Origin of the sequence: Brevibacterium sp. 91QC2O2 (genome assembly GCF_024580695.1) — a bacterium.
Classification (GTDB): Bacteria; Actinomycetota; Actinomycetes; order Actinomycetales; family Brevibacteriaceae; genus Brevibacterium; species Brevibacterium moorei.
The window spans coordinates 1-46,590 of the sequence record NZ_JANIJY010000023.1 but is presented as its reverse complement, the minus strand read 5'-3'; the positions used below and the strand labels follow the sequence as shown (position 1 = coordinate 46,590).

Below are 46,590 nucleotides of genomic sequence, written 5' to 3'. Positions count from 1 at the left end.
GCCGCCGGCTCAGGCCAGCCTCAACCTCGGCCACACCACAAGCAAGAACCACACCAGTCCCAGCGTCGTCGAACTCGTCGGCGCCTAGCCCACCCATTACCGGTTCACACCAGATTGACAACCAGCGATTGGGCGGTTTGAACGGCCCAATCTGAAACAGACCGCCCAAACTTCGCCGCGCGCCCAGCGTCTCCGGGCCCCGCACTCAGCGCCCACACGCTCCGGACGCGCAGAAGGGGCCGGCCCACCTTGCGGTGGACCGGCCCCTTCTCTGCGAAGCTGGGGTGAAGCTACGTCAAGACTGAGCCCGACGCAGGCCTCAGATCAGCGTCACTTGGCCTCTTCGGCTGCCTCGGTGGCTTCGGCCTGGGCCTCGTCCTCCTGGGCACCGGACTCGACGTCGGCTTCCACGGCGGGGGCTTCGGCAGCTGCATCGGCGACTGCTTCGGCTTCCTTCACGGTGGCCTGCTTGGGCGAGTAGGGCTCCAGCACCAGTTCGATCACGGCCATGGGCGCGTTGTCACCCTTGCGGGGACCGATCTTCGTGATGCGGGTGTAGCCACCCGGACGTTCGGCAACGGCCGGAGCGATCGAGGTGAAGAGCTCGTGCACGATGCTCTTGTCCGTGATCGACTTCAGCACGCGGCGGCGCGCGGCCAGGTCGCCCTGCTTGGCGAAGGTCACCAGGCGTTCGGCCACCGGACGCAGGCGCTTGGCCTTGGTCACCGTGGTCTTGATGGACTTGTTTTCAAAGAGCTGGGCTGCCAGGTTGTTGAGCATCGCCCGCTCGTGCGCCGGGGATCCGCCGAGGCGGGGACCCTTGGTAGGCGTAGGCATGGGTAAATCTCCTTGGAATTCTTAGAACTGCTCGTCTTCGACGAACGCGTCGTCGTCTGCGGGGGCGTCTTCACCGAAGCCGGCGGGGCTGTCCTTGAGGCTGAGGTTGAGCTCGGCGAGCTTCTCCTTGACCTCGTCGATGGACTTCGAACCGAAGTTGCGGATGTCCATGAGGTCCGCCTCTGACCGGGCGACGAGTTCGCCGACCGTGTGGATGCCCTCGCGCTTCAGGCAGTTGTAGGACCGGACCGTCAGGTCCAGATCCTCGATGGCCAGCGCCAGGTCCGCAGCCATGGCTGCGTCCACCGGCGACGGGCCGATCTCAATGCCCTCCGCTTCGACGTTCAGTTCCCGGGCGAGCCCGAAGAGTTCGACCAGCGTCTTGCCCGCGGACGCCAGGGCGTCGCGCGGAACGATGGACGGCTTGGTCTCAACGTCGACGATGAGACGATCGAAGTCGGTCCGCTGTTCGACGCGGGTCGCCTCGACCTTGTAAGTCACCTTCATAACCGGCGAGTAGATGGAGTCGACCGGGATCCGGCCGATCTCCGCATCGGGGTTCTTGTTCTGCGCCGAGGACACATAACCGCGACCGCGTTCGATCGTCAGTTCCATGTCCAGCGAAGCGGACTCGTTCAGCGTTGCGATGAACAGATCCGGGTTGTGGATCTCAACGCCACCGGGAGCCGAGATATCGGCAGCCGTGACGATGCCGGGGCCCTGCTTGCGCAGGTAAGCCACGACGGGCTCATCGAATTCCGAAGACACGACAAGGGACTTGAGGTTAAGAAGGAATTCGGTGACGTCTTCCTTCACACCGGGCACGGTGGTGAACTCGTGCAGAACACCGTCGACGCGGACACTGGTGACAGCTGCACCAGGAATCGACGACAGCAGAGTGCGACGCAGCGAGTTGCCGAGGGTGTAGCCGAAGCCCGGTTCCAGCGGTTCGATGACGAAACGGGAACGGTATTCGGAGACGACCTCTTCCGTGAGCGTGGGGCGCTGTGCAATGAGCACGTGGGCTTCCTTTCAGCGAGCATCCGCTATATGACGCTCGCAATGCCAGAGAGTGAGAACTCTAAACGCTTGCGGTGATTAGTGCTGGGGCGTTCTCAGCCGCGGCGACGCTTCGGGGGACGGCAACCGTTGTGCGGCACCGGGGTGACGTCCTGGATCGTGCCCAGTTCCAGGCCGGTAGCCTGCAGCGAGCGGATCGCGGTCTCACGGCCCGAACCCGGGCCCTTGACGAAGACGTCGACCTTCTTCAGGCCGTGTTCCTGCGCGCGGCGGGCAGCGGATTCCGCGGCCATCTGAGCGGCATAGGGGGTCGACTTGCGCGAACCCTTGAAGCCGACCTCGCCGGACGAGGCCCAGGAGATGACGGCACCGGTCGAGTCGGTGATCGACACGATGGTGTTGTTGAAGGTGGACTTGATGTGAGCCTGGCCGTTGACTACGTTCTTCCGGTCCTTGCGGCGAGGCTTACGCGCAGCAGCGGCAGCGCGAGACTTGGGAGGCATGTGTGATTCTCCTGATCGAACCTGAGGGTTTACTTCTTCTTACCGGCGACGGTGCGCTTCGGACCCTTGCGGGTACGGGCGTTCGTCTTGGTACGCTGGCCGCGGACGGGCAGGCCACGACGGTGGCGCAGGCCCTGGTAGCTGCCGATTTCGATCTTGCGGCGAATGTCGGCTGCGACCTCGCGGCGGAGGTCACCTTCAACCTTGAACGTGCCCTCGATGTAGTCGCGCAGACGCACGAGCTCATCGTCGGTCAGGTCCTTCACACGGGTGTCGGGGCTGACACCGGTCTCCGTCAGGGTCTGGCTCGCACGAGTGCGGCCCACACCGAAAATGTATGTCAGGGCGATTTCCACGCGCTTCTCACGCGGGAGATCGACTCCGGCAAGACGTGCCATTATTTCTCCAGTTGTTTGTATCGAAGGTGCTTACTCAGGCCTGTCCGGTCCGGAGCGCAGCCCGTGTGGGCCCGTCTTCCGGCCTGGTCCCCGGCCTTCGAACCGGGGGTGTCGTCCCGTGCAATTCGTCCATGCATCCCGGGGCGAAGGCCCTGGGGTGCTCTGGAAGGTTGTGCGCGGGGGTCGAGACCTGCTTGGGTGTGGTCTCACCGTCTCCCTGCCGCTCGCCCCACCACCGGTTATCGGCGGCCGAGGTCACTGTGGGTCGGGTGCGAACCGTCTGATCTGCGAAAGCTTGGGTCCGGAGGTCCGGACTCAGCCCTGACGCTGCTTGTGGCGCGGGTTCGTGCAGATCACCATGACGCGCGAGTTGCGGCGGATGACCTTGCAGTTGTCGCAGATCCTCTTGACGCTAGGCTTTACCTTCATAGCTGTTCCTTTGTTCCACGCTCAAATCCCCACTGGCTGCAAGCCCGCGGGGATCGGACGCGAAATTGTCGAAAAGATCTTTTACTTGTACCGGTAGACGATACGTCCGCGCGACAGGTCGTAGGGAGACAGCTCCACCACGACACGGTCTTCGGGAAGGATGCGGATGTAATGCTGGCGCATCTTTCCGGAGATGTGCGCGAGCACCAGGTGGCCGTTGCTCAGCTCGACCCGGAACGATGCGTTCGGGAGAGCTTCGACGACGGTGCCCTCGATCTCAATGACCCCTTCTTTTTTGGCCATATCGACTGGTTACCCCATTTTCTCGCAGACCTACTGCGTTTGGATCGCGTCGCGGGCGATCACCCGCCCGCTTCTACCGTGGTCTGCGCACCCATCGCCCCGGCGAACCAAAGGCATGACGAAGTCCACAGACCAAAACACCACTGTACACGCCCCTTCCCCCCGATGACAAGAGCGCCCGGCCCCTATCGCCTATGGTGTGCACCACGTATAGACCGGAGGGGCCGGGCCGAAGAGCCACGGGCGATTAGAGCGGGACCGGGGTGATGCCGTAGGGCGCCAGCCCCGCGAGACCCCCGTCCTCCTCCGTGAGCACCCAGATGCCACCGGCATGACGGGCCACGGTGTTCTCCCAGTGGCTGGCGCGCTTGCCGTCGACGGTCTTGACCGTCCAGTCGTCTTCGAGCGTCACCGTTTCGATGCCGCCGGCGGTGAGCATGGGCTCCACGCACAACACCATGCCGGTCTTCACCCGTGGGCCCTGGTTCGAGGCCGCGAAGTTCAGCACCTCGGGTTCCATGTGCATGGCGGTGCCGATCCCATGACCGGTGAACTCCTCCACCAGGCCCAGATCGGGGACGTTCTCCGTGGCATAGGCATCGATCGCATTGCCGATGTCGCCGACCCGCTGGGCCGTGGCGAAAGCGGCGATACCCGCCCACATCGCGGCCTCGGTCGCATCGGAGAGTCGCTGATCAGCCGGGTCGGCGTGCTGCGGCCCGCCCACGATCATCGTGAAGGCGGAGTCCCCGTGCCAACCGTCGACGATCGCCCCACCGTCGATCGACACCAGGTCGCCGTCGGCCAGCACGTAATCGTCTGGGATGCCGTGGACCACGGTGTCGTTGACGGAGATGCACACGGTCGCGGGATAGCCGTAGTAACCCAGGAAGTTCGGCGTCGCACCCGCGTCCGCGATCGCCTTGGCCGCGGCCGCGTCCACATCCCTCGTCGTATTGCCGGCCACACAAACGGCGCGGGCCGCCTCGAGGGCGGCCCGCGTCACCAGACCCGCGCGACGCATCGCGCGGATCTGATCGTCCGTTTTCAGCTGGACGTGTGATCCGAACATCAGGCCTGCAGAGCCTTCAGCAGACGATCCGTGACCTCGTCGATCTCGCCCAGTCCGTCGACCTGCTTAAGCAGGCCGCGGTCGGCGTAGATCGTCGTCAGCGGCTGCGTTTCGGCCGCGTAGACGTCCAGCCGGTGCCGGATGACGTCCTCGGTATCGTCGGAGCGACCCTGGATCTGCGCGCGGGCCAGCAGCCGCCCGACCACCTCGTCGGTGTCCGCGGTGAGTTCGACGACCGCGTCCAACGCGACGTCAGCCGCAGCCAGCATCTTGTCGAGTTCGTCGACCTGGGCCGCAGTGCGCGGGTACCCGTCGAGCAGGAAGCCGCTCTTCGCGTCGTCCTGGCCCAGCCGGTCGGCGACCATCTTGTTGGTCACCTCGTCCGGGACGTATTCACCTGCGTCCATATAGCGCTTGGCCAGCTTGCCCAGCTCGGTTTCGCCTTTGACATTGGCACGGAAGATGTCACCGGTGGAGATCGCCGGGATGTGCAGGGCCTCCTGCAGCCGAGCGGCCTGGGTGCCCTTGCCGGCCCCGGGCGGGCCGATCAGGATGATGCGCATGGTGTGTCCCTCCTTGAGGATCGGGGATTGTGTGGAAAACCAGAAGGGCGCGGCGACCAGGAGGGCCGCCGCGCCTGCGGGCTACTTCAGCAGGCCCTCGTAGTGGCGCTGTTGCAGCTGCGAATCGATCTGCTTGACCGTCTCCAGGCCGACGCCCACCACGATCAGCAGCGAGGTACCGCCGAACGGGAAGTTCTGATTCGCGTCGATCAGGATGAAGGCGATCAGTGGCAGTGCCGCGACGAAGGCCAGGTAGATGGACCCTGGGAAGGTGATCCGGTTGAGCACGAAGCTCAAGTACCTGGCGGTGGGATTGCCGGCGCGGATGCCTGGAACGAAGCCACCGTACTTCTTCATATTGTCCGCGACTTCCTCCGGGTTGAAGGAGATCGCCACGTAGAAGAACGCGAAGAAGACGATGAGCACCAGGTAGATCGTGATGTACAGCGGGTGATCGCCCTTTGTCAGGTACGTCTGGATCCACTGCACCCAGCCGGACTGGGGGTCGCCGAACTGTGCGATCAGGCTGGGCAGGTACAGGATCGAGCTGGCGAAGATGACCGGGATGACACCGGCCTGGTTGACCTTGATCGGGATGTAGGTCGAGGTGCCGCCGAACATCCGGCGGCCCACCATGCGCTTGGCGTATTGGACGGGGATTCGGCGCTGGGACTGTTCGACGAAGACCACCAGGGCGACCACTGCCAGGCCCACGATCACGACGATCGCGAAGACGTCGATGCCCTTGGACTGCAGGATCGAGCCGAAGGCGGACGGGAAGCCCGCTGCGACCGAGGTGAAGATCATCAGCGACATGCCGTTGCCGATGCCGCGTTCGGTGATCTGCTCGCCCATCCACATGATCAGGGCCGTGCCGGCCGTCAGGGTCAGGATGATGACGACGATGTTCCACCACTGATCGTCGGGGATCAGGTTGTCGCAGCCGGCCTGGTTGCCGAACAGCGCGCCGGTGCGCACCGTGGTCACCAGGGTGGTGGCGTTGAGGATCGCCAGGCCGATCGTCATGTACCGGGTGTACTGGGTCAGTTTGCCCTGCCCGGAAGCGCCCTCTTTGTGCAGGGCCTCGAACCGGGGGATCACCACGCGCAGCAGCTGGGTGATGATGCTGGCGGTGATATAGGGCATGATGCCCAGGGCGAAGATCGACAGCTGCAGTAGCGCGCCGCCACTGAACAGGTTGATCATCGCGAACGCGCCTGTCTCCGCGGAGGCGATGCAGGCCTTGACGGCCTCGTAGTCGACTCCGGGTGCAGGGATGAAGCACCCCACGCGGTACAGAACGATTACACCGAGGGTGAAGAGGAGTTTGTTCCTCAGATCGGGCGTCTTGAATGCCCGCCCAATTGCGCCGAGCAAGCGTCCTCCAAACTTTGGTCGACGTCAGTGCGCCGATGGTGGTGTCCGCGCCACACCCCTGCTTGGGCGCGCGACACGGTGAAACATGAATGCCAGGTTGAACCCTACCAGCTTTAAGGCATGCCTTATGAACCGGGCCGGTTCGCTGAGACAGGGCCGCGGGCCCCAGCGGGGCGCGAGCCCTGAATGCACGCGGGGGAGGATACCGAATCCGGTATCCTCCCCCGCGTCACTTACGCTGAGAGCACGAGCCCGCGGCTCGGTGAGTCGCAGGTGATGCGTCTCACGCGGCCGTGGTCGATCCGCCCGCGGCGTTGATCTTCTCAACGGCGCTGGCCGAGAACTTCGTGGCCGTGACATCCAGCTTGACGGTGATCTCACCGTCGCCCAGGACCTTCACCGGCTGGTTGGGGCGCACAGCGCCCTTGGCAACCAGGTCGGCGATCGTCACGGTGCCGCCCTCGGGGAACAGGGTGGAGAGCTTGTCCAGGTTCACGACCTGGAAGACCACCTTGTTCGGGTTCTTGAAGCCACGCAGCTTCGGCAGACGCATGTGCAGCGGCGTCTGGCCACCTTCGAAGCCGTGGGGCACCTGGTAACGGGCCTTCGTGCCCTTGGTGCCGCGACCGGCCGTCTTACCCTTCGAGCCCTCACCGCGACCCACGCGGGTCTTGGCCTTGTTCGAGCCCGGGGCGGGACGAAGGTTGTGGAGCTTAAGAGCGCGTTCTTCCGCCATGATCAGTCCACCTCTTCCGTCTTGACCAGGTGGCGAACGACGTTCAGCAGTCCGCGGACCGAGGGCGAATCCTCACGCACAACCGAGGCGTGCGGGTGATTCAGGCCCAGGGTCTTCAGGGTTTCGCGCTGGTTGCGCTTGCCACCGATACCCGACTTGATCTGAGTAATCTTGAGCTTTGCCATCAGGCCTTCGCCCCCGTTTCAGCAGCCGCACGCAGCAGAGCGTGCGGAGCGACCTCGTCCACGGGCAGGCCACGGCGAGCCGCGACCTCTTCGGGACGCTCGAGGCCCTTGAGGGCCGCGATGGTCGCGTGCACGATGTTGATCGCGTTCGACGAACCGAGCGACTTCGACAGGATGTCGGAGATGCCGGCGCAGTCGAGGACGGCGCGCACCGGACCACCGGCGATAACACCGGTACCGGGAGCGGCCGGACGCAGCAGCACGACGCCGGCAGCGGCCTCGCCCTGCACGGGGTGCGGGATCGTCTTGCGGACGCGGGGGACGCGGAAGAAGTTCTTCTTCGCCTCCTCGACGCCCTTGGCGATGGCCGCGGGAACTTCCTTGGCCTTGCCGTAACCGACGCCGACCATGCCCTCACCGTCGCCCACGACGACCAGAGCCGTGAAGGAGAACCGACGTCCGCCCTTGACGACCTTGGACACGCGGTTGATGGTCACAACGTGTTCGATGAACTGGTTGCGGTCGTCGCGGTCACCACGGTTGCCGCGACCACGGCCACCGTCGTTGCCGCGGCCACGGCCGCGGCCCTGACCCTTGCGGTCTTCGTTCTTCGCAGCGGAATCGTTGTTCTGCTGCTGGGTTTCTTCAGCGCTCACAGGGACAGCCCTCCTTCACGAGCTCCTTCGGCGACGGCCTGCACACGGCCGTGGTAGGCGTTTCCACCGCGGTCGAAGACCACGGCTTCCACGCCGGCGGCCTTGGCCCGTTCGGCGACGCGGGCGCCGACCTGACGTGCCTTGGCGGTCTTATCGCCGTCGAACGTCCGCATGTCGGCTTCCATCGTCGAGGCCGAGGCAACGGTGTTGCCCACGGTGTCGTCGATGACCTGGACGAAGACGTGACGCGAAGAGCGGGTGACGACCAGACGCGGACGTGCCGGCGTACCGGAGATGTGCTTGCGCAGGCGTGCATGACGGCGCGCACGAGCGGCCGCCTTGCCCTTGCCGTAGCGCTTCTTGATACCAAAGGCCATGGTTACTTACCAGCCTTTCCAACCTTGCGGCGTACAACTTCGCCGGCATAACGCACACCCTTGCCCTTGTAGGGTTCGGGCTTGCGCAGCTTCCGGATGTTTGCTGCGACCTCGCCGACCTGCTGCTTATCAGCGCCGGAGACGGTGACCTTGGTCTGGCCGTCAACGCTCAACGTGATGCCTGCCGGCGGTTCCACGGTGATCGAGTGGCTGTAACCCAGGGCGAATTCGAGGTTCGCACCCTTCGCCTGCACGCGGTAACCGGTGCCGACGATTTCGAGCTTCTTCTCGTAGCCCTCCGTCACGCCGATGATGGCGTTCTGGATGAGCGTACGGGTCAGGCCGTGCAGCGAACGCGATTCGCGCTCGTCGTTCGGGCGCGACACGGTGATGATGTTGTCGTCGATCGACACGGTGATCGGGTCGGCGACCCGAACGTGCAGTTCGGCCTTCGCGCCCTTCACATCGACCTGCGAGCCGTTGAGCTTGACCTCAACGCCGGCCGGGATGGAGATCGGCTGCTTGCCAATACGTGACATTGTGCTTTCCCCTTCCTTTACCAGACGTAGGCGAGGACTTCCCCACCCACGCCCTTCTTGGCCGCTTGCTTGTCGGTCAGCAGACCGGAGGACGTCGACAGGATCGCGATGCCCAGGCCGCCCAGGACCTTCGGGAGGTTCGTGGACTTCGCGTAAACGCGCAGACCGGGCTTCGAGACGCGCTTGAGGCCGGCGATCGAACGTTCGCGGTTGGGGCCGAACTTCAGATCGAGCGACAGGGTCTTGCCGACCTCGGCCTCTGCGACGCTGTAGTCGGAGATGTAACCCTCCGCCTTGAGGATTTCAGCGATGTTCACCTTCAGCTTGGAAGAAGGCATGCTGACATCCTCGTGGTACGCCGAATTGGCGTTGCGCAGACGCGTAAGCATGTCTGCGACGGGATCAGTCATAGTCATTGGGCTGATGCCCTTCCTCGTTGTGGTTTCCTCCGACGGCGTCGGCGGACCTGCAACGTAGTGGTCAGTTGGTCTTGAACGGGAAGCCCAGGTGGCGCAGCAGCGCCCGGCCCTCGTCGTCGGTCTTCGCCGTGGTCACCACGGTGATGTCCATGCCGCGCACGCGATCGATCGAATCCTGATCGATTTCGTGGAACATCGACTGTTCGCTCAGACCGAACGTGTAGTTGCCGTTACCGTCGAACTGCTGGTCCGACAGGCCGCGGAAGTCGCGGATACGGGGCAGCGCCAGGCTGACCACGCGGTCCAGGAACTCCCACATGCGGGCGTTGCGCATCGTGACGTGCGCGCCGATGGCCTGGCCCTCACGCAGCTTGAACTGCGCGATGGACTTCTTGGCCCGGGTGACGACCGGCTTCTGACCCGTGATCAGGGTCAGGTCGCGGATCGCGCCCTCGATCAGCTTCGAATCACGTGCGGCTTCGCCGACGCCCATGTTCACGACGACCTTGACAAGGCCGGGAACCTGCATCGGGTTGGCGTAGTTGAACTCATCCTGCAGCTTCGCGACGATATCGTCGCGGTAGACCTGCTTGAGGCGGGGCTGCGGACGGGAAACGGTCTCAGTCATCAGATCTCCTCCCCGGTGCGGCGCGAGATGCGAACGCGCACGGTCTTCTGCTTACCGTCGCGGTCGACGACCTCTTCGCGGTAGCCCACGCGGGTCGGCTTCTTGTCCTTGGGATCGACGAGCATGACGTTCGACGCGTGGATCGGGGCCTCGACGACCTCGATGCCGCCGGCCGTCGCACCCGAGGCCGTCTGCTGCGGCTTCTTGTGCTTGGTCACGCGGTTGATGCCCTCGACGAGGACGCGGTTGCGCTCCGGGAACACGGCCAGGACCTTGCCCTGCTTGCCGCGATCGCCACCGCGCGACTGGCGCGCGCCGGAGATGACCTGAACCAGGTCACCCTTCTTGATGTGCATTTTCACCTTATTGGCTGCCATTCTCACAACACCTCCGGTGCGAGCGAGACGATACGCATGAACTTCTTGTCACGGAGTTCACGGCCGACCGGCCCGAAGATGCGGGTACCACGGGGTTCGCCGTCGGCCTTGAGGATGACGGCTGCGTTCTCGTCGAATGCGATGTAGGAACCGTCCTTGCGGCGGGTTTCCTTCTTCGTCCGGACGATGACGGCCTTGACCACATCGCCCTTCTTGACGTTACCGCCCGGGATGGCGTCCTTGACGGTGGCGACGATGGTGTCGCCGATGCCGGCCGAGTTACGGCCGGAACCGCCCAGAACCCGAATGGTAAGGATTTCCTTAGCCCCGGTGTTGTCAGCGACTTTGAGTCGCGACTCCTGCTGGATCACTAGTTTTCTCCTGTCGTCGCGCTGGTTCTCATGTGCATGAGCCTTGCGGAACGGTTATTGACACAAAAATGCCCCAACCCCCGGGTCCCGGTAGCCGCCGCGGAAGAGGCGGGACCGGGAGGGACCCCGGGGGATGCAACCTTTTTAGTTTACTTGGCGCGCTCGACGATTTCCAGCAGACGGAACCGCTTGGTTGCCGAAAGCGGGCGGGTTTCCGTCACAGTGACGAGATCGCCGATGCCGGCATCGTTGTTCTCGTCGTGCACCTTGTACTTCGTGGTCGTACGCATGACCTTGCCGTACAGGTGGTGCTTCTTGCGGTCCTCGACCTCGACGACGATGGTCTTGTCCATCTTGTCGGAGACGACGTAACCGCGCATCACCTTGCGGCTGTTGCGCACGGGTGCGGTGGTCTCTTCAGCCATCACTTACCCTCTTCCTTGGCATCGGCCGGGTTGGGACGGATCGACAGTTCGCGTTCGCGCAGAACCGTGTAGATCCGGGCGATGTCGCGGCGCACGGCCTTGAGGCGACCGTTGTTCTCCAGCTGGCCGGTGGCCGACTGGAAACGCAGGTTGAACAGCTCGGCCTTGGCCTTCTTCAGCTCTTCGTTCAGACGAGCGTTGTCGTAGCCGTCGAGCACGTCCATGGACAGGTCCTTCGAACCTACTGCCATTGTCACTCACCACCTTCACGGGACACGATGCGGGCTTTCAGCGGAAGCTTGTGGACCGCCAGGCGCAGGGCCTCGCGGGCGACTTCCTCGGACACACCGGCGAGTTCGAACAGAACCCGGCCCGGCTTGACGTTCGCGACCCACCATTCGGGCGAACCCTTACCGGAACCCATGCGGGTTTCGGCGGGGCGCTTGGTCAGCGGGCGGTCCGGGTAGATGTTGATCCAGACCTTGCCGCCACGCTTGATGTGGCGGGTCATCGCGATACGGGCTGCCTCGATCTGACGGTTCGTCACATAGGCGCCCTCAAGGGCCTGGATACCCCAGTCACCGAAGGTGACCTCGGTACCACCCTTGGCAACGCCACCGCGCTTGGGGTGGTGCTGCTTGCGGTACTTCACACGACGCGGGATGAGCACGTGTCAGCCCTCCGATCCGGCCGCGGCAGGAGCCTCGGCGCTCTGTTCGGTCTTCTTCGCTGCGGGCGCGCCCTGGTGTCCGCGACCGCGGCCACCACGGCCACGCCCACGGCCGGCACCGCGGGGTCCGCGGTTCGGAGCGGCTGCCTCGGCGGCGGCCAGTTCCTTGTCGGTCAGGTCGCCCTTGTAGATCCACACCTTCACGCCGATCCGGCCGAAGGTTGTGTGGGCCTCGTAGAAGCCGTAGTCGATGTTCGCACGCAGGGTGTGCAGCGGCACGCGACCCTCGCGGTAGAACTCGGAACGGCTCATTTCGGCTCCACCCAGACGGCCGGAGCACTGCACGCGGATGCCCTTGGCGCCGGCCCGCTGAGCGGACTGGATGGCCTTGCGCATCGCGCGGCGGAAGGCCACACGGCTGGCGAGCTGTTCGGCAACGCCCTGGGCGACCAGCTGAGCATCGATCTCGGGGTTCTTGACCTCGAGGATGTTCAGCTGGATCTGCTTGCCCGTGAGCTTCTCGAGCTGACCGCGCAGGCGGTCGGCTTCCGTGCCACGACGGCCGATCACAATGCCCGGACGGGCGGTGTGGATGTCGACGCGGACGCGGTCGCGGGTGCGTTCGATGTTGACGCGGGACAGGCCCGCGCGCTCGAGGTTCTGCGTCAGCATCTTGCGGATCTTGGCGTCTTCACCGACGTAGTCGGCGTAGCGCTGACCCGGCTTGTTCGAGTCCGCGAACCACTTCGACTTGTGGTCGGTGGTGATACCGAGGCGGAACCCGTTCGGATTGATCTTCTGACCCATCAGGCCTCACCCTTCTCTTCCGCGCCATCGGACAGAACCACGGTGATGTGGCTCGTGCGCTTGTTGATGCGGAAGGCGCGGCCCTGGGCGCGCGGCTGGAACCGCTTCATGGTGGGTCCCTCGTCGACGAAGATCTCCGAGATGACCAGATTGTTCTCATCGAAGGCGGTACCGAGCTTGTCGGCCTGCTGACGCGCGTTGGCGATGCCGGACGCGACCAGCTTGCGGACGGGCTCGGAGGCCCCCTGCTCTGCAAATTTCAGGACCGCCAGAGCTTCGGTTGCCTGCTGACCACGAACGAGGTCAACGACACGCCGAGCCTTCTGGGGCGTAACACGCACGAAGCGTGCCTTTGCCTTGGCTTCCATCGTTTCCTACTTTCTAATCGATGACCGTTGGAACGTCACCGCGTCAGCGGCGGCGGCCCTTCCGGTCGTCCTTTTCGTGGCCGCGGAACGTCCGCGTCTGAGCGAATTCGCCGAGCTTGTGCCCGACCATCGATTCGGTGATGAACACCGGGACGTGCTTGCGCCCATCGTGCACGGCGATCGTGTGACCCAGGAAATCCGGGACGATCATCGAGCGACGGGACCAAGTCTTGATGACATTCTTGGTGCCCTTTTCGTTCTGAGCAGCAACCTTCTTGTAGAGGTGCTCATCAACGAAGGGGCCCTTCTTCAGGCTACGAGGCATGTTTGAGGCTCCCTATCAACGCTTCTTGCCGGTGCGACGACGACGCACAATGAGCTTGTCGCTTTCCTTGTTGGGCTTGCGGGTACGGCCTTCCGGCTTGCCCCACGGGCTGACCGGGTGGCGACCACCCGAGGTCCGGCCCTCGCCGCCACCGTGCGGGTGGTCGATCGGGTTCATGACCACACCACGGACGGTCGGGCGCTTGCCCTTCCAGCGCATGCGGCCGGCCTTGCCCCAGTTGATGTTCGACTGTTCGGCGTTGCCCACTTCGCCCACGGTCGCGCGGCAGCGCGCGTCGACGTTGCGGATTTCACCGGACGGCATGCGCAGCTGCGCATACTTGCCGAACTTGGCGACCAGCTGCACGGATGCACCGGCCGAACGACCGATCTTGGCGCCGCCGCCGGGACGCAGTTCGACTGCGTGGATGACGGTACCGACCGGGATGTTGCGCAGCGGCAGGTTGTTACCGGGCTTGATGTCCGCTTCCGGACCGGCCTCGACGGTGTCACCCTGCGCCAGCTTGTTCGGCGCGATGATGTAGCGCTTGGCGCCATCGGCGTAGTGCAGCAGCGCGATACGAGCCGTGCGATTCGGGTCGTACTCGATGTGAGCGACCTTTGCCGGCACGCCGTCCTTGTCGTGACGACGGAAGTCGATCACGCGGTACTGGCGCTTGTGTCCACCGCCCTGGTGACGGACGGTGACACGGCCCTGCGAGTTACGTCCACCCTTTTTCGGGAGGGGACGGAGAAGCGACTTTTCCGGCGTGGAACGAGTCACTTCGGCAAAGTCGGCGACCGACGAGCCACGGCGGCCCGGTGTCGTCGGCTTGTGCTTACGGATTCCCATGTTTAATCCTTCTTCAACGAGGAGGTTCGCTTAGAGCGATCCACCGAAGATGTCGATCGAACCGTCCTTGAGGGCGACGATGGCACGCTTGGTGTCCTTGCGCTTGCCCCAACCCGTCCGGGTGCGGCGGCGCTTGCCCTGACGATTCAGGGTGTTCACCGAGCTGACCTTCACACCGAAGATCGATTCGATTGCGTACTTGATTTCCGGCTTGGTCGCGGCCTGGTCGACGACGAAGGTGTACTTGCCCTCGTCCATCCCGGCGTAGGACTTTTCCGAAACGACCGGTGCGACGATGATGTCGCGGGGGTCCTTCACACGTACGGAGCTCACTTGGCGGCCTCCTCGCTCTTGGCGTTGTCAGCCTTGGCGCCCTGGTTGAACGCCAGGAATGCGTTGAACGCACCTTCCGTGAACACGATGTCATCGGCCATCAGCACGTCGTACGTGTTGAGCTGGTCGAAGGACAGGACGTGAACGTCGGAGAGGTTACGGGCGCTCAGCTGCGTCAGTTCATCGGAACGCTCGACCACGACGAGCTTGTTCTTGCGGTCCGACAGACGCTCGAGGGCGACGCGTGCCTGCTTGGTCGAGGGCTTGTCGCCCTCCACCAGGCCGGTCACGACGAACACCTGGTCGAGGCGTGCGCGGTCCGACAGGGCACCGCGCAGTGCGGCGGCCTTCATCTTCTTGGGGGTCCGCTGCGAGTAGTCGCGCGGCACCGGCCCGTGGACGATGCCACCGCCGGCGTACTGCGGCGCACGGATCGAACCCTGACGGGCGTTACCGGTGCCCTTCTGCTTGTACGGCTTCTTGCCACCGCCGCGCACTTCCGAGCGCGTCTTGGCCTTGTGCGTGCCCTGGCGCGCTGCAGCGAGCTGGGCGACGACGACCTGGTGGATCAGCGGCACATTGGTCGCCACACCGAACACGGCATCAGGCAGCTCGACGGAACCGGACTTCTTGCCGGCCAGGTCGAGCACGTCGATGTTCTTGGTCTCAGTCATGTAACTCAGGCCTCCTTCGCAGCAGTGCGGATGAGGACAACGCCCTTCTTGGGGCCGGGGACGGCACCCTTGACGAGCAGCAGGTTGTTCTCAACGTCCACCGCGTGAATCGTGAGGTTCTGGGTGGTGTGACGGGCATTGCCCATGCGACCGGCCATCCGCATACCCTTGAACACACGGCTGGGCGTCGAAGCGCCGCCGATCGAACCGGGCTTGCGGTGGTTGCGGTGGGCACCGTGGGATGCGCCCACACCCTTGAAACCGTGGCGCTTCATAACGCCCGCGGTTCCCTTACCCTTGGTCTTCGCGGTCGCATCGACCTTCACGCCGGCTTCGAAGGTCTCCACGGAGAGCTCCTGACCCAGCGAGTATTCGGCGGCGTCGGCCGTGCGCAGTTCCACGAGGTGACGGCGCGGGGCGACCCCGGCCTTCTCGAAGTGACCGGCGGTCGGCTTGTTGACCTTGCGCGGATCGATCTCCCCGAAGCCGATCTGCACGGCGGTGTAGCCGTCGACGTCTTCGTTGCGGACCTGCGTGACAACGTTGCCGCCGGCCTGGATGACCGTCACGGGAACGAGATTAGCGTTCTCATCCCACACCTGGGTCATGCCGAGCTTGATGCCCAGCAGGCCCTTGACGTTGCGGGTGGTGGGGAGAGGCTTGGAACGAGTGTTCACCATTACTGCTTCCCCCTCAGAGCTTGATCTCGATGTTGACATCGTCGGCCAGGTCGAGGCGCATGAGCGAGTCAACGGCCTTCGGCGTAGGGTCGACAATGTCGATCAGACGCTTGTGCGTGCGCATTTCGAAATGCTCACGGCTGTCCTTGTACTTGTGCGGCGACCGGATAACGCAGTACACGTTCTTCTCGGTCGGCAACGGCACGGGGCCCACAACCGTAGCGCCAGCGCGGGTGACGGTGTCCACGATTTTACGTGCAGCACTGTCGATAACCGCGTGGTCGTACGACTTGAGCCGGATGCGGATCTTCTGTCCCGCCATGGCGTCGTAACTCCATCTTTAGTTCTTCCCGGCCATCAACCGCGGTCCTGTTCGGATCACGCGGTCTGTGCCGGCTGAATTGACCGACCCCCGCGGTCGGGCGTGTCGCCTGCCCTACCGGGTGAAAACACGCATAACTCAATCTGTGTTGTCCGGTACAGGCGAACCCGCTATTGCAGATTCCTTCCGGACTGTTCTGGGCCGTTCGCGACACGAATGCCGCAGTGCAGGGGTCTGGGGCCCAAAACGCAACTCGTCTAGTATGGCACATCCGTTCAGGGGGCCACAAGCCGATCCTGAAAATCGGCTGTGGGATTCCCGTCACAGTACATGCAAGGGGCCCCGGAACCAATCGGTTCCGGGGCCCCTCGTGCCTACGGGGCCTCCCCCGCCGCAATCACCTGATGATCACTTGTTGATCTTGGTGACACGGCCGGCACCAACGGTGCGGCCGCCTTCGCGGATCGCGAAGCGCAGGCCCTCGTCCATGGCGACGGGCTGGATCAGCTCGACGGACATGTCCGTGTTGTCGCCCGGCATGACCATTTCGGTGCCTTCCGGCAGCGTGATGACGCCGGTGACGTCGGTCGTGCGGAAGTAGAACTGAGGGCGGTAGTTCGAGTAGAACGGGTTGTGACGCCCGCCCTCGTCCTTGGACAGGACGTAGACCTGGCCCTCGAACTGCGTGTGCGGGGTGATCGAACCCGGCTTCACGACGACCTGGCCGCGCTCGACCTCGTCGCGCTTCGTGCCGCGCAGCAGCAGGCCGACGTTTTCACCGGCGCGCGCATCGGGCAGCTGCTTGCGGAACATCTCGATACCCGTGACGGTGGTCTTCGAGGTTTCCGGCTTGATGCCGACGATCTCGACTTCCTCGTTGGGCAGCAGGATGCCGGTCTCCACACGACCGGTCACGACGGTGCCGCGGCCGGTGATGGTGAAGACGTCCTCGACGGGCATCAGGAAGGGCTTGTCGGTGTCGCGGACGGGCTCCGGGATGAAGTTGTCCACGGCTTCCATCAGGTCCTCGACCGACTTGACCCACTTGGGGTCGCCTTCCAGGGCCTTCAGAGCGGAGACGCGGACGATCGGGGACTCCGGATCGAATTCCTGCGACTCGAGCAGTTCCGAGACCTCCATCTCGACCAGGTCGAGGAGCTCTTCGTCATCGACCATGTCGGCCTTGTTCAGCGCGACGACGATGGCGGGAACGCCAACCTGGCGAGCCAGCAGGACGTGCTCGCGGGTCTGCGGCATCGGACCATCGGTGCCGGCGACGACCAGGATCGCACCGTCCATCTGGGCGGCGCCGGTGATCATGTTCTTGATGTAGTCGGCGTGACCGGGGGCGTCGATGTGAGCGTAGTGACGCTTCTCGGTCTGGTACTCAACGTGCGAGACGTTGATGGTAATGCCGCGCTCCTTTTCCTCAGGAGCGTTGTCGACCTGATCGAAGGCCTTGGCCTCGTTCAGATCCGGGTACTTGTCTGCCAGTACCTTGGTGATTGCCGCGGTCAGAGTCGTCTTACCGTGGTCAACGTGACCGATGGTACCGATGTTGACGTGCGGCTTGTTCCTATCAAAGGTAGCCTTTGCCACTGGGTTCCTCCTCGTGGATGGCACGGCCCGCTGGGTTGCGGGCCGCCACCGTGTTTCTTCTGTCGGTGCCGGCCGGAGGACCACTCCCCCGGCCGGCGAACGGGGAGATTACTCTCCGCCGCGGGTCTTCTGGATGATCTCGTCGGCAACTGCCTTCGGGACCTCGGAATAGCTCTGGAACTGCATCGAGTACACCGCACGGCCCTGGGTCTTCGACCGCAGGTCGCCGATGTAGCCGAACATCTCGGACAGCGGGACCAGTGCCTTGACGACCTTGACGCCGGAGGCGTCCTCCATCGACTGCACCTGGCCACGACGCGAGTTCAGGTCGCCGATGACGTCGCCCATGTACTCCTCGGGCGTACGCACCTCAACGTCCATCAGCGGTTCCAGCAGAACGGGGCTGGCCTTGCGCGCGGCTTCCTTGAAGACCATGGAGCCGGCGATCTTGAAGGCCATTTCGGACGAGTCGACGTCGTGGTAGGCACCGTCGACCAGCGTCGCCTTGACGCCGACCATCGGGTAACCGGCCAGGATACCGACCTGCATGGCATCCTGGATGCCCGCATCGACCGACGGGATGTACTCGCGCGGAACGCGGCCACCCGTGATCTGGTTGTCGAACTCGTAGATCGTATCGCCTTCGACCTCGAGGGGCTCGATGGTGACCTGGACCTTCGCGAACTGACCCGAACCGCCGGTCTGCTTCTTGTGGGTGTAGTCCTGCTTCTCGACCTTCCGGCGAATGGTTTCGCGGTAGGCGACCTGCGGCTTGCCCACATTGGCGTCGACCTTGAACTCGCGGCGCATGCGGTCCACCAGGATGTCCAGGTGGAGCTCGCCCATGCCGGAGATGACGGTCTGGCCGGTTTCGGCGTCCAACTCGACCTTGTAGGTCGGGTCTTCCTTCACGAACTTCTGGATGGCCGCGGAGAGCTTCTCCTGGTCGCCCTTGGTCTTGGGCTCGATGGCCACGGAGATCACGGGCTCGGGGAAGGTCATCGACTCCAGCGAGATCGGGTTCGACGCGTCGCACAGCGTATCGCCGGTCGTCGTGTCCTTGAGCCCGATGAAGGCGTAGATGTGGCCTGCAACGGCCTCTTCCACCGGGTTCTCCTTGTTGGAGTGCATCTGGAAGAGCTTGCCGATGCGCTCCTTCTTGCCGGAGGTCGCGTTGAGGACCTGCTCGCCCGGCTTGACCTCACCCGAGTACACGCGGACATAGGTCAGCGTGCCGAAGAACGGGTGCGTGGCGACCTTGAAGGCCAGAGCCGAGAAGGGCTCGGAGGTCGAGGGCTCGCGGGTCAGCTCGGCTTCTTCGTCCTTCGGGTCGTGACCGACGACCGCGCCCACGTCGAGCGGGGTCGGCAGGTAGTCGATGACCGCGTCGAGCATGGGCTGAACGCCCTTGTTCTTGTACGCGGAACCGGCGAAGACCGGGTAGGCCTCCGAGTTCACGGTCAGGTGGCGAATGCCGGACTTGAGCTGCTCGAGCGTCAGGTCGTCGTTCTCCAGGTAGGCTTCCATGAGCTCATCGGAGGCTTCGGCGACGTCTTCGACGAGCTTCGTACGGTATTCCTCGACCTTGTCCGCGATGTCCTCGGGGATCGGCACCTCGATCTCCAGCTGGCCGCGGGTTTCATCGCCCTTCTTGGCGTGGAACTCGTCGTGATCCTCCGGGAAGACCTCGGGCCATTCGTATGCCTTCATCTCGACCAGGTCGACGACGCCGCGGAAGTCGTTCTCCGCGCCGATCGGCACCTGCATCACCAGCGGCTTCGCGCCCAGGCGATCGACGATCGTCTGCACGGTGAAGAAGAAGTCCGCGCCCAGCTTGTCCATCTTGTTGACGAAGCAGATGCGGGGGACATCGTACTTGTCGGCCTGGCGCCAGACGGTCTCCGACTGGGGCTCCACGCCCTCCTTGCCGTCGAACACGGCGACAGCACCGTCGAGCACACGCAGCGAACGCTCCACCTCAACGGTGAAGTCGACGTGCCCGGGGGTGTCGATGATGTTGATCTGGTTGTCTTTCCAGTAGCAGGTCGTCGCGGCCGACGTGATCGTGATACCGCGCTCTGCTTCCTGTTCCATCCAGTCCATCGTCGAAGCGCCATCGTGCGTTTCGCCGATCTTGTAGTTCACACCGGTGTAGAACAGGATTCGTTCCGTCGTGGTGGTCTTACCGGCATCGATGTGGGCCATGATGCCGATATTGCGGACCTTGTTGAGGTCCTTGAGCACTGCAAGTGCCACGGTGTCTCTCTCTCGTGTCTAGAGCTTCTGGCCCCGGCGGGCCTGCGGGCCCGCAGGCCCGCCGGGTATAACCGAGGATTACCAGCGGTAGTGTGCGAAGGCCTTGTTCGACTCGGCCATCTTGTGCGTATCCTCACGGCGCTTGACAGCGGCACCGAGGCCGTTCGACGCGTCGAGAATCTCGTTCATCAGGCGTTCGGTCATGGTCTTCTCGCGGCGCTGCCGGGAGAAGCCGACCAGCCAGCGCAGGGCCAACGTGGTGGCGCGGCCCGGCTTGACGTCGACGGGGACCTGGTAGGTCGCGCCGCCGACGCGGCGGGACTTGACTTCGAGGGCCGGACGGATGTTGTCCAGGGCCTTCTTCAGCTGCTGTACCGGATCGTTGTTGCTCTTCTCGCGCACGCCTTCGAGTGCACCGTAGACGATGCGTTCGGCGGTGGAGCGCTTGCCGTCGAGCAGGACCTTGTTGATCAGCTGCGTGACGATCGGCGAGTTGTAGACCGGGTCGATGACGACCGGGCGCTTGGGTGCGGGTCCCTTACGAGGCATTACTTCTTCTCCCTCTTGGCTCCGTAGCGGCTGCGGGCCTGCTGGCGGCCCTTGACGCCCTGCGTATCGAGGGTGCCGCGGATGATCTTGTAGCGGACGCCGGGGAGGTCCTTCACACGGCCACCGCGCACGAGCACGATGGAGTGCTCCTGCAGGTTGTGGCCTTCACCCGGAATGTACGCCGTGACCTCGATCTGCGAGGACAGCTTGACACGAGCGACCTTGCGCAGTGCCGAGTTCGGCTTCTTCGGGGTGGTGGTGTAAACGCGGGTGCAGACACCGCGGCGCTGCGGGCTGCCCTTCAGGGCAGGCGTCGCGTTCTTCGCGGCCTTGTCGTGCCGGCCCTTACGGACCAGCTGCTGAATGGTAGGCACTTAAGTGTTCTCCAGTTGCTTCTCGATATTCCTAAGTCCTCACCGCGGTAACAGGCGGAGCCCGCCGACCGTTGGTGCGAACATGTCCCATGCGATCGGGTGAAGCTGCCTGCCCGATCGCAGTAAGTACGCGGTCCCTGTGCACCCGAGGTCGGGTGTGTCGGGCGGATATAACACCGCGAATTCCAACACCGGGGACCACATCGTTCGCATGCGAGCACGCGAACATGGCTGATCGAAATCAGTCCTTTCCAGAGTAGACCGCCCGCGCCCCGGCGGTCAAACGATTGGCAGAGGGCAATCTTGTGGAAGTCGTCACAGTACGGGCGCGCCGGTACACCTGCTCGGGTGTACCGGCGCGCGGTCGTCTCCCCAGTCCCTCAAACGGCCCAGCTCGCAGCATCGGCGAGGTTGCCTCCGACCTTTCGGACAGTGGCCACCGTGGCGTTCTGCACCCTGTTCGAATGGTCATTCAGGTGGTGCTGGGCGCCCTGACCGTCCCGGCCACCTGGACCGCCCTGACCACCGGGGCCGCCCATCTGGCTCGAACCGCCGGAGGACGAGCCCGCTGCGACCGCGCCCACGGCTCCGCCGGCCACTCCCCCGACCAGCAGCAGGCCGACGCCCGCCGCGATCGCCGGGGTCAGGCCGATCGTGCGCTTGGGTTCGCCCACCCCGGGCCGGGCTGCGTACTGATCCTGCGGGTTCTCGTTCTGGTTGGTGCTCATCACCGTTCCTCCTCCGATCCGGCAAGCGCCGGTTTCGACCTGTTGGAATCAGCTTCGTCACCGGCCCTGGACCGTGCTTATGTCGTCTCTATGCCAAAGCTGTGAAAAGCCGCGCGCCGCCGGCAGCTCGACGGTAAAGATCGAGCCGGCCGGGCTCGAGGCCACCGAGACGTCTCCACCCATGGCACGGGCCAGCGAGCGCACGATCGCCAGCCCCAGCCCGGAGGACCCTCCCTGCACCTGGGCCTCGTTCGACCTGGCGCGCTGCTGGTCCCCGCGGGCGAAGCGGTCGAAGATCTTCTCGCCCAGCTCCGGATCGATCCCGGGGCCGTCGTCGGCCACCCGTATCAGCGCACTTTCGCCCACCTTTTCGGCACTGACGGTGATGTGCGTGCCGCGCGGGGTGTGGACGCGGGCGTTGGTCAGCAGATTGGCCACGATCTGCGCGACTCGGGCCCGGTCGCCCAGGGCCTCGACCGGTTCGGGTGGCAGGTCGAGGGAGTGGTCGTGGTCAGCCGTCGTGGCATGGGCGTCCCCCACCATCTCGATCAGCAGTTCCGAAAGGTCCACGGTGGTGGTCTGCACCCGCTCGCGGCCCGCGTCCAGGCGTGCCAGCAGCAGTAGATCGTCGACCAGCCCGGACATCCGCACAGCTCCGGCGTCGATCCTCTCGAGCGCCTGGGCGACCTGTTCCGGAGACTGCGAGCGCAGTGGCTTGGTCAGGTCCGCATAGCCGCGGATCGTCGTCAGGGGCGTGCGCAGTTCGTGCGAGGCGTCGGCGACGAACCGGCGCATCTGCACCTCCGAGCGGTATCGGGCGGCCAGTGCCGCATCGACGTTTCCGAGCATTGCGTTCATCGCCGCGGCCACATCGCCCACCTCCGTGCCGTTCTTGACCAGCGCATCCGGGACCCGCACGTCCACCGCGGCCCCGCCCGGGTTGAGGTCCAGGCCCGCGGCCTCGCGCGCGGTCCGGGCCACCTGGCGCAGCGGCCGCAGCTGCCGGGAGATCACCAGGCCCGCGGCCAGGCCGGCGGCCACCAGGCCGATGCCCACCGCGCCCGCCGTCCACGCCCCTGTGGTGCGCAGGGCGGAGTCGACACCGTCCTGCGGAATCCCGTAGGTCACACGCAGGCCCTGCTGGTCGAAGGTCATCACGCGGTAACTGCCCAGGTTGGGCAGGGTGATGCTGCGCGGGGCCTCGTCTGCGTCCAGGCCGATCAGACTGCGCGCATCCGCTTCGTCCAGGGACTGCGGCGCCCCGTATTCCGCTCGGGTGATCGCACCGATCGCGGTGGACCCGTCGGTCACCAGCGCGATCGTCCGATCCCCCTGGCCCGGCATATCGAGGAAGCGCAGCCATCGGCGGTATTCGGCCGGCGCGCCGGTCTCGGCGCCCGTCGCGGCCCCGTCCGAGCGTGCGCCGCCCCCGGGGCCGTGCTGGGCGCTCTCTGCTGTGGTCCGCAACTGCTCGTCCAGATTGCCCATCAGCGAGGCCCGCACGGTCAGCACGGAGGCCAGTCCGATGCCCACGCCGATCACCACGAGCACGCTCAGGGTGGTCAGGATCAGCCTGGCCCGCAGGCTCGGGTGCATTCCCCGGTTCGGTGCCGGGGAGCCGGACTCCATCAGACCTCCCGCAGCATATAGCCGGCACCGCGCTTGGTCTGGATCATTGAGGGCTTATCGGGAACGACCGAGTCGATCTTCTTGCGCAGATAGGAGATGTAGAGCTCGACGATATTGCCGTTGCCGCCGAAGTCGTAGTCCCACACCCGGTCGAGGATCTGCGCCTTGGTCAACACCACATGCGGATTGCGCATGAACAACAACAGCACCTCGTATTCGCGCGCCGTCAGGTCGATCGGCGCACCGGCACGGCTGACCTCGTGGCTGGCCTCGTCGAGTCGCAGATCGCCCACGCTCAGCATCCCGGACTCATCCTCGGGCAGGGTCCCGGTCCGGCGCAGGCGGGCGGCAACACGTGCCATCACCTCTTCGAGGTTGAAGGGCTTGGTCACATAGTCGTCCCCGCCCAGTCGCAGACCGTTGAGGCGGTCGTCCACCGAATCCCTGGCCGACAGGAACACCACCGGGGTGTCGATGCCCTCGCCGCGCAGCTTCGCCAGGACCTCGAAACCGTCCAGGTCCGGCAGCATGACGTCCAGGATGATCGCGTCGAAGGGTTCCGTGCGGGCCAGCCGGACTGCCTCGCGCCCGGTCCCTGCGGTGGTGGGCTGCCAGCCCTGCACGGTGCAGGCCATGGCCAGCAGTTCGGCCAGGTTCGACTCGTCGTCGACGACCAGAATGCGCATCGGGGTGCCGTCTGTGTGTGCCATGTGCTGTGTTCCCATTCCGTTCACGGTCTCCATTATCGTTCGTCCGAGGCGCTGTGTGGGGCCCTCGTCCGGCCCGCCGCAGGCGGCAGGGTGGGACGGTCCTCGGACTCATCTCAGGACTCCTTCCGCCGGGTATCGGCGAAGACCCATATGCGTTGCAGGGCGAAGCGTAGAACCGTCGCTCCCACATTCGCCACGCTCACCGCCACCAGCACCGCCATGGTGGGCAGCCCGGTCGTCATCTGGATCGCAGCCGAGGTCAGCAGCCAGCACAGGGCGAATACGGCCAGTCCCTTGAGATGGTGGGCCAGCTTACCGCTGGGATTGCGCGCGCCGAAGGTGTGCCGGCGGTTGAGCGCGGTGTTGAGCAGGGCGGAGAGCAGCAGCGCGATGAAGTTCGCCAGGTTGACGTCCATGAACATCCCCAACAACAGGAAGCCCAGGGAATAGGTCACGGTGGACACAATGCCCACATCCACGAAGTGGATGATCTGGGCACCCAGGTTCGGCACGGCGGCCGGCCGACCGACCTCGGCGGAGATCCGCTCCAGCGGGATCGCCGAATGCCGCAGGTCCCGGCGCATCCGGGCCATCCCCTTGAGGTCCTCGAGCGCTGTGGCGACCACGTCCACGGACGAATCCGGATCGTCGGTCCAGTCGGCGGCGAATTCGTGGATCCGCAGGCCCGACCACTGCGCCAGGGTCAGGACCTCGGTGTCGAAGAACCAGTTGACGTCGCGCACGTGGGGCAGGATCGCATCGGCAGCCCTGCGACTGAGCGCCTTGAACCCGCACTGTGCATCGGAGTATCCGACGTCCAGGCCCACTTTCAGGATGCGGTTGTAGCAGCGGGAGATGACCTCCCGCTTGGGACCGCGTTCCACCTTGGAGTCCGACAGCAGGCGCGAGGCGATCGCCACGTCCGCCGTGCCAGACGCCAGCACCCGGACCATGGGATCGAGCAGGCGGATGTCGGTGGCCAGGTCGACGTCCGTATAGGCGACGACATCGGCGCGCGATGCGCTCCACACCTGTTTCAGCGCGCGGCCGCGGCCCTTCTGGTCCAGCCGGACGTAGCGCACGCGCTGCTGCAGCTGCGCTAAGTCCGCGCCGATCCGGCCGGTCCGGTCGGTACTGGCGTTGTCGGCGATGACGATGGTGACCTCGTTCGCCGATTCCGCGGTCAGACCCAGCAGGGTGCAGACCGTGTCGGCCAGTTGGTCCTGTTCGTTGTATACGGGGACGACCAGGTCCACTGTGGTCGGGGTCCTGCGAGCGCCGTCCACCGCGGTCCGCTCGTCTCGGTTCTGCGTGGTCATCGTCCGGCCTCCTGCGTCAGGTCGTAGACCGTCGAGCCGCCCACGGTCGTCGCGGAGTAGTTCTCCGCGACCCACGAGGCGATCTCGTCATTGCCGCCGCCCGGTCCGCCCGGTCCGCCTTGGCCGCCCGGCCCGCCTGGTCCGTCCCGGCCGCCTTGGCCGCCGGAGATGTAGTAGCCGATCCGGCCGTCGGCCACCAGCTGTTTGAACTGATCGAGCGTGGGGAACGGATCGGAGCCGTTCCATCCGCCGATGTCGAGCACTTCGGTATCGGAGGAGATCATCAGCTGCGCCGCGCCGGTCGCCCCCGACATGGCCGCCGAGTAGGTGGTGGTGGTCTGCTGCAGCAGTTCGATCAGTTCGGAGTCGCTGTCCCCGCTCTGGCCGCCGGGACCGCTCTGGCCTGCAGGACCGCGCTCGCCTCCGCCGGCGCTCATCCCGCCGCCACCGGCTATTGCGGGGCCGGATACCGGGATGGAACCGGTGTACGCATTGCCGACCGAGGCCAGCGACCAGGCAGCGGTACCGCCCGCCCCGAACACGATCGCGGCCGTGAGCACCACGGCGCCCAGGTGCTTGAACCCCGCGATCCGCAGCCGGTCCAGTCCGACGACGATCACGATCGCGGTGAGCAGGGAGCCGATGAGCAGCACCCAGCGCAGCCAGGGCAGCCAATCGGTGCCGTTGACGGCCAGCAGGTAATAGCCGGTCGCTCCGCCGGCGGCCACCGCGGCACCCAGGGCCGCGCGGTACCAGTAGGCGCGGGAGCCTCGGCCCGAGACCGCAGCCGCATGTGTCCCGGCCGCATGCCGACCCGGCTGAGCGTCATCGCGGCCCGTGATGCGCTCGCGCACCGCCTGCGCACCGACCGCGCTCAGCCCGGCGATGGCCGGAGCCAGGGCCACCACGTAATACGGGTGGATGGTGCCCTCCATATAGCTGAAGACCCCCGCGGTGACCAGCAGCCAACCGCCCCAGACGATGAGTGCCGCGCGGGCCGGATCCGTCCGGGGTGCCCTGCGGGTGGCGATGAGGCCTGCGATCAGCAGGATGAGTGCGGTGGGCAGCAGCCAGGCGATCTCCGGACCGAAGCCCGTGTTGAACAGGCGCAGGATGCCGGTGGAGCCGCCGAAACTGGTGTTCGAGCCGTTCAATCCCAGGGAGAACAGCTTCATGAGGATGTTGCCGTCGGAGGACTGCCCGCCCATGCCTCCACCGCCGTTGCCCGAACCGCCGAAGATCCGCCCCAGCCCGTTGTAACCGAAGACCAACTCCCAGAAGTCATTGCCAGCGGTGCCGGCCATATAGGGGCGTTCATCGGCGGGCCAGGCGTAGAACACGCCGGCATAGGCCACGATCGGCACGATGACGCCCGCCACGCCCACGGCCAGACCACGGAGCCGACGCAGCCACCCACCCGGTGCGGCGATGAGGAAGGCCAGGCCCAGAGCCGGCAGCGTCATGAAGCCCTGCAGCATCTTCGTCAGGAAGGCCAGACCGATGATCAGGCCACAGCCCAGCATCCACCAGTCGGCCCGCCGCGGCGATTGGATGGCGCGGACCGTCAGATAGGCGGCCAGGGTCAGACACAGGGTCAGCATCGCGTCGGGGTTGTCGAACCGGAACATCATGACGGCCACGGGGCTCAGCGTCATGAGCAGCCCGGCCAACAGGCCCCAGGCCCGCCCGCTGGTGCGCGCGACCGTGCAGTGGACCAGCCAGACCGTGGCCACGCCCATCACCGCCTGTGGGAACAGTACGGTAAACGACGAGAAGCCGAAGACCCGGGCGAACAGGGCGGGTATCCAGTAGGCCGCCGGCGGTTTGTCCACGGTGATCCCATTGGCCGCGTCGAGCGAGCCGAACAGCAGCGCGGTCCAGTCCTTGGAACCGGCGCGGACCACCGCGGCATAGAAGGCATTGCCGTAGCCGGAGACCGTGAGATTCCACAGGTACACGAGTGCGGCCAGCAGCAACATCGCCACGACACCGAGGTTCAGCCACAGTTTCTTCGTCTCTATCGTCTTCTTGCCTATCGTCATGGGATCAGGGTCCCGGCCGCGGCGAGGCCGGGCGTGTGTCCAGCCTGTGCCGCGTCTGTGAACCTGTGAACTGGGCGGACGTGTCGTAGGCTGGAACACGTGGATGAACAGACTCCGGCCGAAGAACCCGCACACCGGGCCCCGCGGGTACGCGCCGCAGACAGCGACCGCGATGCGGTGCTCGATGTGCTGGCGCTGGCCCACGCCGCGGGCCGGCTGAACGTCGGAGAACTCGACGAACGCCAAACCGGGGCGATGCGGGCGAAGTACATCGACGAACTCCCCGCCCTGCTGGCCGACCTCCCGGAGGGGCGTGAGTTGCACGCCCGGTACACGGCGCAGACGGCCGGCGGGGGCCTCGGCGCCGGGCACGGCCTGCAGGTGCCGGGGACCGGCCACACACCGGCCACCTCGGGTGAGAACAACCTGCCCGTGCTGCCGGGGGCCGGGCGCGCCCGCAACCAGGTCGACATCCTCAGCGGCGGCGATCTGGAGCTAGAGGCGGGCACCCCGGAGCTCAGCGATTACGCGCTGATGGGTGGGTCGAACATCCACCTGCGCCAGGTCATGGGCCCCGGCGTGCTGCTGACCCTCAACCTGTACTCACTCATGGGCGGGCACGACATCTTCGTCCCGGCCGGGGTGCGCGTGGTCGACGAGACGATCAACATCATGGCCGGCAACACCATCCGCAAGTCGGCGCAGGGCGATGGCTCCCAGGGCACTCTGGTGCTCAAGGGATTCTCGGTCATGGCCGGCCACACCGTGAAGCTCGAACCCGAGGACAAGCGCCGGCTCACGCGCTGAGCCGGGCACCGACCCAATCGCCGGCCGGAACCGTCGGCCGAGGCTCAGGAGGAGCAATATGAGCACACCCATGAACATCGGCATCATGACATCCGGGGGCGACGGGCCGGGGCTCAACGCCGTGATCCGCGGCGCCGTGCGCAAGGGCGTAAGAGCCCACGGACACTCCTTCATGGGGCTGCGCGACGGATGGCGCGGGCTGCTCGAGGACGACATGTTCGAACTCGACACACATGCGGTGCGCGGCATCTCCGGACGCGGCGGCACCATCCTGGGGACCTCGCGCACTCATCCGTACTCCGGCGGGGGGCCGGCGCGGATGCGGCAGGTGATGGACGAACGCGGACTGGACGCGGTCATCGCGATCGGTGGCGAGGGCACCCTGGCGGGGGCGGCGCGCCTGGCCGACGATGAGGGTCTGCCCGTGGTGGGGGTGCCCAAGACGATCGACAACGACTTGGGCGGGACCGACTACACCTTCGGCTTCGACACGGCCGCGGCCATCGCCACGCACGCGATCGATTCCGTGCGCACCACCGCGGAATCACACCACCGCTGCATGGTGATCGAGGTGATGGGCCGCAATGTCGGGTGGATCGCGCTCAATGCCGGAATGGCAGGCGGCGCGCACGCGGTCCTGATCCCCGAGTTCCCCGTGTCCTATGCGCAGATCTACGAATGGGTGCGTTCGGCCAAGGACCGGGGGCGCGCCCCGATCGTGGTCGTGGCGGAGGGCTTCGTGCCCGAGGACGTGGACTCCCAGGTGTCCGAGGCCGGCTTGGACAAGCACGGCCGGGTGCGCCTGGGCGGGGTCGCGAACCACCTGGCACCGCTGATCGAGGAGGCCACCGGTATCGAGACGCGTTCGATGATCCTGGGCCACCTGCAGCGCGGGGGCGCGCCGACCGGCTATGACAGGGTGCTGGCCACCCGTCTGGGCCTGGCGGCGGTGGATCTGGCCACCGAGCACCGCTGGGGTGAGATGGCTTCGCTGCGCGGGATCGACATCGCGCATGTGCGCATGGCCGATGCCGTCAAGGAGCTCAAACGCGTTCCGCGCAGCCGGTGGGATGAGTTGCAGGTGTTGTTGGGGTGAGGCGGCCCACATCAGCCGGTGGACCTCGTAGCCCAGTGCCTGTAGCGCGTACTGCCTGCGCTTTTCGGCCTCCAGCGGGTCCTCGCCGTCCCTCCGGTAGCCGCCCTGGGCGATGGTCTTGTACTTCGCCGCGCCATCGGCCTCCAGGATCTTGTCGTCGTCGAGCAGGAAGTCCACGCGCGCGATGAAGCGCCCGTGCTCATCGTAGATCTCCACCTGCTGCCGCACTCGGGGCAGGCTACCCGACTCCGCGAATCGAACCACCGTCAGGCTCTCCGCCGGGCTCTCCGCCAACCCGGTCGCCCAGGCCAGGCACCTCGCCAGCCTCGCACTGCGTGCAAAACGCCCATCCGCCTCGACCATGCCCAACAGGACACCGCGCATGGAGTCCGGGTCCGCAGCGGTTCGGATGACGTGGTCGAGGGCGATCACCCCCGCCTCCACCGAGACATCCGACGCCATTTCGAGTGCTGCCCGAGCCGCGGTCGCCACCGCCAGGCCCTGCCACGGTCCGACGGAACCCTCCGGCACACTGCGCTTGCGGCGCCGACACACCGCCTGCGTCTCGGATCGTCCGGGGTTGCTCACCATCACCTTGGTCAGGCGCATCGGCAGGATCGGGACACAGCGGATCAGCGCAGCCGACTCATGGCTGACCACATCCGTGGTCCGTATCCCCGGAGCCACCGTGATCAGACCCATATGGGCCAACCGCCAGAAGCGCGCCGCCCGCCCAGTGTTCGTTCCGTCTTCCCGGAGGCTGCGCGCCAGCGTTACGGATTCCTCATCATCGATCAGGCGGACGAACTCCGGATGGACCCGGCACGGATAGAGGACCGTGTAGATGCCCCTGGACTGTCGCAACAGGCAACAGGACTGGGCTGTGTGGAGTATCTCGGGGCGGATCCCCAGTGCGCTGGCCTGAGCGCTCGTGAACGTGTTGAACATGGCACAGATCCTGGCGCCGTGCCCATGCGCCGTCCACCCCCGTGGGGTCCCCTGTGGAACACGTGTGCCGGTCCACAGGCCCACGACGCACCGGTCGTGCGCGCGTCCACAGGCCCCGACACAGCCGACACGTGGTTTCCCCGCGAACACGGCACTATAAAGACGTGTTTCCGGGGAAACCGCGTGTCCGGGCGTCCCGACAGGTGAATATGCACAGGGGCCGCACACCCGATGGGTGTGCGGCCCCTGACCTCAGCGGATCAGACGATCACATATCGTCCATACCGTCGAAGTCGTAGTCCTCCAGCGGAATGGTCGCGCCATCGCCCATGCCGGCGTAGATGGAGCTGAACTCGGCCGAGTACAGTTCCTGCTTCGCCTCATCGGTCGGCTCGACGATCTGATCGCGGAACCGGTGCATACCCGTACCGGCCGGGATCAGCTTACCGAGGATGACGTTCTCCTTCAGGCCCAGCAGCGGATCGGACTTGCCCTCCATCGCGGCCTCGGTCAGAACGCGCGTCGTCTCCTGGAACGACGCGGCGGACAGCCACGACTCGGTGGCCAGCGAGGCCTTCGTGATGCCCATCAGCTCATCACGTGCGGAGGCGGCGTTACCGCCCTCGGCCACCACCCGGCGGTTCTCAGCCAGGTAGCGTCCGCGGTCGACCAGTTCGCCCGGCAGCAGGTTGGTGTCGCCGGACTCGATCACGGTCACACGGCGCAGCATCTGCCGCACGATGACCTCGATGTGCTTGTCGTGGATGCCCACGCCCTGCGAGCGGTACACCTTCTGCACTTCGTTGACCAGGAACTGCTCGGCCTTGCGGCGACCCAGGATGCGCAGCACCTGCTTCGGATCCACAGCACCCTCGGTCAGCTGCTCGCCGGCCTTGATGTGCTGGCCCTCCTGGACCTTCAGGCGGGCGCGGCGACCGACTGCGTGCTCGATCTCCTCGCCGCCGTCGTCCGGGGTGACGATGACGAAACGGGTCTTGCGGGTGTCGTCGATCTTCACGCGGCCTGCGGCCTCGGCGATCGGGGCGAAGCCCTTCGGGGTCCGGGCCTCGAACAGCTCGGCCACGCGGGGCAGACCCTGCGTGATGTCGCCGCCGGAACCGGCCTCCGCCACACCACCGGTGTGGAAGGTGCGCATCGTCAGCTGGGTGCCGGGCTCGCCGATCGACTGGGCCGCGACCGTGCCGATCGCCTCGCCGATGTCCACCAGCTTGCCGGTGGCCATCGAACGGCCGTAGTGCTGCGCGGAGATGGCCACGTCCGAATCGGCGGTCAGCACCGAGTGGACCTTGACCTCGCGGACACCGGCTGCGACCAGTGCTGCGATCTCCGCCGTGCCGAGCTCGTGCTTGGCGGGAACCACCACATTGCCGTCGGCGTCCACGATGTCGGACACCGCGATGCGGCCCAGCACGCTGGTCTCCACGTACTCGTGGGGAACCAGATTGCCATCTGCATCCTCCTGCGCGACCGGCAGGGTGATGCCCTTCTTGTCCTGGGTCTCCTCCTCGCGCACGATGACGTCCTGCGACACGTCGACCAGACGACGGGTCAGGTAGCCCGAGTCGGCGGTACGCAGAGCCGTATCGGCCAAACCCTTGCGGGCGCCGTGGCTGGCGATGAAGTACTCGAGGACGGACAGGCCCTCGCGGTAGTTCGACTTGATGGGACGCGGGATGATCTCACCACGGGGGTTCGTCACCAGTCCGCGCATACCCGCCAGCTGGCGGACCTGCGTCCAGTTACCGGAGGCGCCGGACTCCACCAGACGGAACACGGAGTTCTCCCGGGGGAAGTTCTCCTCCATCGCCTTGCCGATCTTGTTGGTGGTGTCACCCCAGATCCGGATCAGCTCCGCACGGCGCTCCTCATCGGTCAGTGCGCCGATGTCGAAGTTGTCCTGCACTTCGGCGGCCTGTGCCTCGGCCTCCTCCAGCAGGGCGTCCTTCGACGCCGGGGACACGACCTCGGACATCGCGACGGTCAGGCCCGAACGGGTCGCCCAGTAGAAACCGGCGGCCTTGAAGTTGTCCAGGGTGTCGGCGACGATGATCTTCTCGTAGGCGTCGGCCAGGTGGTTGACGATCCCGGACAGGGTCTTCTTGTCCACCGTGCGGTTGACGAACGGGTAATCCGCCGGCAGCGTCTCGTTGAACAGCGCGCGGCCCAGGGTCGTCTCGAGGACGAGCGGATCGCCTGCGGTCCAGCCCTCGGGCACCTCGGTGCCCTCCGGCGGGACGATGCCGCCCAGACGGATCTTGGCGATCGCGCCCAGGTCCAGTTCCCCGCGGTCGAAGGCCATCTGGGCCTCGGCGATGCCGGTGAACTCCCGACCGATACCGGGCACGTCGTCCCGGTCGCTGGTCAGGTGGAACAGGCCGATGATCATGTCCTGCGAGGGCATGGTCACGGGCTTGCCGTCCGAGGGCTTCAGAATGTTGTTCGCCGAGAGCATCAGGATGCGGGCCTCGGCCTGGGCCTCGGGCGACAGCGGCAGGTGCACTGCCATCTGGTCACCGTCGAAGTCGGCGTTGAACGCCGAGCAGACCAGCGGGTGGATCTTGATGGCCTTGCCCTCGACCAGCTTGGGTTCGAAGGCCTGGATGCCCAGACGGTGCAGCGTGGGCGCACGGTTGAGCAGCACGGGGTGTTCCGTGATGACCTCTTCGAGCACGTCCCACACCTGCGGGTTCTGGCGTTCCACCATCCGCTTGGCCGACTTGATGTTCTGCGCGTGGTTCAGATCGACCAGGCGCTTCATCACGAACGGCTTGAACAGCTCCAGCGCCATGGTCTTGGGCAGACCGCACTGGTGCAGCTTCAGGGTCGGGCCCACGACGATGACCGAACGGCCCGAGTAGTCCACGCGCTTGCCCAGCAGGTTCTGACGGAAGCGGCCCTGCTTGCCCTTGAGCATATCGGACAGCGACTTCAGCGGGCGGTTGCCAGGACCCGTGACGGGACGACCGCGGCGGCCGTTGTCGAACAGCGAGTCCACGGCCTCCTGCAGCATCCGCTTCTCGTTGTTCACGATGATCTCGGGAGCGCCGAGGTCCAGCAGACGCTTCAGTCGGTTGTTGCGGTTGATGACGCGGCGGTACAGATCGTTCAGGTCCGAGGTGGCGAAGCGGCCACCGTCGAGCTGGACCATCGGGCGCAGTTCCGGCGGGATCACCGGGACGGCGTCGAGCACCATGCCCTCGGGCTTGTTGTCCGTGGTCAGGAAGGCGTTGACGACCTTCAGACGCTTCAGGGCGCGGGTCTTGCGCTGGCCCTTGCCGGTCTTGATCAGTTCGCGCAGCATCTCGGCTTCGGCCTCGAGGTCGAACTCCTGCAGGCGCTTCTGGATCGCCTCGGCGCCCATCGAGCCGGAGAAGTAGATGCCGAAGCGGGCGACCATGTCGCGGTAGAGCTGCTCATCGCCCTCGAGGTCGTTGACCTTGAGGTTCTTGAAGCGGTCCCAGACCTTTTCGAGACGGTCGATGTCGCGATCCGCGTGCTTGCGCAGATTGCCCATCTCCTTCTCCGCGGCCGTGGCCAGCTTGGTGCGCTGGGGCTTGGTGGCCCCCTCGGCCTCGAGGGCCTTGAGGTCCTCTTCCAGCTTCTTCGCGCGGCGATCGATGTCGACGTCGCGCCGGTTCTCGATCTGCTTCTTCTCCACGTCGACCTGGTTCTGCAGGGTCGGCAGATCACGGTGGCGCGAATCCTCGTCCACCGAGGTGATCATGTACGCGGCGAAGTAGATGACCTTCTCCAGGTCCTTCGGCGCCAGGTCCAGCAGGTAGCCCAGCCGGGACGGAACACCCTTGAAGTACCAGATGTGGGTCACGGGGGCGGCCAGTTCGATGTGGCCCATGCGCTCACGGCGCACCTTGGCACGGGTGACCTCGACACCGCAGCGTTCGCACACAATGCCCTTGAAGCGCACGCGCTTGTACTTGCCGCAGTAGCACTCCCAGTCGCGAGTCGGTCCGAAGATCTTCTCGCAGAACAGGCCGTCCTTCTCCGGCTTCAGGGTGCGGTAGTTGATGGTCTCGGGCTTCTTGACCTCGCCGTGCGACCAGCGGCGGATGTCCTCACCGCTGGCCAGGCCGATGCGCAGTTCATCAAAGAAATTGACGTCAGGCACGTAAATCCTCTTTCTCGTTGACGCGGTTCGCACCGCGCCGGAATTCCCTCGTAGTGTTCAGACTTCTTTGAATCAGACTTCTTCGACCGTGTTGGCCTCGGGGCGGGACAGGTTGATGCCCAGCTCCTCTGCCGCACGGAAGACCTCGTCGTCGGAGTCGCGCATCTCGACGGACATGCCGTCCGCGGACAGCACCTCCACGTCCAGGCACAGCGACTGCATTTCCTTGATGAGCACCTTGAAGGATTCCGGAATGCCCGGATCCGGCAGGTTTTCGCCCTTGACGATCGCCTCGTAGACCTTCACACGACCGGGAATGTCATCGGACTTGATCGTCAGGAGCTCCTGCAGCGTGTACGCCGCACCGTAGGCCTCGAGGGCCCACACTTCCATTTCGCCGAAGCGCTGGCCACCGAACTGCGCCTTACCACCCAGCGGCTGCTGCGTGATCATCGAGTACGGGCCGGTCGAACGCGCGTGGATCTTGTCGTCGACCAGGTGGTGCAGCTTCAGCATGTACATGTAGCCCACGGAGATGGGGTACGGGAACGGTTCGCCGGAACGGCCGTCGAACAGCCGGGTGCGGCCGGTCGAATCGATCATCCGGTTGCCGTCACGATCCGGGTTGACCACGTCGAGCATGTTCGACAGTTCTTCCCAGTGGGCGCCGTCGAACACGGGGGTCGCGACATTGGTGCCGGGCGCCGCATCGCGATCGAAGTCGCGCTCCAGCAGTTCCTTGGCCCAGTCGGGGTTGCCCTCGATCCTCCAGCCCTGGCTGGCGATCCACCCCAGGTGGATCTCCATGACCTGGCCGATGTTCATACGACGCGGCATGCCGTGCGGATTCAGGATGACGTCCACCGGGGTGCCGTCGGCCATGAACGGCATGTCCTCGATCGGCAGGATGTTCGAGATGACACCCTTGTTGCCGTGACGACCGGCCATCTTGTCGCCCACCGTGATCTTACGGCGCTGGGCGATGTAGACGCGGACCATCTGGTTCACGCCGGGGGACAGCTCATCGTCGTCGTCGCGGTCGAAGACCTTGACGGCGATGACGGTGCCGTACTGGCCGTGCGGCACCTTGAGCGAGGTGTCACGGACTTCGCGGGACTTCTCGCCGAAGATGGCGCGCAGTAGGCGCTCCTCCGGGGTCAGCTCGGTTTCGCCCTTCGGGGTGACCTTGCCGACCAGGATGTCGCCGTCGGTGACCTCGGCGCCGATGCGGATGATGCCGCGCTCGTCCAGGTCCGCCAGAGCGTCCGGGGAGATGTTCGGGATGTCCCGGGTGATCTCCTCCGCGCCCAGCTTGGTGTCGCGGGCGTCCACTTCGTGTTCTTCGATGTGGATCGAGGACAGCACGTCGTCCTGCACCATGCGCTGGCTCAGGATGATCGCGTCCTCGTAGTTGTAGCCCTCCCACGACATGACCGCGACGAGCAGGTTCTTGCCCAGCGCCATTTCACCGCCGTCGGTGGCAGGGCCGTCGCCCAGCACCGCGCCGACCTCGACGCGGTCGCCCTCGTCGACGGTGATCCGCTGGTTGTACGAGGTGCCGTGGTTCGAACGGCGGAACTTCTCGGCCTTGTACAGGGAGGTGGTGCCGTCGTCGTTCATCACGCTGACGTAGTCGGCGGCGACCTCGGTCACGACACCGGCCTTCTTGGCGACGATGACGTCGCCGGCATCCACCGCGGCGCGGTATTCCATGCCGGTACCCACGTACGGGGCCTGGCTCATCACCAGCGGCACGGCCTGGCGCTGCATGTTCGCACCCATCAGAGCGCGGTTGGCGTCGTCGTGTTCCAGGAACGGAATCAGGGCGGTACCCACCGACACCATCTGGCGCGGGGAGACGTCCATGTAGTCGATCTCCGCAGCCGGGATCAGTTCGGCCTCACCGCCGCCGCCCTTGGGGCGGGCCAGCACGGTGGACTCCGTGAAGCGGCTGTCATCGTTCAGCGGGGCATTGGCCTGGGCGATGTTGAACTCGAGTTCGTCATCGGCCGTCAGGTATTCGGTGTTGTCGGTGACGACACCGTCGACCACCTTGCGGTACGGGGTCTCGATGAAGCCGAAGGGGTTGATGCGGGCGAACGAGGCCAGCGAACCGATCAGACCGATGTTCGGGCCCTCAGGCGATTCGATCGGGCACATACGGCCGTAGTGCGACGGGTGGACGTCACGGACCTCCATGCCGGCGCGGTCGCGGGACAGACCGCCGGGGCCCAGCGCGGACAGGCGGCGCTTGTGCGTCAGCCCGGCCAGCGGGTTGTTCTGGTCCATGAACTGCGACAGCTGGCTGGTGCCGAAGAACTCCTTGATCGCGGCCACGACGGGCCGGATGTTGATCAGGGTCTGCGGCGTGATCGCCTCGACGTCCTGAGTCGTCATGCGTTCGCGCACGACGCGCTCCATGCGCGACAGGCCGGTCCGGACCTGGTTCTCGATCAGTTCGCCCACAGCGCGGATGCGGCGGTTGCCGAAGTGGTCGATGTCGTCGAGCGCCACACGCAGTTCGATCGGCTCCCCATCGCGGTTCCCCGGCATCGTCTCGACGCCCGCGTGCAGGCTGACGATGTAGCGGATGGTCGCGACGATGTCGTCGACGCTGAGCACCGATTCGCTCAGCGGAGCGTCGATGCCCAGCTTGCGGTTGACCTTGTAGCGGCCGACCTTGGCCAGATCGTAGCGCTTGTGGTTGAAGTACAGGTTGCGCAGCAGGTTCTCCGCGGCCTCCACCGTGGCGGGCTCCGCCGGGCGCAGCTTGCGGTAGATGTCCAGCAGGGCCTCTTCCCGCGTCTGGACAGTGTCCTTGGCCAGCGTTTCGCGGATCGATTCGAAGTCGCCGAATTCTTCGAGGATCTTCGATTCGGTCCAGCCCAGGGCCTTGAGCAGCACGGTGACCGACTGCTTGCGCTTGCGGTCCAGGCGCACACCCACCTGGTCGCGCTTGTCGATCTCGAATTCCAGCCACGCACCGCGGCTGGGGATGATCTTCGCGGAGTAGATGTCCTTGTCGCTGGTCTTGTCGGCGGCCTTCTCGAAGTAGGCGCCGGGCGAACGGACGAGCTGCGAGACAACGACGCGCTCGGTTCCGTTGATGACGAAGGTGCCCTGATCGGTCATCAGGGGGAAGTCGCCCATGAAAACGGTCTGCGACTTGATTTCACCGGTGTTGTTGTTCATGAATTCGGCGGTCACGTAGAGCGGCGCCGAATAGGTGATGTCACGCTCCTTGCAATCGTCGATCGAGTACTTGGGCGTTTCGAAGCGGTGTTCGCGGAACGACAGCGACATGGAGCCGGAGAAGTCCTCGATCGGGGAGATCTCTTCGAAGATGTCTTCCAACCCGGACGTCGTCGCGACCGAATCATCGTCGTTCTCGATCGCTTCTGCGACCCGGTCCTGCCAGCGCTCGTTACCGATCAGCCAGTCGAAGCTGTCAGTCTGGAGGCCCAGCAGGTTGGGGACTTCAAGCGCCTCTTCGATCTTGGCGAAGGAAATGCGCTTGGGCGGATTAGCGGTCCTGGTGTGTACGTTGGCGGCGGCCATTGGATCCTTCCACGTGGTTGTCTCTGCCGTCGTTGCCATCGATACAACCGGGCGAACCGTCCACGTGAACCCGAGCACCGACAAGTGCTACAGTGCATGTGGCTGGACCGGTCGACACGGTCCGGAAGAGGGGTCGATGAAGACCCGACAGCCCAAACCATGCGGTATGGGGCCCACCGCTATATGAAGGCACCACGAACGACAGCAACGCAAATGTCAAATATACAGGGTGCCGTCAACTATTGCAAGGCCTTCACGAGCAATCCGCCTGGATCTGTGGTAGGGTTTCACCTTTTCGCCGTTCCTCCTGACACACTGCCGAAGGTTCCGCACAGCCATAACCGCGAGCGACTGGCGGTCCGTCACCTGTGGATACTGAACCCGCACCCGACCGTGCGTACCGATTTCTGTGGATTGCGGGGATTTCGGGTGTACTCCGGGTAGGGACCGGTACGGTGGAGCTAGTCGGACACCCGTCCAGGAGTGTCCGCCCGATTCCCCGGGAGGACCGGCCTTGAACACCAGCGACGCCTTCGTCTTCGCGATCGGCCTGACACTGCTGTCGATCTGTCTCCTCGCACTCATGGCCGCGATCACCCCAGTCCTCACCGCCATGCGCACCGGCGCGCCGCGCGGACCCTTGCCCGCTGGGCCGCACCGCCGGGGAGGGACCGCCCCGGCCGGTGGTCGGGCGAGCGCCGTGCCTCCCTATGGGCCGCTCCCGCCCGGACCCCGCCCCGGCCCGGGAGTCCCGATCGGCGCCCGGCCAGGTTCGGGGCCGACGCCCCCGCCCCGGCCCACCGGACCGCCGGCCGGCCCCAGTGCCCTCCAGGTGGCCCGTCCCTACGGGCCGTATGGGCCGGCTGTGCCTCTCCCCCAGGCGCCGGGCTCCGGTGGGTACCACCCCGTTCACCCCTCCGGCCCTCCCGGATCCCCGTACCCCGCCCGGGTGACTCGCTCGGTACTGTATCCGAACCTCCTGCTGGGCTTGGCCTGCGTCTTCGTCATCACCTCGGCCCTGATCTTCGCGAGCATCGCCGACAGCGCGCTCGTGGGGGCCTCGTGCATATGGTTCGTCGCCCTCCTGTCCTATGTCCTGGGGCTCGTGCTCTACACCCGAACCCGCAGGCTGCACCCGGTTGGCATCGCACTGACCGGCCTGGGTCTGGTCCTGGTACCGATCGCAGGTGCCCTGCTGGGCGGAATGGACCTGGTGGCCGGCCGTATCGCCTGGTTCATCTCGTCCCTGGCAGGTCTGGCCTGCTATGTGTTGGCCGCCTACCTGCTGCGCTCGGCCCTGGTCACCTGGTTCGCGGCCCTGTTCAGCGTCTCCTTGGTGCTCTCGGCGGTGTCGCTGACCGGCACGGACTCCGTTTTCTGGTACCTGTGTGCCGTGGTCGCGATCGGCACGGCCTTCGCGGTGGCCGCCCGACTCCTAACGCCTCGGCTCCCCCGCCGCTTCATCCTGCCGCACCTCGTACTGGGCCAGTTCCTCGCGCCGTTCGCTCTGCTGATGGCACTTGTCGTGCCCTTCGATATGACACTCTGGCGCTGGACCATTCTGCTGGGCATCGTGGGGCTGCACTATCTGGTCGCGGCCTGGTGCCTGGGCGGGCGAGCGCGGTTGGCCCTGGCACTCGTGCTGCTCAGCGGAGCCCTGATGGCGGCGGCCGCGGCGCTGGTGCTGACCCCTGCGGGCAGCGGTGACCGGGGGCTGAACGCGGCCGGCGCCGCCTGTCTGACCGGCTCCGTTCTGGCCTGCGGATTCTGGCTCGGCGCGCTGCTGAGCCGGCCGAAGCCGTTCCCCGTGCTCTTCGGCCCGGGCATTGCCGTCTTGGCCGTCGCACAGCTGGTCGGCGGCTGGACCCCCGCCACCGGCGAGGCTCCCCACATCGCGATCGGCATCATCGCCGGCGATGCGGCCGCAACCGCCCTGCTGTTCCTCCTGGCCTGGCGCAGGGATCTGCCCGTGGCTCGCTGCCTGGCAGCGACCGCCGGGGCGCTCACCGCCCTGACCCTGGCGGCCCACCTGGCCGGTGCCGAGGAGGCCGGGGCATACACGGATTCCGAGCAGCTCGGCCTGCTCGCGCTGGCCTGCGGACTGTGCGCCGTCTGCGCCGTCGACATTCTGCTCGCCTGGTTACTCGGCGGTTCGGACCGAGGCGGACGCAGGTCGCGGACACGCCCGCGGCAACAAGCCGCTTCGGCCCTGGTGACCCCATGGAACGCCTTCTGGCTGATGCTCCCCTTGCCCGCTCTGGTCGGACTCGATGCGCGCCTGGTCGGTTCCGCCGTCCTCGTCGTCCTGTTCCTGGGCCTATTGGCCCTGAGCTACCCGCTGCGCAACGCCTGCCTGACGCTGGCCGGCGTCCCCGTGCTCACCGCCGCAGCACTCTGCCTGTACGCGGGAATCGACGAAATGGACGTATCGCGGGCCTGGGCGACGGCGGCCGGGCACAGCGTGTTCATCGCGGGGATGATGCTGACCGGTGGCGGGCTTGCGCTGTTCCACCTCGCCCTGCTGCGCCGGTCCAAAACCTCCGAGGCCCGCACCGCGGTCGTCGCCCAGGGGCTCTACGCCCTTGCGTTCCTGTTCGTGCCCACCTTCGGTGGAATGCGGGACGAACCATGGGCGACCGGAGTTGTCGGCCTGGTCACCGCACTTGTCCTGGTCGGGCAGGGCTGTCTGTTGTTCGTCCAGACCCGGTTCGCCCAATCCTGGTTCACCCGGTCCCGCCCACCACGGCCCGCTGGGGCACCCGGGATGTCCGTGGTCAGCCTGGTGTTCACCGCGGCGCTGGCGCTCCTCGTGTTCTGCCAGACGATCCCCGTCTGGAGTTCGGGAGCGCTCCCCCTGACCGTGCCGTCCCTCGTCCTCGTCGGCGCCGCCGCGACCTGGCTGGCCTTCACCCGCTGGCAGTACTCGTTCGTCATCACCACGGTCTGCACGTTCCTGCTGGCCCAGGTCGTGCTGCGCACTGTGATCGACGACGGTGTGCTCCTGGTCATCGCGGCGGCCTGGTTCACCTGGGCACTGGCGTATGCCTGCTATTGGGTTCTGCAGCGCCGCGGTAGCCGGTGGATCACTCCTCTGTCCTGTGCCTTCGCGGCGACCCTACTGGCGATCCTGGCCACTCCGTTCCTCGATACGACGGTCCCCTGGCTGCATTCGCCGAGCCAGCTGCTCACCGGCGTGTCGATGGCGATTCCAGCACTCATGCTGGCATTGCTGACCGCCCGCGTACGCAACCGTGTGGTCCGGCTGGTGGTGCCGGAGCTGGCAACCTACGTCGGGGCCATGGGCCTGGCCATTGCGGCCCATGGCATCGTGGCGACGCAGGCGGTGGTCGGTGCTCACGTCCTGCTCATCGCTGCCTGGGTCTGGGCATTCCTCGCGCGGCGCCGAGGCGACGAGGCCGCTTATATCGAGATCCGGCTGGTCCTGCCGATGGCTCTGCTCACCCTGTTCGGTGTGGCCGCCGGACTGCTGGTGGGCGGCTGGTATGCCGTCCTGTTCCTCGTCGACCATGTCGCCCTGTTGATCCTGGGCGCCCTGCGGACCAAACCATGGGCACTGTGGTGGGGTCTGGTGGCTTCGGTGGCCGCGGTCGTCTGGTTCCTGCGCGATCTGGTCTGGCTGGCACTCATCGTGCTGGCGCTCGTCCTCATCGGCGTGGTCATCTGGTTGCTGATCCGCGGCGGTTCTCAGGCACCGCGGCAGCGCGGCGGCGCGGGCTTCGGCACCCCCGCACCACCGGGGCGTCCTGCACGGCCGACCTCGACACCCCACTACGCCCCTGCGCCACCGCTGCGGATGCCACCGCCCGGCCCTCTGGCCCCGCAGCGGCCGGCGCCACCACGGCAGGCGCCGCCACAGCAGGGTGCGCCGCGGTATCCCGTTCCCGGACCGGGTCCGGCTCCCCAACCGGATCCGCGGTCGCCCGCTCATCCTGGGCCCGCGGCCACACCGCGCCCGACGACCTCGCACGGCCCAGTGCCCCAACGTCCCCCGCTACCCCCACAGCCGGGCGGCGCACCACCGCGGGGACGGGCAGGGGAACCGGACGAACGGGCGGATCGGAACCGGGGCGATTAGGCTGGAGGGGTGGCAGAGATCTACAGTTTCACCTCCGACCCCGTCGCCCTCAACTCCTATCTGGTGGTGGGTGAGGAGCGCGCCCTCGTCATCGACACCGGCTCCGGTCCGGCCCAGGCTACTGGAATCCTGCGCGCGTTCCGGACAGTGACGGGTTTGCCCCTGTGCGTGGTCAATACCCACGACCACTGGGACCATTTCTTCGGCAATGCCACATGCGCGGCCCGGGGAATCGACACCTTCTATGGCGCTGCCGGTTTCCTGCGCGACAGCCAGGCCAGCGCCTGGGTGCAATTCGAGAATGTCCCACTGAGCGCGGAACCCGATCTACCGTCGGATCCCGGAGACCTCATCGTACCTGCGACCGAACTGGCTGCCCAGGATTCCATCGACCTGGGCGGCGGCACGGTGGTCGAGACGCTCGAATTGGCCGGACACACCGAGAGCGACCTGGTCCTGCGCGTCGACGACGTCGCGTTCACCGGTGATCTGGTCGAAGAGGGCCAGCCCCCGCAGTTCGGCGATGACGCGACTCCCGCCCGTTGGGCCCAGGCCCTGCGCCGGATCCTCCTGTTCGAAGGGGTCACGGCATATCTACCCGGCCATGGGAATCCCGTGGACCGGCGCTTCGTGCAGGCCCAGGCCGCCGATGTTGCCGGCCTGGCCGCAGACCACACCGCGGTCGTGCCGGCCCGCAACTCCGCGGGTTTGTCCGCCACCGGGCAGAGTGCAGCGCCAGTGGGACTCGTGCGCATCCGCTGACAGCCGACACGCCCGCCCGACAGGCTCTCCCCCGCCAGACAGAGCTTCCCCCCACCCAGCGGAACCCCACAGTGGAGCCCGCAGAAACAGTTCGACCCCCGATCGTGAATACGATCGGGGGTCGAACGGAGCAACCAACCGGTCAGACCGCGGGAGCAGAGCTCCCTGCGATGCGACCGGACGTCATCACTTCAGGGTGACGGTGGCGCCGGCGCCTTCCAGCTTTTCCTTGGCAGCGTCAGCAGCGGCCTTGTCAACGCCTTCCAGGACGGCCTTGGGAGCGGAGTCAACGAGCTCCTTGGCTTCCTTCAGACCCAGCGAGGTCAGGGCGCGGACCTCCTTGATGACACCGACCTTCTTCTCGCCGGCGGATTCGAGGACGACGTCGAATTCGGTCTTTTCCTCGGCGGCTTCACCGGCAGCGCCGGGAGCAGCGGCGACGACGGCGGCAGCCGGAGCAGCAGCCTCAACGTCGAACTCTTCTTCGAACTTCTTGACGAAGTCGCTCAGTTCGATGAGGGTCAGTTCCTTGAAAGCCTCAATGAGCTCTTCGGGGGTGAGCTTAGCCATGGTGGCTTAGTCCTTCCGTATGTGGCCGCAGATGCGACCGGGGTGATTGGGTGAAACTCAGGCGGCCTCGGCACCCTCGCGCTTTTCGCGCAGGGCGTCGATCGTGCGAACGTTCTTGACCAGCGGTGCCTGGGCAACGCGGGCGACCTTGGCGTAGGTGGCCTTGACGGCACCGGCAGCCTTGGACAGCAGAACTTCGCGGGATTCGAGGTCGGCGAGCTTCGTGATGTCATCAGCCGTGAGCGTGGAGCCGTCGAAGCTACCACCCTTGATCACGAGCTGCTGATTCGCCTTGGCAAAGTCACGCAGTGCCTTGGCAGCGTCCGGAACTTCACCGGTCACGAAGGCGATGGCGGTCGGCCCATTGAGCTGATCGTCCAGGCCTTCGACTCCGGCTTCCTTGGCCGCAATCTTGGCAAGCGTATTCTTTACCACGGCGTAGGTTGCGTTCCCACCCAGAGAGACGCGCAGCTCTTTCATCTGCGCGACGGTGAGACCGCGGTACTCGGTCAGCACGGCTGCGGAGGAACCCGCGAAGAGCTCCTTGATTTCCGCAATAGCTGCTGCCTTGTCAGGCCTCGCCATGGTATTCCTTTCATCGATTGGATGCGCCCTCAACACCAAAAAAGCGCTCCGCGCACATGCACGGAACGCTTACGTCTTCACGTAGAAAGTCCTATACACCTGCGCAGGTCACTCATTCGAGATCTTCTTCCGGGGCCCCGCCTCACAGCGATTCCCCGAAGACCAGCGGTCTTGGGCCTCATTAAGCATACGGGGCCGAGGCCTCGGCCCGCAAGCGGGTACCAGTCACCTTCCCGGTGACCTTGGTCACCCAGTTACCTCTCCAGCCGGACTCGGCCGAACTGGCCGGCCGCCACAAGGACCAGGATCACCACGGCGCACACGATCCAGCCCGCCGCGCCCAGGGGCGAGACCAGCGCGGGGTCGGACTGCGCGCCGGCGGCGGAGAACAGCAGGTACAGGCCGGCCGCGGCGTTCAGGGTGCCGTGGGCGAAGACCGCCGGCCACACGGAGCGCGAACGCAGGCGCAGCCAGCCGAACAGCACTCCCCAGGCCATGCAGCCGACGACCATCAACAGCACACCGGTGACGTCGGTACGGCCGAAGTTATAGCCCAGCAGGATCACCGGCGCATGCCACAGGCCCCAAACCGCACCGGTGACCAGGAGCGCCGCCCAGGTTCCGGCAGCGCCCTGGCCCCAGCGCCCACGCAGGGCCGGCAGCAGGAAACCGCGCCAGCCCAGCTCCTCCCCCAGGGTCAGCACCGCGTTGACGGTGGCGCCGGCCGCCGGAATGATGAGCAGCTGGGAGAACACACCGGTCCACACGACCGAATCCATCGCCTCGGCCGGGATGGTATTCGCCGGCAGCTGCCCGACCAGGGTTTCGCGGTAGCCCGAGAGCCCGAGCGGATCCAGCTGCAGCCAGCCGCAGGCGGCCGCCACCAGCACCGAACCCGCCACGAGGATTCCCGGGCCCAGGACGGCGGCCAGGCAGCACACCACGAACCTGCGCCAGCTGCCGGTGCGCAGCGAGCCCAGCGGCCACATCCCCAGGAAGCGGATGCGGGCCAGGCGCTTACCGTGGAAGCCACGGCGGAACACCGCGAACACCACCAGGACCGCCGCGACGGGGGCGTACATCATCAGCGGGATCAACATCCCCGCCAGGGGACTGCGGAGCCCGTCGCCGATCCACAGGGGCAGGGCGACGAGCCAGGCCAGGCCGCAGGCCGCCACGACGAACACCACGATCGGCGGCCATCCGACAGAGGAGCGCACGGGCTCTCGGGAGCGGGTCAGCTCGGCCGCACGGCGCGCCGACATCCGACCCGGCGGCACCGCGTGGTCCGGCGCAGCGTGGTCCGACACCGCGCCCGGCGGCACCACGCCGTCCGCGGGCCCAACAGTATCCCCCGCGGGCACGCGCACCTCCCTGGACCCCGGCATGGTCAGGCCTGCTCCTCCAGCGTGAACTCGGCGTCCAGCTCAGTGGCCAGGCCGCGCAGCTGCTCGACGAGTTTGTCCGCCAGCGGAATGCCCAACTCGCTGCGTTCGGCGCGGGTGTCGAAGTCCCGGTCGCCCATCGCCTGCACCGGCAGGTCCGGGTCGACAGGTTCCATCCCCCGGATCGTATTGCGCAGGGTGCGGACGTACTCGTAGGTCTCCTCGCGCGAACCCACCAGATCGGGGTCGATCGCCAGGAAGAAGTAGCCGATCGACTGGTAGCCCTCGACATTGCCCGGCTGGTCGGAGCCGGACAGCGCGGCGGAGAGCACCTGGACCATCGTCGCCAGACCCGAGCCCTTCTGCCCGCCGCCGAAGAAGGTCTCCCCGCCCAGCGGCAGCAGTCCGATCGAGTCGTTGTCGGAGTACTCCATCTGCTCATAGGCCGCCGTCGAGTCCGTGATGACCCGACCGTCCTCCGACTGCACCCAGGCCGCCGGCAGCTCCTCGCCCTTGAGGCCGTAGACCTTCACCTTGTTCAGCGGCACCACCGAGGTCGCCATGTCCAGCAGCAGCGGGTTCTCGCCCGGCACCGGAACGGCGAAGGCGATCGGGTTGGTGCCCATCAGGGGCCGTTTGGCCCGGTGCGGAATCTGCAGGGCATTGGCCGTGGAGCACATGGATACGCCGATCAGGCCCGCGTCCGCGGCCATCCGCGCATAGTAGCCCGCCGCACCGTAGTGGTTGGACTGTTTGACCGAACCGATGCCGACGCCGAACTTCTGCGCCGCTTCGATCGCCTTGCTCATCGCCAGGTGCCCGGCGGTGTGACCGAACCCGCGGTGGCTGTCGATCAGCGCGACTGCGCCGGTCTCCCGGACGACTTCGGGGGCCACATCGGGCACCAGCACGCCGGCCTGGACCTCGTGGACGTAGTAGGACAGCATCGAGATGCCGTGGGAATCGACGCCCATCAGATCGGTGTCGTACATGATGGTCGTGCAGATCTCCCGCGTCGCATCGTCGGCGCCCATGCCGGCCATGATGGAGGAGATCTGATCGCGAACACTCTGTGGTTTGAATCTCATCATGGCTCCACCCTATCGGGCCGCAGCACAGGATGCCGCGCGGGTACGGAGAATGAGAAAGGCCGGGGCCGCGGCGGGTGAGTAGTTAACTCACCC

Annotated in this window: 48 protein-coding genes; 4 read left to right on the top strand and 44 right to left on the bottom strand. The window is 65.9% G+C overall.

Annotation, left to right across the window (positions count from 1 at the left end; genetic code table 11):
• Window positions 1–330: 330 nt before the first annotated feature.
• The 38 genes from rplQ to NQ036_RS13015 form a co-directional block, all read right to left on the bottom strand.
• A complete protein-coding gene (gene rplQ, locus NQ036_RS13200) occupies window positions 331–837 on the bottom strand; it encodes a 50S ribosomal protein L17 (RefSeq protein WP_257048581.1) in 507 nt (168 codons plus the stop codon).
• Window positions 838–858: 21 nt separating this feature from the next.
• A complete protein-coding gene (locus NQ036_RS13195) occupies window positions 859–1,857 on the bottom strand; it encodes a DNA-directed RNA polymerase subunit alpha (RefSeq protein ID WP_257048580.1) in 999 nt (332 codons plus the stop codon).
• A gap of 95 nt (window positions 1,858–1,952) precedes the next feature.
• The gene (rpsK, locus tag NQ036_RS13190; protein WP_257059536.1) at window positions 1,953–2,360 is read right to left on the bottom strand and encodes a 30S ribosomal protein S11; all 408 of its coding nucleotides are present in this window, start codon (window positions 2,358–2,360) and stop codon (window positions 1,953–1,955) included.
• Between the two features lie 29 nt (window positions 2,361–2,389).
• Window positions 2,390–2,758 carry a 30S ribosomal protein S13 gene (rpsM, locus tag NQ036_RS13185; protein ID WP_257048578.1) on the bottom strand — a complete coding sequence of 123 codons (369 nt, stop codon included), beginning with the start codon at window positions 2,756–2,758 and terminating at the stop codon, window positions 2,390–2,392.
• A gap of 315 nt (window positions 2,759–3,073) precedes the next feature.
• Complete coding sequence (gene rpmJ / locus NQ036_RS13180; RefSeq protein WP_257048577.1) at window positions 3,074–3,187, bottom strand: 50S ribosomal protein L36; 114 nt, start codon at window positions 3,185–3,187, stop codon at window positions 3,074–3,076.
• A gap of 81 nt (window positions 3,188–3,268) precedes the next feature.
• Window positions 3,269–3,490: a translation initiation factor IF-1 gene (gene infA, locus NQ036_RS13175; RefSeq protein ID WP_257048576.1), complete on the bottom strand. Its 222-nt coding sequence runs from the start codon at window positions 3,488–3,490 to the stop codon at window positions 3,269–3,271.
• Between the two features lie 247 nt (window positions 3,491–3,737).
• Window positions 3,738–4,562, bottom strand: coding sequence for a type I methionyl aminopeptidase (gene map, locus NQ036_RS13170; protein ID WP_257059535.1), 825 nt, complete (start codon window positions 4,560–4,562; stop codon window positions 3,738–3,740).
• The gene (locus NQ036_RS13165) at window positions 4,562–5,125 is read right to left on the bottom strand and encodes an adenylate kinase (protein WP_257048573.1); all 564 of its coding nucleotides are present in this window, start codon (window positions 5,123–5,125) and stop codon (window positions 4,562–4,564) included. Before NQ036_RS13165 ends, map begins: the two co-directional genes overlap by 1 nt.
• Before the next feature lie 81 nt (window positions 5,126–5,206).
• Window positions 5,207–6,502 carry a preprotein translocase subunit SecY gene (gene secY / locus NQ036_RS13160; RefSeq protein ID WP_257048572.1) on the bottom strand — a complete coding sequence of 432 codons (1,296 nt, stop codon included), beginning with the start codon at window positions 6,500–6,502 and terminating at the stop codon, window positions 5,207–5,209.
• 283 nt (window positions 6,503–6,785) lie between these two features.
• Window positions 6,786–7,238, bottom strand: coding sequence for a 50S ribosomal protein L15 (rplO, locus tag NQ036_RS13155; RefSeq protein WP_257048571.1), 453 nt, complete (start codon window positions 7,236–7,238; stop codon window positions 6,786–6,788).
• A 2-nt stretch (window positions 7,239–7,240) separates the two neighbouring features.
• On the bottom strand, window positions 7,241–7,423 hold the full coding sequence (gene rpmD / locus NQ036_RS13150; protein WP_257048570.1) for a 50S ribosomal protein L30: 183 nt from the start codon (window positions 7,421–7,423) through the stop codon (window positions 7,241–7,243).
• The gene (gene rpsE / locus NQ036_RS13145) at window positions 7,423–8,079 is read right to left on the bottom strand and encodes a 30S ribosomal protein S5 (protein WP_257048569.1); all 657 of its coding nucleotides are present in this window, start codon (window positions 8,077–8,079) and stop codon (window positions 7,423–7,425) included. The genes rpmD and rpsE overlap by 1 nt, the downstream gene beginning before the upstream one ends.
• A complete protein-coding gene (gene rplR, locus NQ036_RS13140) occupies window positions 8,076–8,456 on the bottom strand; it encodes a 50S ribosomal protein L18 (protein ID WP_257048568.1) in 381 nt (126 codons plus the stop codon). The genes rpsE and rplR overlap by 4 nt, the downstream gene beginning before the upstream one ends.
• Before the next feature lie 2 nt (window positions 8,457–8,458).
• Complete coding sequence (rplF, locus tag NQ036_RS13135; protein ID WP_257059533.1) at window positions 8,459–8,995, bottom strand: 50S ribosomal protein L6; 537 nt, start codon at window positions 8,993–8,995, stop codon at window positions 8,459–8,461.
• 17 nt (window positions 8,996–9,012) lie between these two features.
• Entirely contained in the window at window positions 9,013–9,411 is a 399-nt protein-coding gene (rpsH, locus tag NQ036_RS13130) for a 30S ribosomal protein S8 (protein WP_257059531.1), read from the bottom strand.
• 64 nt (window positions 9,412–9,475) lie between these two features.
• The gene (gene rplE / locus NQ036_RS13125; RefSeq protein WP_257048564.1) at window positions 9,476–10,042 is read right to left on the bottom strand and encodes a 50S ribosomal protein L5; all 567 of its coding nucleotides are present in this window, start codon (window positions 10,040–10,042) and stop codon (window positions 9,476–9,478) included.
• A complete protein-coding gene (gene rplX / locus NQ036_RS13120; RefSeq protein WP_257048563.1) occupies window positions 10,042–10,419 on the bottom strand; it encodes a 50S ribosomal protein L24 in 378 nt (125 codons plus the stop codon). The genes rplE and rplX overlap by 1 nt, the downstream gene beginning before the upstream one ends.
• Before the next feature lie 2 nt (window positions 10,420–10,421).
• On the bottom strand, window positions 10,422–10,790 hold the full coding sequence (gene rplN / locus NQ036_RS13115; protein ID WP_257048561.1) for a 50S ribosomal protein L14: 369 nt from the start codon (window positions 10,788–10,790) through the stop codon (window positions 10,422–10,424).
• A gap of 149 nt (window positions 10,791–10,939) precedes the next feature.
• Window positions 10,940–11,215 carry a 30S ribosomal protein S17 gene (gene rpsQ, locus NQ036_RS13110; RefSeq protein ID WP_257048560.1) on the bottom strand — a complete coding sequence of 92 codons (276 nt, stop codon included), beginning with the start codon at window positions 11,213–11,215 and terminating at the stop codon, window positions 10,940–10,942.
• On the bottom strand, window positions 11,215–11,466 hold the full coding sequence (gene rpmC / locus NQ036_RS13105) for a 50S ribosomal protein L29 (RefSeq protein ID WP_306427979.1): 252 nt from the start codon (window positions 11,464–11,466) through the stop codon (window positions 11,215–11,217). Before rpmC ends, rpsQ begins: the two co-directional genes overlap by 1 nt.
• A 2-nt stretch (window positions 11,467–11,468) precedes the next feature.
• Window positions 11,469–11,885 carry a 50S ribosomal protein L16 gene (gene rplP / locus NQ036_RS13100; protein ID WP_257048559.1) on the bottom strand — a complete coding sequence of 139 codons (417 nt, stop codon included), beginning with the start codon at window positions 11,883–11,885 and terminating at the stop codon, window positions 11,469–11,471.
• Window positions 11,886–11,888: 3 nt separating this feature from the next.
• Complete coding sequence (rpsC, locus tag NQ036_RS13095; RefSeq protein ID WP_257048558.1) at window positions 11,889–12,692, bottom strand: 30S ribosomal protein S3; 804 nt, start codon at window positions 12,690–12,692, stop codon at window positions 11,889–11,891.
• Window positions 12,692–13,060, bottom strand: a complete 369-nt coding sequence (gene rplV / locus NQ036_RS13090; RefSeq protein WP_257048556.1) for a 50S ribosomal protein L22 — start codon at window positions 13,058–13,060, stop codon at window positions 12,692–12,694. Before rplV ends, rpsC begins: the two co-directional genes overlap by 1 nt.
• 43 nt (window positions 13,061–13,103) lie before the next feature.
• Window positions 13,104–13,385 carry a 30S ribosomal protein S19 gene (rpsS, locus tag NQ036_RS13085; RefSeq protein WP_257048555.1) on the bottom strand — a complete coding sequence of 94 codons (282 nt, stop codon included), beginning with the start codon at window positions 13,383–13,385 and terminating at the stop codon, window positions 13,104–13,106.
• 15 nt (window positions 13,386–13,400) lie between these two features.
• On the bottom strand, window positions 13,401–14,237 hold the full coding sequence (rplB, locus tag NQ036_RS13080) for a 50S ribosomal protein L2 (protein WP_257048554.1): 837 nt from the start codon (window positions 14,235–14,237) through the stop codon (window positions 13,401–13,403).
• A 30-nt stretch (window positions 14,238–14,267) separates the two neighbouring features.
• Window positions 14,268–14,570 carry a 50S ribosomal protein L23 gene (gene rplW, locus NQ036_RS13075; RefSeq protein WP_257048553.1) on the bottom strand — a complete coding sequence of 101 codons (303 nt, stop codon included), beginning with the start codon at window positions 14,568–14,570 and terminating at the stop codon, window positions 14,268–14,270.
• Window positions 14,567–15,244 carry a 50S ribosomal protein L4 gene (rplD, locus tag NQ036_RS13070; RefSeq protein WP_257048552.1) on the bottom strand — a complete coding sequence of 226 codons (678 nt, stop codon included), beginning with the start codon at window positions 15,242–15,244 and terminating at the stop codon, window positions 14,567–14,569. Before rplD ends, rplW begins: the two co-directional genes overlap by 4 nt.
• Before the next feature lie 5 nt (window positions 15,245–15,249).
• Window positions 15,250–15,924, bottom strand: a complete 675-nt coding sequence (gene rplC / locus NQ036_RS13065) for a 50S ribosomal protein L3 (protein ID WP_257048550.1) — start codon at window positions 15,922–15,924, stop codon at window positions 15,250–15,252.
• A gap of 13 nt (window positions 15,925–15,937) precedes the next feature.
• Complete coding sequence (gene rpsJ / locus NQ036_RS13060) at window positions 15,938–16,246, bottom strand: 30S ribosomal protein S10 (protein WP_009379191.1); 309 nt, start codon at window positions 16,244–16,246, stop codon at window positions 15,938–15,940.
• Window positions 16,247–16,654: 408 nt separating this feature from the next.
• Window positions 16,655–17,845 (bottom strand): elongation factor Tu, encoded by a 1,191-nt coding sequence (gene tuf, locus NQ036_RS13055; RefSeq protein ID WP_257048548.1) that lies wholly within the window; start codon window positions 17,843–17,845, stop codon window positions 16,655–16,657.
• A gap of 108 nt (window positions 17,846–17,953) precedes the next feature.
• Window positions 17,954–20,101 (bottom strand): elongation factor G, encoded by a 2,148-nt coding sequence (gene fusA / locus NQ036_RS13050; protein ID WP_257059529.1) that lies wholly within the window; start codon window positions 20,099–20,101, stop codon window positions 17,954–17,956.
• Window positions 20,102–20,179: 78 nt separating this feature from the next.
• Entirely contained in the window at window positions 20,180–20,650 is a 471-nt protein-coding gene (gene rpsG / locus NQ036_RS13045; protein ID WP_257048546.1) for a 30S ribosomal protein S7, read from the bottom strand.
• Complete coding sequence (gene rpsL / locus NQ036_RS13040) at window positions 20,650–21,024, bottom strand: 30S ribosomal protein S12 (protein ID WP_257048545.1); 375 nt, start codon at window positions 21,022–21,024, stop codon at window positions 20,650–20,652. Before rpsL ends, rpsG begins: the two co-directional genes overlap by 1 nt.
• Window positions 21,025–21,404: 380 nt before the next feature.
• Window positions 21,405–21,752: a hypothetical protein gene (locus NQ036_RS13035; protein ID WP_257059526.1), complete on the bottom strand. Its 348-nt coding sequence runs from the start codon at window positions 21,750–21,752 to the stop codon at window positions 21,405–21,407.
• Window positions 21,753–21,809: 57 nt separating this feature from the next.
• The gene (locus NQ036_RS13030) at window positions 21,810–23,381 is read right to left on the bottom strand and encodes a HAMP domain-containing sensor histidine kinase (protein ID WP_257059524.1); all 1,572 of its coding nucleotides are present in this window, start codon (window positions 23,379–23,381) and stop codon (window positions 21,810–21,812) included.
• The gene (locus tag NQ036_RS13025; protein WP_257059522.1) at window positions 23,381–24,091 is read right to left on the bottom strand and encodes a response regulator transcription factor; all 711 of its coding nucleotides are present in this window, start codon (window positions 24,089–24,091) and stop codon (window positions 23,381–23,383) included. The genes NQ036_RS13030 and NQ036_RS13025 overlap by 1 nt, the downstream gene beginning before the upstream one ends.
• 113 nt (window positions 24,092–24,204) lie before the next feature.
• Window positions 24,205–25,410, bottom strand: a complete 1,206-nt coding sequence (locus tag NQ036_RS13020) for a glycosyltransferase (protein WP_257059521.1) — start codon at window positions 25,408–25,410, stop codon at window positions 24,205–24,207.
• A complete protein-coding gene (locus NQ036_RS13015; RefSeq protein ID WP_257059519.1) occupies window positions 25,407–27,452 on the bottom strand; it encodes a glycosyltransferase family 39 protein in 2,046 nt (681 codons plus the stop codon). Before NQ036_RS13015 ends, NQ036_RS13020 begins: the two co-directional genes overlap by 4 nt.
• Window positions 27,453–27,551: 99 nt before the next feature.
• Between NQ036_RS13015 and NQ036_RS13010 the strand changes: the two genes are divergently transcribed.
• Together NQ036_RS13010 and NQ036_RS13005 are read left to right on the top strand one after the other, a co-directional pair.
• On the top strand, window positions 27,552–28,259 hold the full coding sequence (locus NQ036_RS13010; protein WP_257059518.1) for a DUF1707 domain-containing protein: 708 nt from the start codon (window positions 27,552–27,554) through the stop codon (window positions 28,257–28,259).
• Between the two features lie 70 nt (window positions 28,260–28,329).
• Window positions 28,330–29,355 carry a 6-phosphofructokinase gene (locus NQ036_RS13005; RefSeq protein ID WP_257059537.1) on the top strand — a complete coding sequence of 342 codons (1,026 nt, stop codon included), beginning with the start codon at window positions 28,330–28,332 and terminating at the stop codon, window positions 29,353–29,355.
• 1,216 nt (window positions 29,356–30,571) lie between these two features.
• Here NQ036_RS13005 and NQ036_RS13000 read toward each other — a convergent pair.
• Window positions 30,572–34,450, bottom strand: a complete 3,879-nt coding sequence (locus NQ036_RS13000) for a DNA-directed RNA polymerase subunit beta' (RefSeq protein WP_257059517.1) — start codon at window positions 34,448–34,450, stop codon at window positions 30,572–30,574.
• Window positions 34,451–34,522: 72 nt separating this feature from the next.
• Entirely contained in the window at window positions 34,523–38,008 is a 3,486-nt protein-coding gene (rpoB, locus tag NQ036_RS12995; protein ID WP_257059516.1) for a DNA-directed RNA polymerase subunit beta, read from the bottom strand.
• Between the two features lie 949 nt (window positions 38,009–38,957).
• On the opposite strand from rpoB, the gene NQ036_RS12990 reads away from it, so the two are divergent.
• Window positions 38,958–42,104, top strand: a complete 3,147-nt coding sequence (locus NQ036_RS12990) for a hypothetical protein (RefSeq protein ID WP_257059515.1) — start codon at window positions 38,958–38,960, stop codon at window positions 42,102–42,104.
• A gap of 9 nt (window positions 42,105–42,113) precedes the next feature.
• Window positions 42,114–42,866: an MBL fold metallo-hydrolase gene (locus NQ036_RS12985; RefSeq protein ID WP_257059514.1), complete on the top strand. Its 753-nt coding sequence runs from the start codon at window positions 42,114–42,116 to the stop codon at window positions 42,864–42,866.
• 186 nt (window positions 42,867–43,052) lie between these two features.
• On the opposite strand, the gene rplL is transcribed toward NQ036_RS12985, so the two are convergent.
• The 4 genes from rplL to NQ036_RS12965 form a co-directional block, all read right to left on the bottom strand.
• A complete protein-coding gene (gene rplL / locus NQ036_RS12980; RefSeq protein WP_257048528.1) occupies window positions 43,053–43,436 on the bottom strand; it encodes a 50S ribosomal protein L7/L12 in 384 nt (127 codons plus the stop codon).
• Window positions 43,437–43,493: 57 nt separating this feature from the next.
• A complete protein-coding gene (gene rplJ, locus NQ036_RS12975; protein ID WP_257048527.1) occupies window positions 43,494–44,021 on the bottom strand; it encodes a 50S ribosomal protein L10 in 528 nt (175 codons plus the stop codon).
• Between the two features lie 254 nt (window positions 44,022–44,275).
• Window positions 44,276–45,409: a CPBP family intramembrane glutamic endopeptidase gene (locus tag NQ036_RS12970; protein ID WP_257059513.1), complete on the bottom strand. Its 1,134-nt coding sequence runs from the start codon at window positions 45,407–45,409 to the stop codon at window positions 44,276–44,278.
• Window positions 45,410–45,411: 2 nt separating this feature from the next.
• Window positions 45,412–46,497, bottom strand: coding sequence for an Ldh family oxidoreductase (locus NQ036_RS12965; protein ID WP_257059512.1), 1,086 nt, complete (start codon window positions 46,495–46,497; stop codon window positions 45,412–45,414).
• Between the last annotated feature and the right edge of the window lie 93 nt (window positions 46,498–46,590).

Coding starts and splice junctions, on each gene's coding strand:
- rplQ (WP_257048581.1), bottom strand. CDS start 837: ATGCCTACGCCTACCAAGGGTCCCCGCCTCGGCGGATCCCCGGCGCAC.
- rpsK (WP_257059536.1), bottom strand. CDS start 2,360: ATGCCTCCCAAGTCTCGCGCTGCCGCTGCTGCGCGTAAGCCTCGCCGC.
- rpsM (WP_257048578.1), bottom strand. CDS start 2,758: ATGGCACGTCTTGCCGGAGTCGATCTCCCGCGTGAGAAGCGCGTGGAA.
- rpmJ (WP_257048577.1), bottom strand. CDS start 3,187: ATGAAGGTAAAGCCTAGCGTCAAGAGGATCTGCGACAACTGCAAGGTC.
- infA (WP_257048576.1), bottom strand. CDS start 3,490: ATGGCCAAAAAAGAAGGGGTCATTGAGATCGAGGGCACCGTCGTCGAA.
- map (WP_257059535.1), bottom strand. CDS start 4,562: ATGTTCGGATCACACGTCCAGCTGAAAACGGACGATCAGATCCGCGCG.
- NQ036_RS13165 (WP_257048573.1), bottom strand. CDS start 5,125: ATGCGCATCATCCTGATCGGCCCGCCCGGGGCCGGCAAGGGCACCCAG.
- rplO (WP_257048571.1), bottom strand. CDS start 7,238: ATGGCGGAAGAACGCGCTCTTAAGCTCCACAACCTTCGTCCCGCCCCG.
- rpmD (WP_257048570.1), bottom strand. CDS start 7,423: ATGGCAAAGCTCAAGATTACTCAGATCAAGTCGGGTATCGGTGGCAAG.
- rplR (WP_257048568.1), bottom strand. CDS start 8,456: ATGGCCTTTGGTATCAAGAAGCGCTACGGCAAGGGCAAGGCGGCCGCT.
- rplF (WP_257059533.1), bottom strand. CDS start 8,995: ATGTCACGTATTGGCAAGCAGCCGATCTCCATCCCGGCCGGCGTTGAG.
- rpsH (WP_257059531.1), bottom strand. CDS start 9,411: ATGACTATGACTGATCCCGTCGCAGACATGCTTACGCGTCTGCGCAAC.
- rplE (WP_257048564.1), bottom strand. CDS start 10,042: ATGACTGAGACCGTTTCCCGTCCGCAGCCCCGCCTCAAGCAGGTCTAC.
- rplX (WP_257048563.1), bottom strand. CDS start 10,419: ATGGCAGCCAATAAGGTGAAAATGCACATCAAGAAGGGTGACCTGGTT.
- rpsQ (WP_257048560.1), bottom strand. CDS start 11,215: ATGGCTGAAGAGACCACCGCACCCGTGCGCAACAGCCGCAAGGTGATG.
- rpmC (WP_306427979.1), bottom strand. CDS start 11,466: ATGGCAGTAGGTTCGAAGGACCTGTCCATGGACGTGCTCGACGGCTAC.
- rpsC (WP_257048558.1), bottom strand. CDS start 12,692: ATGGGTCAGAAGATCAATCCGAACGGGTTCCGCCTCGGTATCACCACC.
- rplV (WP_257048556.1), bottom strand. CDS start 13,060: ATGGAAGCCAAGGCAAAGGCACGCTTCGTGCGTGTTACGCCCCAGAAG.
- rpsS (WP_257048555.1), bottom strand. CDS start 13,385: ATGCCTCGTAGCCTGAAGAAGGGCCCCTTCGTTGATGAGCACCTCTAC.
- rplB (WP_257048554.1), bottom strand. CDS start 14,237: ATGGGAATCCGTAAGCACAAGCCGACGACACCGGGCCGCCGTGGCTCG.
- rplD (WP_257048552.1), bottom strand. CDS start 15,244: ATGACTGAGACCAAGAACATCGACGTGCTCGACCTGGCCGGCAAGAAG.
- rplC (WP_257048550.1), bottom strand. CDS start 15,924: ATGGTGAACACTCGTTCCAAGCCTCTCCCCACCACCCGCAACGTCAAG.
- rpsJ (WP_009379191.1), bottom strand. CDS start 16,246: ATGGCGGGACAGAAGATCCGCATCCGGCTCAAGTCGTACGACCACGCG.
- rpsG (WP_257048546.1), bottom strand. CDS start 20,650: ATGCCTCGTAAGGGACCCGCACCCAAGCGCCCGGTCGTCATCGACCCG.
- NQ036_RS13035 (WP_257059526.1), bottom strand. CDS start 21,752: ATGAGCACCAACCAGAACGAGAACCCGCAGGATCAGTACGCAGCCCGG.
- NQ036_RS13030 (WP_257059524.1), bottom strand. CDS start 23,381: ATGGAGTCCGGCTCCCCGGCACCGAACCGGGGAATGCACCCGAGCCTG.
- NQ036_RS13025 (WP_257059522.1), bottom strand. CDS start 24,091: ATGGCACACACAGACGGCACCCCGATGCGCATTCTGGTCGTCGACGAC.
- NQ036_RS13020 (WP_257059521.1), bottom strand. CDS start 25,410: ATGACCACGCAGAACCGAGACGAGCGGACCGCGGTGGACGGCGCTCGC.
- NQ036_RS13015 (WP_257059519.1), bottom strand. CDS start 27,452: ATGACGATAGGCAAGAAGACGATAGAGACGAAGAAACTGTGGCTGAAC.
- NQ036_RS13005 (WP_257059537.1), top strand. CDS start 28,330: ATGAACATCGGCATCATGACATCCGGGGGCGACGGGCCGGGGCTCAAC.
- rpoB (WP_257059516.1), bottom strand. CDS start 38,008: ATGGCCGCCGCCAACGTACACACCAGGACCGCTAATCCGCCCAAGCGC.
- rplL (WP_257048528.1), bottom strand. CDS start 43,436: ATGGCTAAGCTCACCCCCGAAGAGCTCATTGAGGCTTTCAAGGAACTG.
- rplJ (WP_257048527.1), bottom strand. CDS start 44,021: ATGGCGAGGCCTGACAAGGCAGCAGCTATTGCGGAAATCAAGGAGCTC.
- NQ036_RS12970 (WP_257059513.1), bottom strand. CDS start 45,409: ATGCCGGGGTCCAGGGAGGTGCGCGTGCCCGCGGGGGATACTGTTGGG.
- NQ036_RS12965 (WP_257059512.1), bottom strand. CDS start 46,497: ATGATGAGATTCAAACCACAGAGTGTTCGCGATCAGATCTCCTCCATC.